Below are 57671 nucleotides of genomic sequence, written 5' to 3' on the forward strand. Positions count from 1 at the left end.
GGCTGGAACAGATATCTGTTCCAGCCGGGTTAGCTTTAGCCTCTACAACTTAGCCTCAAGAGTAGAAAGTCCCCCGCCGACAGTAGTCAGCGGGGGACTTTCGTTAGGCTTTAGAAGCTTAGTGCTCGAAAATCTCGGTCACAGAACCCTCGTCGAAGACCTCGCGAATAGCGCGAGCAATCAACGGAGCAATGGAGAGAATAGTAAGGTTATCGAACTGCTTCTCTTCCGGCACGGGCAGGGTGTTGGTCACGACGACCTCCACAGCACCGCACTGGGACAGACGCTCAGCAGCCGGATCGGACAGAACCGGGTGGGTTGCTGCGATGATAACTTCCTTCGCGCCCTTGTCCATGAGGACCTTCACGGCGCCAGCAATGGTGCCGCCGGTGTCAATCATGTCGTCAATCAGCACGCAGGTACGACCCTCGATGTCACCCACAACAGTCTTAGAAACAGCCTGGTTGGGGACGTTAATATCGCGGGTCTTATGCACAAACGCCAGAGGCGCGCCGTCCAGCAGGTCAGCCCAGTGCTCAGCCACGCGGACACGACCGGTATCCGGGGATACAACGGTCACGTTGGACAGGTCGTCCACGCGCTCGCGGATGTGCTTAGCCAGAACCGGAATTGCGAAGAGGTGATCAAGCGGACCGTCGAAGAAGCCCTGAATCTGCGAAGTGTGCAGGTCCACGCACATCAGGCGGTCAGCACCCGCGGTCTTGTACAGGTCCGAAATCAGACGTGCCGAGATGGGCTCGCGACCCTTGTGCTTCTTGTCCTGACGAGCGTAGGGATAGAAGGGAGACACCACGGTAATGGAACGAGCGGATGCACGCTTGAGCGCATCGATCATAATGATCTGCTCCATGAGCCATTCGTTGATGGGTGCCGGGTGCGACTGAATCACGAAAGCGTCCGCACCGCGCACCGACTCCTCAAAGCGGACGTAGGTCTCGCCATTGGCGAAGGTGTATGCGGAGGTGGGCAACAGGTCGTGATCAAGTGCCTGTGCAATCTCCTCGGCAAGCTTGGGGTGTGCTCGACCGGAGACCACTACAAGCTTGCGCTCACCGGGGTTGGTAATCTCGCTACTCATGGTGTTGTTCTTTCCTCGAATTAGGATTCTGCCGGTTCCTGCGCGCCAGCAGCCTTAGCGGCCTCGGCGGGTTCGGTACCGGCACGGTTCTTCAGAACCCAGCCATCGATGGTGCGCTGGGAAGTCTCAGAGTAGGCGAGGGCGCCAGCAGGAACATCCTTACGGATCAGCGCGCCCGCGCCGGAGTAGGCACCGTCACCGACGGTAACAGGTGCAACGTAAATGCCCGCAGAACCCATACGGGCGTGCGCGCCGATAACGGAGCGGTTCTTCACCAGACCGTTGTAGTTCGCGAAAATAGATCCAGCACCAATGTTCGCGCCCTCACCGATGGTGGCGTCACCAACGTAGGACAGGTGCGGAATCTTTGCGCCATCGCCAATCTGCGAGTTCTTAGCCTCACAGAAGGTGCCAAGCTTAGCGTCCTTGCCCAGGGTAGTACCGGGGCGCAGGTATGCGAAGGGGCCAACAGTTGCACCTTCGCCAATGACAGCGCCATGACCGTGCGCGCGGATTACGGTAGCGTCAGCCTCGACGGTCACGTCAGTCAGGGTGGAGTCCGGGCCAATGGTAGCGCCGGTAGCAACGGTGGTAGAACCGTGCAGCTGCACACCGGGCAGCAGAGTTACGTCGTTCTCAATGGTGACGGTGACGTCAACCCAAGTGTTCTCAGGATCAACAATGGTCACGCCGTTACGCATGTGAGCCTCAAGGATGCGGTTGTTGAGCATACGACCCAGCTGAGCCAGCTGCACGCGGTCGTTAGCACCCTCAACCTCCCAGCGGTCCTCAATAGCCAGAGCGGAGGTACGGTAGCCCATAGAACGAGCAATGGACAGAACGTCGGTAATGTACTTCTCACCCTGTGCGTTGTTGGTGGTCACCTCGAGCAGTGCCTCACGCAGAACAGCGGCGTCAAAAGCGTAAATACCGGAGTTAATCTCGGTAATTTCGAGCTCTTCGGGGGACGCGTCCTTCGCCTCAACAATAGCGGTCACTTCGCCAGCCTGGTTACGGACAATACGACCGTAGGCGCCGGGCTCATCAATGTGGGTGGTCAGGACGGTTACGGAGTTCTTGTCATCCTCGTGGAAGGCAATCAGTTCGCGCAGGGTTTCGGGGCGCAGCAGAGGAACGTCACCGTAGGTCACCAGAACGGTGCCGGAGACGGGTGCCTGCGCATCCAAGGCATTCAGACCGACCTCAACCGCACGACCAGTACCCGGAATCTCATCCTGATCAACGATGGTTACCTCAGGGTCAAACGCAAGCACATGCTCAGCGACCTTATCGCGCTGGTGGCGTACCACAACAGCGAGGCGCTCAGGGTTCAAATCGCGTGCAGCAGCGATAGCGTGCTCAACCATGGATCGACCACCAATGCCGTGCATGACCTTGGGGGTAGCGGACTTCATGCGCGTACCAGCGCCTGCAGCGAGAACGATCACTGCAGAGGGTGCCAGTTCAGTGTTCACTGGGAAGACTCCTTAGACGAGGTTGTAAGAGTGAGGAGTGAGCGCTGACCGCTAACTCTCTATCAACGGTGCCGTTGAGTGCTTACGCTCCGCCACTAGGACTCGAACCTAGACAAACGGCTCCAAAGGCCGCTGTGCTGCCATTACACCATGGCGGATTATCCTTACATTCACGACAAGCCCCCGCTAGCGGGTCCTCATCGTCATTGACCGCCATTTTGGGCACAGAACAGCGCAATGCAGGAAATGCTTTCCTCAGTTTATCAAATATCTGTGCTCAACTTAGCCGCGCGCCCCGCAATCCCCACAGCTTTTCTCAGCACCGCCAAGTAGCCCCTCATCAAAGCTTGGAGCGCTACTTGAACTGAACACTCACCCTGTACCCTAGAAGGCGTGGCACATCTACTTGGCGGCGAATCGCTGCACCTCGAATTCCCTACCCGAACCATCTTTGAAGGCATCACGGTCGGCCTGAACGAAGGCGACCGCATCGGCATTGTCGGTCGCAACGGCGACGGCAAGTCCACCCTCATGAAGATCCTTGCCGGCCGGCTCGACCCGGACTCCGGCCGCGTTACCGTGCGCGGCGGCACCCGCATCGGTTACCTTGACCAGTCCGATGTCCTCGACGACGACCACACGGTTGGCTACGCGATTGTGGGCGACACCCCCGAATACGAGTGGGCCTCGCAGTCCCGTATCCGCGATGTCATCTCGGGCCTGGTCTCCGATCTGCCCTGGGATGCACCCGTCTCTTCGCTCTCTGGCGGTCAGCGTCGACGCGTAGCGCTCGCCTCCCTGCTCGCGCAGGAATGGGACGTGCTCATGCTCGACGAGCCCACCAACCACCTGGATGTTGAAGCCATCACCTGGCTCGCTAACCACCTGAAGTCCCGCTGGTCCAAGAATGCTGGCGGACTCATGGTCGTCACCCACGACCGCTGGTTCCTCGACGAAATCTGTACCGACACCTGGGAAGTGCACGACCGCATCGTCGAGCCCTTCGAGGGCGGCTACGCGGCGTACATCCTGCAGCGTGTGGAGCGTGACCGTCAGGCAGCCGCAGCGGAGGCGAAGCGTCAGAACCTGATGCGCAAGGAGCTCGCTTGGCTGCGCCGCGGTGCGCCCGCGCGTACCTCTAAGCCGAAGTTCCGCATTGATGCCGCCAACGCCCTCATTGCGGACGTCCCGCCGGTGCGTGACACCGTGGAGCTGAAGAAGATGGCGGTCTCCCGCCTCGGCAAGGACGTGGTCGACCTCGAAAACGTTTCCGTCGTCTACGACGATCCCTCGATGCCCGGCGGCAAGCGCCCGGTGCTGAAGAAGGTCACCTGGCGTATTGCCCCCGGCGAGCGCACCGGAATCCTAGGCGTGAACGGCGCGGGTAAGTCCACTCTGCTCTCCCTGGTGACCGGTGATTTGAAGCCGACCGAAGGCCGTGTCAAGCACGGTAAGACTGTGAAGATTGCGACCCTGACCCAGCAGCTCGATGAACTCAACGAGGTTGCTAACGACCGCGTCTCGGATGTGATTGGCCGCAAGAAGCGTAGCTACATTGCCGATGGTAAGGAACTGTCCCCCTCGCAGATGCTGGAGCGTCTGGGCTTTACGAGCGCGCAGCTGTCTACTCCGGTCAAGGACCTGTCGGGTGGTCAGAAGCGTCGCCTGCAGCTCATGCTGATTCTGCTGGATGAACCGAACGTGCTGATTCTCGACGAGCCGTCCAACGACCTGGACACCGATATGCTCGCCGCGATGGAGGACCTGCTGGACACCTGGCCGGGCACCCTGCTGGTGGTCAGCCACGACCGTTACCTCATGGAACGTGTGACCGATCAGCAGTACGCCGTGATTGACGGTTCGTTCCGTCACCTGCCCGGCGGTGTGGACGAGTATTTGGCGCTCTCGGCAGCCGGTGCTGGCGGTTCTGCCGCCGGTAGCGCGCAAGCGCGTGCCGCCTCCTCGGCGCAGGCTTCTGCTGAGCCGGATACCCCGAAGGTCTCCGGTGCCGAGCTGCGTGCGGCGCAGAAGGAATCCGGCGCGATTGAGCGCCGCCTCGCCAAGCTCGCAGCAGAGCAGGAGAAGCTCTCCGAGCAGATGAGCACGCACGACGCCTCGGACTACGCCGGTTTGGCGGCGCTCGGCGAGCAGCAGCAGGCACTTCAGGATGAGATTGACGAGCTAGAAATGCGCTGGCTCGAACTCTCCGAATTGCTGGGCTAAGGTCTACTGAGATAAGGAATGCCGGTTCTAGATTGAATCTAGAACCGGCATTCTTCTTCATATATTCAGCGCTCAGCTACAGCGGCAACTAAGGGTGATTCAGAACCGCACTGACCGCGCTCACGGCGTGGTTGCCCGCAGCGCGAAGAGTAGAGGCAAGAGCCTCCGCCCGGGCCTGCGAAGAAGTCAGCAGAAGCACCGTCGGACCGGAACCAGATACCAGGGAGGCGTACACGCCCTCGCTCTCGCGCAGGTTCAGAGTCTGCTCCAGCTGCGGGGCGCACGAAAGTGCGGGTGTCTGCAGGTCGTTGCGTAGCAGCGGTGCCAAGGAGGCGAGCGCCGCCTCCGAACCGTCATAAGAGTTCAGAGCTTCCAGAAGCTCTACGGGTTCCACCAGCTCGCCGGAGGCGGGATACTCACCGGCGGCACGGCCCGCATCCAGCTGCTTGAACACGCTGGGGGTTGAGAGGCCAAACTGCGCGGCAACAACCACCAGGTGCAGAGGTTCCCGAGGCGCCGCAACATTCTGCAGCTCTGTACCGGTCCCCTGCCCCAGGGCGAGGGTCTGGCCGAGTGCAGCGCGCACGCTAAAGGGAATATCTGCGCCCAGCTGCGCGGCAAGACGTTCATAATCCGCCTGGGTCAGGAGCGCACCGGTGCGACCGGTTGCGTACAGATAACGGTCCGTAGCAATGAGGGCGGCAGCCGCGTCCGCTGAACCGCCCGCCATACCGCCAGCCACGGGCACAGCCTTCGCAATATGCAGGTGCAGCGCCGGGACAGATTCGATACCGTGCTCCGCAAGAATCAGCGCAGCGGCACGATACACGAGGTTCCGCTCATCCATCGGCACAGCGGCAGGGTCGAACTGCCCCGCCTGCATCTGCTGATCTACCAGGGAGCCGGGCACAATATCCATGCTCAAGCTCAGCCCCGGTGCCTGCCCCTCAGAGACCGTGATGGTCTCCAGCAAAGAGACCGCCGCAAAAAGCGTAGTCAACGGGTGGTAGCCGTCCTGACGGACATCCCCCACGGCAAGGTACAGATTGACCTTACCGGGAGCATCAACCGAAATAGTGACCTGGGAGGCGGTACTCATCAGCGCATACACCTTTCGCACGGGAACTCGCGTGAGAACGTCAGTGAAAAATTTAGAGCGGGAAGAAGCTACTCCGTTACAGGCTCAGCCGGGACGGTCAGCGAAGCCTCCGCAATGCGGATAAAGCCGTGAATATCCAGCTTCTCACCGCGCTCGGTCGGAGCGATACCGGCAGCCACCAGAATCTGCTCCGCACGCGCACCCGAGCCCGCCCAGGAGCTCAACGCAGCGCGCAGAGTCTTACGGCGCTGAGCGAAAGCGGCGTCCACAATCGTGAACACCAGGTCGCGATCAACGGTCGAGAGAGGCTCCTCGCGCATACGGAAACCCACCAGACCAGAGTTAATCTTCGGTGCAGGCCAGAACACGTTCTTGCCAATCACGCCCGCCTTATACACCTCGGCATACCAATTAGCCTTCACCGAGGGCACACCGTAGATCTTCGAGCCCGGGGTCGCCGAAAGACGGTCGGCGACCTCATCCTGAACCATCACCAGGGCGTGACGAATGCTCGGGAACTGCGCAAACAGGTGCAGAAGCACCGGAACCGCCACGTTATAGGGCAGGTTCGCCACCAGAGCATCCGGAGTGCGAGGCAACTCGGTGACCCTCAAAGCGTCCATAAGCACCACGTCAATATCGTCCACCTTCTCGGGGCGGAACTTCTCAATCGTGTGCGGGAGTTGCCGAGCCAGCGGCGGGTCAATCTCAACCGCAACCATATCCTTCGCAGCATCCAGGATGCCGAGGGTCAACGAGCCCAGGCCCGGGCCGACCTCCAGCACCGTCTCCTCCGGTGAAATCTCTGCCGCGTTGACAATACGACGAATCGTATTGGGGTCAATCACAAAGTTCTGCCCAAGAGTCTTCGTGGGACGAATACCGAGCATCTCGGCGAGCTCGCGAATCTCAGCAGGGCCGAGCAGGGGCAGATCGTTCACAGCGTTCCTTCACATAGATGGATGGTGGGGAGGTTACAGTTTAGATTACCGCGAGAAACGCTGCTTTACCTCATCAAGAGTGGCTTCCAGGGCGTTCTTAGCGTTTGTAATACGCTTCTTCGGAGCCAAAGCAATGCGCAGTCGATCCAGAGGACCAGTACCGTGCTGGAGGCTATTCACCTTATCCAGATGACGCTTACCGGATTCCAAGATGACGCTACTACCCTCCCAGCCGCACAGGCCCGGCTGCACAAAACGCACATCCACACCCCACTGCTGGTACAGCTTGTAATCATCAGCCACAGTACCCGGCACCTTGTCCTCAAGCTGCTTGAGCAGCAGCTCAGCGCCCGAACGGGAAATCAAATACAAGCCGGTGCAAATCAGGGGCCAGGTACCGTACGGCTTACCCATACGGTACTTACCGTGCACAAAAGGAGACAGCAGGGACAGGCGGATGTATTCCACATGCGGGTTCAGCTTGCCGGCATCATTTGCAAAAGAATCGCTGAGGTTCACCAGCTGAACCTGCGGGTACTTCGTGATGATTGCGTTCACGACCGCCTCAGCATCCGGAGAAATAAGGATGTCGTCTTCGGCAATCAGCGCCCAATCGGCGTCACTTGCAATAAAGTCACGCCACATATTCACATGGCTGAGCATGCAGCCCTTCTCCGCGGGGCTAGGGTCACGATGCCAACGGCTACGGAAAAACTCAACGTCAAATTCTTCATCAGCGACGTGATTATCGCGATTATCCACCGCAGAATAACGGATAAAGTCTTGCGCCGGCGCACCCACCGAATAGAACGAATCGAAACGGTTCGCGCCGTCCAGGCCCAGAACATACTTCAGAATCTTTGCCATATTTTTTTCCTTTCAACAGCTCATCCAGAAAACCTAAGCGATAGAAGATTGCGTCGGTTATTGGCGAGCTTTCAGAACATCAGACCCCCTGCACGACAGGAAAGTTCATCCATCTTAAAAATCGGTGCGTTAATGGCATGAAGTCTGAATATTGAGCGTGTGATAAATACGCACACTACTGTGCAACGTAGAAAAAATTCTATCATTCACCATGCACCAATCTCTTGTGTCCGCAGGTTAAAACGCGGTACGGCACGCGTGTACCGGTGCACAGCAAAAACAATCCCCTCCCTACCGCATATACACGATAGGGAGGGGATAAATGACAGGGCAGAAGATCCACGTATTCACATTTTTATGCGATAGTAGTAGCCCAATCCGTCTCTGGGTTACCGTCTCTGGATTATCGTCCTAGACGCTGCTTCACATCTTCGAGAGTGGCATCCAGAATATTCTTCGCGTTCACAATACGCTTCTTCGGCGCCAGGGCGATGCGCACCCGGTCGATAAAACCGGTGCCATGCTGCGTGCTCTTGAGACTTTCCAAGTGACGAACGCCAGAAGTTTGAATGAGGCTGGTGCCTTCCCAGCCGCACAGGCCGGGCTGCACCAAATATACGTCTACTCCCCATTCTCGGTAGAGAGAATAATCATCAGCAACAACGCCGGGAACCGTCTCGCCATAACATTCTACGAGTCGTTCAGCCCCAGAACGCGAAAGAAGATACAAGGCAGCACCATACAGAGGCTTTGAACCATAGGCACTACCCATACGGTACTTGCCGTACACAAAAGGAGAAAGCAACGAAAGACGGGGGTAATCAACCTGCGGGTTGAGCTTGCCAGCTTCAGAAGCGTAGATATCGCCCAGGTTAACCATCTGCACGTGAGGATACTTTTCGATAATCCTCTCCACTACAGGCTGCAGGTCAGGGGAAATGAGAACATCGTCCTCTGCCAGCAAAGCCCAGTCGGCATCTGAAGCGAGGAAGTCCTTCCACATGTGGTAGTGGCTCAAAGCGCAACCCTTTTCGGCAGGCCTCGGCTCTTTACCGTAACGAGTCAAGAACAGCTTGCTATCGAATTGTGCATCAGTGACGTGATTATCACGGTTATCCACCGCAGAATAACGCTGAAAACCTTGAGCGGGTGCCCCCACCGAGAAGAAAGAATCAAACCGGTTAGCGCCGTCCAGTCCCAGAACGTATTTCAGAATTTTTGCCATGAATTTCCCTTTGCTTGGCGCACCCATACGGTCCTGATCTGAAACGACAGAAGCCATGCATGAGTGCCGAGTATTGACTTGGCACCGACAAACACAAAGCACGCCGAAAATATGCGCGCACGATAACAAAATGCCTAGTCAGTGAGTGATGAATTGTATGTATAAAAATACCCTATCACTCATGTGAAGATAGTACCCAACAATTGGCGTGCAGCCCCCTGTTATGTCTCGCACGTTACACGATACCTCACGCGCTAAAGCTGAAAATAACTACAAAAAAGCCCCTCCCCGCCATACATATATGACGAAGAAAGGCTTTCTCAAAGAGGCTTACTTATTTCGCCTTGCCCAGACGCTGCTTCACCTCATCAATGGTGGCGTCCAGAGTATTCTTTGCATTCACCAAACGCATCTTCGGAGCCAACGCAATACGCACTCGATCCAGGGCGCTCGAACCTTTCTGATTCTCAGCCAGCATCTCCAGGTGGCTCTTACCAGATTCCAGGATGACGCTGCTACCCTCCCAGCCGCACAGGCCAGGCTGCACAAAACGCACATCCACACCCCACTGCTGGTACAGCTTGTAATCATCAGCCACGGTACCCGGAACCTTACTCTCGAACTGCTTGAGCAACAGCTCAGCACCCGATCGGAAATCAGGTACAAGCCGGTGCAAATCAGGGGCCAGGTACCGTACGGCTTACCCATGAGGCAGCCCAGAGTAGCTATCCGCTACAGGCTGTACGCGCCTACCACTGACCGTAAACCTGCTCCGAATTCTCACGGATACGGCGGCAGAGCGCCTCCAGTTCCTCACCGCGATGAGCCGCCATAAAACGCACCGTGTAGTTCGTCATGTAGGACGCATTCGGGCGGCCACGGAACGGATGCGGGGTCAAGAACGGTGCATCCGTCTCAGCCAGAATCAGCTCCGGGCGAGCCATCGCCAACGACTCCTGAATACCCTTCGAGTTCTTGAAAGTCACCGTGCCGGCAAAGCTCATATACCAGCCGCGCTCATTGCAGATCGCCGCAAGCTCCGGGCCACCCGAATAGCAGTGGAACACGGTACGTTCCGGCGCACCCTCTTCATCCAGGATCCGCACAACGTCCTCGTGCGCGTCACGGTCGTGAATCTGCAGCGCCAGGTTGTACTTCTTCGCAATGCGAATATGCTCACGGAAGCTGTAGTGCTGCGCCTCCATACCTTCCTCACCGGTGCGGAAATAGTCCAGGCCGGTCTCGCCAATAGCGCGCACACGGTCGGCGGTGGCAAGCTCGTCGAGAGTGGCGAGCGCCGCCTCCAGCTGACCGGCTGCAGCCAGCTCAGGAGCGGTGTTGGGGTGAATCGCAATAGCGGCGAGGACGCGCTCATCAGCCTGCGCGGCGGCGACCGCGTATAGGGAGGAGGGGATATCGCATCCGACCTGCACGATGGCGGCGATGCCGAGCTTCTCACCGGCATCGAGTGCATCGCGGGCGCTGATTTCTACTTCGCCGTCGAGCAGGTCCATGTGGGTGTGGTTATCCACGATGGGGTACGGCAGCGGTTCGGGGGCGGGCGGGAAGACCAGATTGCGGCTGCGACCGTTCTCGCCGGTGGTGGAGCGGCGGCGGGTTCCTTCTCCGCCTTCGGCGTCGCTGATGCCGGTGTAGAGTTCCGCCTTATAGGGTGCGGGTACTTCACCGGGCACCGGCTCCCAGCCGTTAGGCAGGGCGGTTGCCTGGAGTGCCGCGGGGGTGGGCAGGGTGTAGTTCGCCAGGGCGGCGAGGGAGTTCAGGTACTCCTGGGTGATTTCAGGACCGGGATGGCTCTGACACATTGATAAATCCTTGGGATAAAACTGCGGGGTAAAGCTGGGGAGTGTTTCTGGGTTATTCGGAGCGGGCAGCCAGTGCCGCCTCGTACAAATCACGCTTGGAGGTACCGGTCTCGGCGGCGACCGCAGCGCAGGCGCTCTTGAGGCGCTCGCCGCCAGCCACGCGGTCGAGGACCAGCTGCACTACGTCCTGCGCTTCGGGGGTTTCGGGGGCTTGCGCACCCTCAACGATAATGACGATTTCGCCTCGGACGCGTTCAGACTCAGCCCATTCGGCAAGCTCAGCCAGGGTACCGCGTCGAACCTCTTCGTGAAGCTTAGTTAGCTCACGGCTGACCGTTCCGCGGCGGTTGGCGCCGAAGGTCTGCACGAAGTCTGCCAGGGTTGAGGCAGTGCGGTGCGGAGATTCGTAGAAAATCATGGTGCGTTCCTCCCCCGCCAGCGAGGCGAGGCGGCGCGAACGCTCGGAGCCCTTGCGGGCGAGGAAACCCTCAAAGGTAAATCGTCCGGTGGGCAGGCCGGAGAGCGCGAGCGCGGTCAACGCGGCGGAGGGGCCGGGCACCACGGTGACGGGCAGGTCGGCTTCCGCGACGGCTGCGGCGGCAACGTAGCCGGGGTCGGAGATGGTGGGCATGCCCGCATCCGAGAGCAACAGCACGCGCTGGCCGTCCTGTACCGCCTGCACGATGGTTTCGCTACGTTCGGTTTCGTTGTGGTCGTGGTTGACGATGACGCGACCGCGGGTGCGCACGCCAAGCCCGGAGGCGAGGGTGCGTAGCTTGCGGGTGTCTTCAACGGCGATGAGGTCTGCGGTGGCGAGGGCTGAGCGCAGTCGATCGGAGGCGTCAGCGAGGTTGCCGATGGGGGTGCCGCCGAGGATGAGCACGCCGCCTTCTTCGGAGGTGACAGCGACGTCAGCGGTGTCAGCCTGGGGTGCCTCGACCGTTTCTGAGGGGTCGGTGGTTTCTTCGGTGTATTCTGCGGGTGCGGTCATGGCAGGCCTCGTGTCTGTGTCTGGTCTTCGTGTACCCACTAAGTGTAACGCCCGCGCTCAATCCGGTGCCGGGTGGGGTGGCGGGTAATAGGTGGCTGGTGTGGGTGGGCTTCCGGATGCGTCATATATGCCGTTCACGGGCTGAAATGGTGCATCGTGCGTTCTGACCCTTTAGGATTGATGGGGTGAAGATACCTAAGCTACTTTCTCCCGCATCTGCCGCTCCGGCTGGTTCGGCTGATTCGACCCGTTCTTCGTCTGAACGCGGTCGTTACGGCCTCGATTCTCTGCTGGATGCGCTCGCTGTTGCCTATATTCGTGCCCCGCGTTGGGGTTGGTTGGCGCCTGCATTGATTGTGCTGGTTGCCGGTATTCTGCGTTTTTATAATTTGGCGCATCCGAATGCCATTGTTTTTGATGAGACGTACTACGCCAAGGATGCCTACTCGTATGTGCATTATGGCTATGAGTTGAGCTGGTCGAAGGACGCTAATGCTTCCTTTGCGGCGGGTCACCCGTCGGGTCTGTTGACGGATTCGCCGGAGTATGTGGTGCATCCTCCGTTGGGTAAGTGGATGATTGCCGCGGGCATGGCAATTTTTGGTGATAATAATCCCTTTGGTTGGCGTGTTTCTGCTGCGGTGATTGGCACCCTGTCGGTGGCGTTGATTGCCTATGTTGGCTGGTTGCTGTTCCGTTCGATGACGGTGGCGACTATTGCGGCGCTGCTGGCTGCTGTGGATGGTCTGATGCTGGTGGAGTCTCGTTTGGCTTTGCTGGATATTTTCCAGATGTTCTGGATTTTGGCGACTTTTGCGTGTCTGGTGCTTGACCGTATTCAGGCGCGGCGCGTGTTGGCGCGCCATATTGCGGAGGCGGCACGCCAGAATGGCGGTGTGCTTCCGCCGATGCCGTGGGGCCCGAGCATGGGTCTGCGCCTGTGGCGTTTCGCTGCCGGTGTGTGTGCCGGTGCCGCGGTGGGTGTGAAGTGGAATTCGCTGTTCTTTATTGCGGCGATGGGTCTGCTGACGGTGTTCTGGGATATTAATGCTCGCCGTATTGTGGGTCTGAACAAGTGGGGTTTGACGGCACTGGTGCGTGACGGCATCCCCGCATTCTTCCAGATGATTGGTGTGGGTCTGCTGGTGTATTTGAGCACTTGGGCGGGCTGGTTCCAGTCGTCGAATGCGTATTTCCGCCGCTGGGCGGTTGAGAACCCGGGCAAGGGTGTCATGTGGCTTCCTGAGGATTTGCGTTCCTTGTGGGAGTACCATGTCTCGGCGTTTAAGTTCCATTCTGGTTTGAGTAGCCCGCATACGTATTCTTCGCAGGCGTGGCAGTGGCTGGTTTTGGGTCGCCCGACCTCGTACTACTATGAGTCGCCGAAGTTGGGTTCTTCGGGTTGTACCGTGAAGTCCTGTTCCGAGGCTATTTTGAATATCGGCAACCCGGCGATTTGGTGGGCTTTTATTCCGGCGATTATTGTGGCGCTTCTGGTTTTGGTGCTGAAGCGTGATTGGCGTTTTGGTGCGCTGCTGGTTGTGTTCGGTGCGGGCTATTTCCCGTGGTTTATGTACCCGAATCGCACGATGTTCTACTTCTACGCTCTGTCCTTTGAGCCGTTCCTGATTCTGCTGTTGGCGGGTGTTTTGGGTCTGGCGCTGTCGGGTGCTCGCGGTTCGGTGTTGCGTGCCCGTTTGGGCGTGACGCTGGTGGCGATTTACCTTGTGGGTGTGCTGGTGTTGAGTGCATACTTTATGCCGTTGTGGACTGCTCAGGTAATTCCGTATGAGCAGTGGTATTCGCATATGTGGTTTAAGTCCTGGATTTAGGCTCAGGTTTTTAGGCTGGGGTTTTAGACCTGGTCTTAGACGTGGGTTCAGACGCGAGCAATGCGAGCTTGGGTATAGCGAAGGGGGCTGGGTTCTACCGTGTGGTAGAGCCCAGCCCCCTTTGTTGTGCCCTTTCCGCGCTGGTTTGCACGGTGAAGTGGCTGATGATTTTTAGTTGTCGCCGACTCGTGCGGAGGCGAGCTTGACACGCAGTTCCTGGCGTTCCTGGCGGCGGCGTTCTGCCTTGAGCTTGCGGTATTTGGTGGGCCAGGTGGTCACGAGCAGGAGCGTGATTTGCGCGGCTACGAGGACTGCTACGGCGATTGCCGCGTCGATCCAGAATTGCGGCGGGTAGAGGCGGATCAGGGAGCTTCGTACGGAGAATTCCCAGTTGCCCTGCGGGAAGAACACCTGGTGGAAGGTGGTAAACAGCCATTCCCAACCGAAGACGCCCACAACGCCGAGCACCGCGATGAGTCCCAGGGTAATCCACGCGCCACAGAAGAGGCTGCGGCGGATGGTTCCGGGGGCGCGTTCACGCAGGGAGATGCTGCTAAAGAGCGTCAGCAGGAAGAGTGCGGCAACAGCTACGGTGGCGATGAGCAGTACCCATTTCACGTCGTGCATGTGGTTCACTTCTGCTTCGGTGAAGGCGAGGGTGTTGTCGGCACCGGTGGTGACGCGGGCAAGGTATTCGCGCGGCGCGAAGTTGTTGATGTAGTCCACGCCGTAGGAGCCCAGTCGCATCCTCTCGACGAGGTAGTAGCCGTAGCTGTCTTCGGGGAATCCGGGGCGGTGGTATTCGAGCCAGAGGAAGGGCGCGGAGGCTACAGCACGGATCGCGATCATGAGTACGGTCAGCGGTACGGTGAGCGCGATGAGGGTTGCGCGGAGCTTGAGGAAGCGCGGGGTATCTTCCACGGCGTCTTCGCGGGCTGCGGCGCGTTCTGCAGCTTCGGGCGAGGTTGCCAGGGAAGACAGCGGTGCGTTGGGGTCCGCGACCGCGTGGGTGTGACCGGTGCGGGTGGTTTCGGTGCGGTACTTGCGTCCCGCGGTGGAGGCGCTTGCCGCCTCCGCGGTAGCGACGGTTTCCACTTCGGTCGCATTTTCGGCTTCAGCTACTGCAGCTGCTTCGGCTGCCCTCTGCATGGTTTCGCGGTTGAGGTCGCTGAGCGTCGGGTTTTTGGGGGTGCTCTGCGAGTCGCGTACGAGGGGCACGAAGCCGGTGGAGACGTTGGTGCGGGTGCGTACGCGGGTGCCGACTCCCTGTTCGCGTAGTTTGCTGCGTGCGGGGACGACGGGTACGTTCCCGGTGGGCAGGTCGGGTTCTTCGGCGACGGTGGGTACGTCTGCTGCGATGCGTCCGAAGGCGCCGGTGTGCGGTGCCGGTTCGCTGGTTTTAGTTTCGGTGCGGCGGGCGTGGAGTAGTTCTTCGGCACTGGTGCGGCGGATGGCCGGGCGCAGTGCGCCCCACATTCCTCGGTGTGTTTCTTTGGTCATGGATCTCGCGTTCTTTTCGAGTGATCGGTGTTTGAGTGAGTTGCGGGTGTCTGTACTATCTGCCAGTTTCTCATACGCAAAGAACCTTCCGCATGAATTCGCGGAAGGTTCTTTGCATTCGGGTGTTTAATTCTTGGTTTTGAATTCTAAGATTCGGTGGTGTCCTGAACGGGTACCTTGTAGACCACTCGCCAACCCTGGGGTGCCGTCAGCCGTGCGGCGTGTTCGTCGCAGAGGTCGTAGGCGTGGGGTTCGCGGAATTCAGAGAGTGCATCGATAAGTGCCGTGGAGTCTGCGTAGGAGTAATGGAGAGTAACAGTCGCCTCTCGCTGGCAGGTTTGGCGGGAGCACAGTCGTGCGGTCTGCATGTAGATGGTACCTTCCTGGCTTAGCTCGCCTGCTTGCGCAGTCGGCGGCGTTCACGTTCTGACAGCCCGCCCCAGATTCCGAAGCGCTCGTCATTGTCCATTGCATATTGTAGACATTCTTCGCGCACAGGGCATACACCGCATACCCTTTTGGCGTCTCGGGTGGAGCCGCCCTTCTCGGGGAAGAAGGCTTCGGGGTCGGTCTGGGCGCAGAGTGCTTCAGCTTGCCAGGCGAGTTCTCCGTCTTCGCCTTCGGTTCCGTAGAGTCCTGCCGCTGCGGTCCAGATGTCAGTGCAGAGAGGGGGGTTGAGCCGCTTGGCTCGTTCTGCTTCTGAGAGAAAGACGTCGGCGACTTTTTCGAGAGATTGAGTGGGATTCATGCTACGGTGCTGAGCGCCTGATGCGCGCGCGGCCGCGACAGAGCGGTCGGATGCAATGTAGGAGCCCATGGGTTTTCCTTCCGTGTTCTCATTGTGAACTTAATGAGTCTGCGGATCCGTCGTGGACGGAATCTTCGTGTGTATGGTGTGGAGCGGTTTGCTCTGGCCTCTACGGTCCCTTCCGGAGCAAACGCAGTTATACATCTATTAGACGTGCGACACGCCGTTTCGTCAAACTAGACTTAATCAATGTTTAGATGTATGTGTTACAAGCGTCATATTTAATGTGATTTTGACCTTTATATATTTTTCCTCCCCTCACTTGCCCTGTATCACATCTTGAGCCGGTCTCAAGTTTCCCCTTTTCAGGGCTAGTTTCCATCGCCGGTAAATTCTGCATCTTGACTGCAAATATAAGGGAAGTCAGCTCAGCAGGGGTCTGCCAAACCCCCCGCTACCAGAAATTTTCAGGAAATTCGAAAAGAAAAGTTTATCTTTTTGGCGTCCATGCCTTGCATATTTTCCGCGCTTATTGCGAAACATTTATATTTACAATTTATATATATGCTGTATTTCAAAACAGGACCTTCGTTAGTGCAAAGGTTTTTCATCATTAGGTTTTTTTAAGCCCCATTAGAAGTTTTTACTTTACCCCTGTACTTTCTAGCCCGGTGACCGACGCTCTACTCCCTCATAGAACCGCATCACCTCCCCCGCAGACCCCCCGAACCTGTCCCCGTGCCTCCATTCCTTCTGAACCGTGCGGTAGAGTGAAACCCATGGTTACTCTCTCCCCCACCGGCGCATCCGTGCCTACAACTCTGAACCGTTTCTTTGAGAAGCTCAGCAGCCAGCAGACCCCCGCCCTCATCTGGTACTCGGCAAACGGCGAGCGCATTGAGCTCTCCGGCAGGGTTCTCATGAACTGGATTGATAAGAGCGCAAACCTGCTGGTTGAAGAATGCGAGCTGGAGTCCGGCGAGGGTTTTGACCTCCAAGCACCTCTGCACTGGCGCACTATTGTTCTGGGACTGGCGGCACTGCGCGTGGGCGCTCTCCTCGATCAGGATGAGCCGCTGGTTGCCGCGGTCTGCACCGAGCAGGAGGCGGGCTATACGAATAACCCCGCGTACCTTCTGGCGGTTGACCGTGCACCGCTGGCGCTTTCCTACACCGGCGATCTGCAGTCGCTGGCTCCGCACGCCGAGGAGGTGCTCGATTACTGCGCTCTGGTGCGTAGCTTTGGCGACCAGTACTCGGGTCTGCTTCCCGATGATTCAGCAGAAATCATTGAGGGTTTCAGCTATGCGGAAGCCTACGAGCAGGCTCTCACGCAGGCACAGGCATATCGTACGGCGGGCTATACGCTACCTTCGGGGCAGCGTGCGCTCGCTTTGGAGTTGAGCCCCGACTACGGTTTTGATGCCTCGGAGGCGACCCTGAGCGCCCTGCTGGAGGTGCTAGCTATTTTGGTCTCGGGCCATGCGGTGTTTGTGGCTGACCCGAGCGTCAACTGGCAGAATGGGCAGCTGGCGTCTTTGATGGTTGCCGAGCGTGCGGTGGAGATTTCCCGCGCATAGCGCCCCTCTCCTGTTGCCTGAAAAATCGCGTGGAAGGCTACCAATCACACGGAGCGCGAACAAACATATAGGTCTTTAAACGATTCATCCCCCGACACCGTTCGTGTCGGGGGATGAATCGTTATACCACGTTCTAACTAAGCTGCTTCTACGGTCAGAGGAGCTCAACCCGAGGAGCTTAGGAGTTCTGCGAGCCCGGCTTCGACTGTGCCTCAGGTGCAGTTGCTTCAGAGGTTGCCTTACGTGCTGCAGGTTCTTCGCCATCAAGAATGGCGGCGGCTTCATCAAACATGCGGCCGAGCTCCTCGTGGTCGGTGCCTTCGCCCTCTTCAACCTTCTGGCGGTGCGAACCGTACACCCAGAAGCGGTAGAGGAAGTAGCGAAGAATGGTGCCCAGAATGGTACCGATAATCGTACCGGAGATGAAGGATGCCTCGGGGGTGCGCAGGTTCAGCACGTAGGTACTGAATGCCACACAGCCTGCTTCGACGAGAATACCGAGCAGGTTGACCAGTCCGAATTCGACCGCTTCACGCTTCCAGTTTTCGGAGCGGGAGTCGCGGAAGGTCCACAGGCGGTTCATGAGCCAAGAGAAGATGGTTGCGACAATACTTGCAACGACCTTCGCCTTGGTGTGGGACTCCGACATGATGGTCATCATCAGCACCCACACCGTTACAGAGTTGACGATGAAGGCGGCACCGCCCACGGTACCGAATTTGAGCACCTCAATACCGTAGCTGTCCCAGAGGGATTTCAGGCGTTCGGTCATGGTCGGTTTAGTCTGTGCGCTCATACGGGGCCTATCTAGAGGAGTTCAGGGGAAAGAGCTGGCACTGTTACGGTGGGTGTCATTCATGCCGCCACTATGGAGTGCGTCAGCCTCTTTTACAAGCTCTTATATGTTATTACAGTCCCGGTTGGTTGTTTGTACCTTTGAGAGTTTTTCCACAGACCTCCCAGCTAACGAGACATTCCCTTTCATCTCACGTTGACTGGGCAGAAGGCAGGTTTTTACGATTTCTTCCGGCTTTTACGCCCAAATATTGGGCTCTACCGCCCAGTTAAACCCATTCTGTGACCTTAATGTGGTCTTGCTCCCACAGGCCCTCCGAACCCGGTACACTTAGGTGATGTGACTTACCCTGTGACTGGACCCGTAATTGGCGTCATCGGCGGAGGCCAACTGGCCCGCATGATGGCACCCGCAGCAACTAACCTTGGCCTGAACCTGCAGATTCTCGCGGAGGCGCCCACCGTTGGCGCCGTGGCAGCGGTACGTACCGCCCCCGTCGGGGACTACAAAGATCTGGACACCCTCCGCGAATTTGCTCGCGGCAAGGATGTCATCACTTTCGACCATGAGCATGTGCCCACCGAATTTCTGCGCACCCTCATGGCGGAGGGCGTGAATGTTCAGCCCCGTCCCGAAGCTCTCCAGTACGCTCAGGACAAGCTCCTGATGCGCGCCGCTATTGAGCGTCTGGGCCTGCCGAACCCCCGCTGGGCTAAGGTTTCTACCCTGGACGAGCTGCTCGCCTTCGGCGATGAAATTGGCTGGCCCGTGGTGCTGAAGACCCCGCGCGGCGGCTACGACGGCAAGGGCGTACTCGTTCTGGATTCCCCCGAGGAGGCTCGCGAGCGCAGTACTGCGTGGTTCGAGCAGTTGCCTTCCCGCACCGATTTCTCCGCCCTGCTTGCCGAGGAGAAAGTGCCCTTCACCCGTGAGCTCTCCGCTCTAGTGGCTCGCCGTGAGAGCGGCGAGGTGCGCCCCTGGCCGGTCGTTGAGACCATCCAGGTGAACTCTATCTGCGACGAGGTTATTGCCCCCGCGCAGAACCTGGACCCCGAGATCGCTGAGGCTGCCGCAGCCGCTGCTGTGACCATTGCCTCCGAGCTGGGCGTGACCGGTGTAATGGCGGCTGAGCTTTTCGAGGTTCCCGGCTCCCCCGCCGGCTTCTACATCAACGAGCTGGCGATGCGCCCGCACAATACTGGCCACTGGACTCAGGACGGCTCGGTGACCAGCCAGTTCGAGCAGCACCTGCGTGCGGTACTTGACCTTCCGCTGGGTGATACCTCCGTGTTGGAGGGTGTTGCCGTGATGAAGAACTACCTGGGCGGTGAGAACGAAGATATCTTTGGCGTCTATCCGCTGGCGCTTTCGGCTGAACCGCGCGCAAAGATTCACTTCTACGGCAAGGAAACCCGCCCGGGCCGCAAGATTGGTCACGTGAACATTACCGGCACGGTGGCTGAGCTTGAGGCGCTGCGTCATAGCGCCGCGAATGCCGCCTCCATTTTGCGTGACGGCCGCCCCCTATAGCCCCTGTTTTAGCCGGTGCGTGGGGTGAGAGCATCCTGCGTATCCGGATCCCCCTAATGATGGTGGTTCGCCACCGCATCCTGAAAGGATATGAGGATTATGTCTCAGTCTCCCTATGATTCTTCCCAGCCCATTGTTGGCATTGTGATGGGTTCGGATTCGGATTGGTCGGTCATGGAGGCCGCAGCCGAGGTTCTGGACGAGTTCGGCATCCCTTACGAGGCTGATGTTGTTTCTGCACACCGCATGCCCGAGGACATGATTGAGTACGGCAAGAAGGCTCACAGCCGCGGTATCCGCGTGATTATTGCTGGTGCTGGCGGCGCCGCTCACCTGCCCGGTATGCTCGCTTCCGTGACCGCTCTGCCCGTGATTGGTGTTCCGGTACGTCTGAAGAACCTCGAGGGCATGGACTCACTGCTGTCGATTGTTCAGATGCCCGCCGGTGTTCCGGTAGCTACCGTCTCCATTAACGGTGCTCGCAATGCGGGTCTGCTGGCTCTGCGTATTCTGGGTTCGGGTACTGACGCATTCGCTCAGCAGGTTCATGCTGATTTGCGTCAGTTCTCTCAGGATCTGCGCCAGACCGCAATGGACAAGGGAGCCGCTCTGCGCACCCGCGTTGCCGAGGCTAAGGCAAAGGCAGCGGCCGAGCGCGAGGCGGAGGAGAGCTCCTCCGCGCCCCGCCCCATTCCTGCACCCGAAGCTTCGTCGGAGCCCCAGGCTTACGTTCCCTAAGCTCGGATACACTAGAAGAATGAGCAATATTCTTCAGTCCGATATTTGGGCACGTTTTCAGGAATCTAATGGTCACACCGTGATCCGTAAGAGCGGTAACGGCTGGTCGTACCTTGCGACCGTTGAGGGCGGCGCTACCGGCCGCTACCTGTACAGCCCGTACGGACCGGTCGCCTCCAGCGCTGTGGCTTTTGATGAGGCTCTCACGTCGTTGAAGGAAGAAGCTGCGAAGCATCGTTGCCTGTTTGTGCGCATTGAGCCGACTGAATCCGCTATTTGGGGCGATCAGGATGCGGCTGCTTTCTTGGCTCGTCGCGGTGCGGTTCTGGCTCCTCGCCAGGTGCAGCCTTCGCACACTCAGATTATTGATCTTTCGGGCTCTGAGGATGAGATCCTCAAGGGCATGAAGTCCAATAACCGCAACCTGCACCGCAACATCCACAAGAAGGGCGTGACCATTGAGGTGTCGACGAATCCTGAGGATTTGTCGATTCTGTTCGCGTTCTTGGATGAGACTGCGGACCGTAACGGTTTTAACCGTCAGCAGGATGAGTACCTGATGCAGGTTGCTCGCGTGCTGATGCCCGCCGGTGCGGCGTCCCTGTACATTGCGAAGCTGACCGATGAGAACGGTGAGAGCACCCCGATTGCGGCGGCGTTTGTGTACGATTCGGATGACACCCGCACCTACGCGCATGCGGCGGCTTCTTTTGAGCACCGTCGCCTGTCCGCGGGTATTCCGGTGGTGACGAACTTTATCCTGGACGCTAAGCGCAAGGGTCTGAAGTACGTTGACCTCTTCGGTATTGCGCCGGAGGATCAGCCGGATCACGAGTGGGCTGGTTTCACGAAGTTCAAGAAGTCCTTTGGCGGCGAGTCGGTGGAGTACCCGGGTACCTGGGATGTTCCGGTAACTTCGTTGGGTTACCGCGCCTACACGCTGGCGTACAAGGCTCGTCCGGCAGTTCGTGATGCTGTGTCGAAGGCGAAGGCGAAGGTTCAGTCTTTCCGCTCTCGCTAACGGGTTCAGGCGCACCGCTACTGGGGCGTATCCTGAGAACTAAAAGCTAAATATACGAGGGAGCCGCCCTCACCGAGTTCTTCGGTGGGGGCGGCTCCCTGTGTATGTATGTGCAATGTTTGAGGAGTCTTAGCGCGGCTCCTCAGCCCTTGCGGGGCGAAGATTACTGCTCTTCGAAGATTACTGCTCTTCGGGGCTCTTGGTGTGCGAGAGAATCTCGCGCAGGCGGGAGAGGCGGTGCTCTGCCTCAACGGTACGCACGGTGCCCGAGGAGGAACGCATAACCAGCGACTGGGTGGTCACAACGTTCTTGCTGTAGCGAACGCCGCGCAGCAGCTTACCGTCGGTGATACCGGTTGCGGCGAAGAAGCAGTTGTCGCTGGTGACCAGGTCGTTGGTGGTCAGCACGCGGTCGAGGTCGTGGCCGGCTTCCAGCGCCTTTTCACGCTCTGCCTCGTCGGTCGGTGCCAGGCGGCCCTGGATGACGCCACCGGTTGCCTTGATAGCGCATGCTGCGACAACGCCTTCGGGGGTGCCGCCGGTGCCCAGCATGAGGTCCACGCCGGTGTTTTCGCGGCAGGCTGCGATAGCGCCAGCGACGTCACCGTCGAGGATGATGCGGGTACGGGCGCCTGCCTCGCGAATCTCCTGGATCAGCTTGGCGTGGCGGGGACGGTCCAGCACGCATACGGTCAGCTCGCTGACCTTCTTGCCCTTAGCCTTAGCGACCAGGTGCAGGTTCTGCTTGACGGGCAGGCGCAGGTCCACGAACTCTGCGGCGTCGGGGCCGGTGACCAGCTTCTCCATGTAGAACACTGCGGAGGGGTCGAACATGGTGCCGCCGTCTGCCACAGCAATCACGGAGAGGGCGTTGTCCATGCCGAGTGCGGTCAGGCGGGTACCGTCGATGGGGTCAACCGCCACGTCGAGGGAGGGACCGGAGCCGTCGCCGACGTTTTCGCCGTTGTACAGCATGGGAGCCTTGTCCTTCTCGCCTTCACCGATGACGACGGTGCCGTTGAAGCTGACGGTGGAGAGGCGGTAACGCATTGCGTCTACGGCTGCACCATCTGCGAGGTTCTTTTCGCCTGCGCCGACCCAGGGGCCTGCAGCAATTGCTGCTGCTTCAGTCGCGCGGACCAGTTCCATTGCGAGGTTGCGATCGCCGTGGTTGTTGTTCGTAGTCATAGACTCACCTTCGAGATTTCTGAATACACCGTCGGCTGGCTGGTTCTTTCCAGCACGAAGTCGCCGACGCAGTAGTGCTCCTTTCAGGATAGCGCGCGCAGGCTTCGTTTTTCTTGTTCTGAACGAGTTTGCGTGCGTGTTGACTTTAAGGTGAGCAGATGCGGCAAATTGGTGAGGGCTGCGTCTCTCTTCGACACTTCGTACGCTCTGAGGCGCTGATTTTGGGTGTTGTGAAGGCGCGCCAAACTAGCTATTTTTCGCATATTTAAGGCATATTTGAGGTAGGTTCTTTCTCCGGGAGGCTCCCGGGGCAAGGAGCTGAGCTTCAGTGCGAGCGCCTGAAGCCCCACATACTCGTTCGCAGATTCGCTGGCTCCGACGGCACGCGTTATCTGTATTTGTCCGCTAAGGAGCATCACATGGCTGGCATCCAACCGACTCCCGCAGAAGCATGGAAGCGTCTGAAGGACGGTAACCGCCGTTTTGTTGAGGGTAGCAACGAGCACCCCAACCAGGACACGATTCGCCGTACCGACCTGGCATCGGGTCAGTTCCCGTTCGCCTCGATTTTCGGTTGCGGTGACTCTCGCCTCGCGGCAGAGATTATTTTTGATCTGGGCCTGGGCGATGCGTTCGTGGTGCGTACCGCCGGTCATGTGCTGGAGAACGCGGCGCTCGGTTCGTTGGAGTACGCGGTTGATGAGTTTGAGACCCCTATCGTGATGGTTCTCGGTCACGACTCCTGCGGTGCTGTGACTGCGGCCAGCAAGTCCCTGGAGTCCGGTGAGATGCCGCACGGCTTCATCCGTAACCTGGTGCAGCACATCCTGCCCTCGGTGATGTCCCCGAAGCTGCCGGAGAACCCGGTCGTCAACGACATGGTGCGTGAGCACACCCGCCAGACCGCCATCCGCATTATTGAGCAGTCCCACATCATTTCGGATGCGGTGGTTGAGGGTAAGGTCGCCGTGATTGGTGTCTTCTACCATCTGAAGGAGGGTAAGGCGGAGCTGGTGTTCAGTTCGCAGGATCTGACCCTGCCGGAGGAGAAGAACGACTCGCAGAACCCGCCGACTCAGGCGCTTCCGGTGGTCGTGAAGACTCCCCCGCGCGTTGTGGTTGCCGAGAACCTGGACTAGGTTTCCTCTTCTCCGCTCATTACGAGCCTTAGCGCGAGAACCCACATGCTCGCACTTAACAACAGATTTTTCTATGGGATACCCCCGCCACGGTAGCGTGTTCGCACATCTGCCGGGGCGGGGTTTTTACGTGCCTTCTCACGCCGCAAAATTTATGAGCGTTTTTCCTCTTTTGACACCTTTTCGAGGCGACGTAAGCCACTTTGAACGCCTATCCTAGAGATATGGCTGAAAACATTGAATACCGCATTGAACATGACACCATGGGCGAAGTTCGCGTTCCGGCTGATGCACTCTACCGTGCACAGACCCAGCGCGCAGTCGAGAACTTCCCGATTTCGGGTCAGACCCTCGAATCCGCTCATATTCGTGCGCTTGCCCTCGTGAAGAAGGCAGCCGCGACCGCCAATGAGGAACTCAAGGTGCTCGACGCTGAGCGCGCCCAGGCTATCCGCGACGCAGCGGATCTGGTAGCAACCGGTAAGTACGACGCCCACTTCCCCATTGACGTCTTCCAGACCGGTTCCGGTACCTCCTCGAACATGAACGCGAACGAGGTTCTGGCAACCCTGGCATCCCGTTCCCTGGAGTCCAAGGGCATTGAGGTTCACCCCAATGACCACGTGAACGCTTCCCAGTCCTCCAACGACGTCTTCCCCACCTCCGTGCACGTTGCTGTGACCGAGGCTCTGGTGAAGGACCTGATTCCCGCTCTCGAGGTGCTCGCTGAGTCCCTGGAGCGCAAGTCTGCAGAGTTCAAGGACGTTGTGAAGTCCGGTCGTACCCACCTGATGGACGCAACCCCCATCACCCTGGGCCAGGAGTTCTCCGGCTACGCCGCAACCGTGCGTTACGGCATTGAGCGTGTGAACGCTTCCCTGCCCCGCGTGGCTGAGGTTCCCCTGGGCGGTACCGCTGTGGGTACCGGCATTAACACCCCGGACGGCTTCTCCGCTCGCGTGATTGAGCTGCTCGCTGAGGAGACCGGCCTGCCCCTGACCGAGGCTCGTAACCACTTCGAGGCTCAGGCTAACCGTGACGGCCTGATTGAGGTTTCCGGTCAGCTGCGCACCCTGGCGTACGGTCTGATGAAGATCAGCAACGACATCCGCTGGATGGGTTCGGGTCCGAACACCGGCCTGGGCGAGCTGCACATCCCCGATCTGCAGCCCGGCTCCTCGATCATGCCCGGTAAGGTCAACCCCGTGATTTGTGAGGCTACCATCATGGTTGCCGCTCAGGTCATCGGTAACGACGCAACCATTGCTCTGTCTTCCACTAACGGCGCGTTTGAGCTGAACGTGGGTATCCCGGTGATGGCTGCTAACCTGCTGCAGTCGATCCGCCTGCTCGCTAATGTTTCTCGTGTTTCGGCTGAGAAGATGATTGACGGTCTGACCGCTAATGTTGACCGTTGCCGATTCCTGGCTGAGGCTTCGCCGTCGACCGTGACCCCGCTGAACAAGCTGATTGGTTACGAGGCTGCTGCAAAGATCGCTAAGTACTCGGTGGCTCACAAGGTGACTGTCCGCGAGGCAGTTGTGGCTCTGGGTTATGTGGAGCGCGGCGAAGTGACTGAGGAGCAGCTGGATGCGGCTCTGGACGTCACCAAGATGCTGGGCAACTTCTAATCTCACCCGCCTGAACCTCGCCTGAGGTTCGCGGCTTAACCATAGAGGGAGGGGCGACTCGCCATGACGGCGGGTCGCCCCTCCCTCTGTATGTGTTCTCTGCCCCGTCATTGAGTTGGTAGCGGGTTCTCACTATTGTTCAACAATATTGAACACTTTGAACTGTTTATAGTGGACCAGCGTGTAGATGAGGCAGAGTACAGCCGGGATACTGACGACAAGCGCAGCGTTGAAGGAGCCGAGATGGTCAAGCATCAGTGCTACCGCGCCCATGGAGTACAGCGTTCCTAATCCAAATACGGCACCGTCAAGGGAGCTGGCACGCCCCAGTAGCTCATTCGGTGTAATGCAGTCACGCAGATTATTGGAGAAGATGAAAGCTGATGCCCATCCTACGTCCAGGATGAAGAGCAAGGCGCCGAGCACTACGGGGTTATTGCTGATGGTGACGAGCGGTATTCCGAGCAGGGATACGACGTTGGCGACCAGTAGCATTCCTCGCGTGTTCTCGAAAGAGAGGAAACGATCGATGATGAGCGCCGCGACGATACCACCGATACCGCTGCAGGCCATAATCATGCCTACCACTGAGGCTTCAAAAGTGAGCTCCTCATACAGGCGGTAAATAATGATGAGTGAATACGATGCCGTAGCTGCCGCCAAGAAGAACGTGTAGACAAGGATAAGTCTCTGCGGGGCGCCGGAGAACATGTATTGGATACCGTCAAACATGCGGTGAATAAACCCATGTTGTGCGGTTTCGCGTTGCTCAGTTTTAGTTTCCATCTCTACGGATGGCAACGTTGCGTATGAAATAGTTGCCGCTCCGAAAAGGAGCACCGGGACGATAAGACCGACCGTTGCACCCGCGACAAGAACAATAAATCCTGCTGTAGGGGGTGCAATGATTGCGGATATTCCCTCGCAAATTTCACGACGTGCATTGTACGAAAGAAGGTTTTCTCGTCCGAGAAGCTGCGGAATATATCCTGCTTCTGAGGCAGCAGCCAGTTCGGAGAAGACACCGCTCACAAATCCTAGTGCGGCGATGGTGAACCATGACAGCATATGCTGCTCAATCATCAACGCCAAGGTAAGGATGCTGAGGATGTTTACTGCCCCGGCAATCACAATCATAGGTTTTCGAGGCAGACTATCAGATAGGGTTGCTAGTGGATATGCCAAGGCGATATTGGGGATTTGCATGGCTACCGCCATTACGCCAGCCAACCCAATTTCGCCTGTACTAGCGAGAATCGCGATGGGTAGGGCGAAGGAATATATTCCTGTACCTACCAGAGAGCCAATAAGGGCTACGTAGATTCTCCAGGGTATTTTATGTGTTGTCATGCTTTGCTCCTTCCAGGACGCATCAAAATAGCGCCCAAGAATTGCGATGAACACAATGAGCCTAGTTCACAGAAAAATGGCATGCCTTAAAGATTTATAGGCAGAGTAAAAGGAAAGCGACTACGCTCACCAGAACATCACGTGAACGAATCTTTCTCGGGTTACTGACTAATACGGGGCCGTCACTCCCAATGTAACCCGTGTCATATATAAAGCATCTCATGTACACCACTCATAACTCGATACACAGACGCAACTTAAGGTAAAGAAGACAAAAACAAAATAAAACCACGGCAACCTTTAGGCTTCCAGTCCCCCACTCCCACAGAAAAACAGGAAGAACCACCCAATAACATGTAACAAACTGTCATAAAAATGCTGGGAGGGGCGACTCGCCATGACGGCGGGTCGCCCCTCCTTCTGTATGTACAGGTTTAGTTCGGCAGCTTTTACTCAGTCCCAGTAACCGGTCTAGAGCTCTTCCGGCGGCACCGACTCCAAACCAAAACGGCAGTGGCCGTTATAGTTCAGCGCCGCATCAATACGGTCCAGCATCCGATCCGAAAGCAACGCACGCTCCGCCGGGTCAGACACATCCACCCAACGCACCTGCGAAGACTCCTCGTCGTTCACCTTCGCCTCACCAGAAACCCAGCGGCACAAGAACGTATGATCCAAGAACTGGCAGCGGTCACCATTACCGAACTGCATCGGCGGGTCAGCCTTCACCTGCGCCAACTCCAGCACCTCAATCTGCACGTTCGCCTCCTCCTGCGCCTCACGCAGGCAGGTCAGTGCGGGACTCTCCCCCGGGTCCACAATGCCCGTAATCGGAGTCCACGCCCCGTTATCGCTACGGCGCACCAGCAGCACCTTAGAATCCTGCTCACGGTACACCACAGCCGTCGCACCGGACAGCCACAGGTAATCCGAACCGATCCGCTCACGCAGCTTACGGATATAGGGAGGAGTAGGCATAACATCAACCTTTCAAAAGCCCCGGCAAGTCTACCAGGGGAATAGGTGCTAGAGAGCAGAGCGAACAGTCGCGAGCCGCACACAGAACAAGCCCGCCACTTAGCCGGACGGTCACCCTACTTCGGAATCTACCACAGAGAATACGCCGGAGCAGCCAACGCCACCAGCGCACCCAGAAGCATAAACGGACCGAAGGCAATGCGGGTGCTACCGCGCGCCTTCGTGAACAGCACCAGAGCCAAAGACACCAGACCACCGGCAAGGAACGTCACCAGCGACGCCCAGCCCAGATTCGCCCAGGACAGGTACCCGAGCACACCGCCCAGAATGCCGGCAAGTTTCACATCCCCGCGGCCCAGCGCGCCAAAAGACAGGATACGCAGAAGCAGGTAGCAGAACCACAGCACCAGACCGGCACCAATCACACGCCAAATATCGGCGGGGCGACCGGCAAAAAGCAAAGACACCGGCAGTGCCGTATAGGTGGCAATAGCCAAAGGAATCAGGATGCGGTGCGGCAGACGGTGCTCCCGCACGTCAATACGCCACAGCCGCAGGGCGCACCACAGAAAATACAGCAGGTAGCTGCCGAGCACCAGAGCGGCAATAACGGAGGCGCCTCCAGCGTTGTAGAGGCGGGAAAGCTCAGCGAGCATAGAACGTCCATTCTGTATTGCTGGAGGCTGTACTACCGGAGACTGCTAGCCAGGAACCAGCCAGCCGGCCGAGAAACATGCACCGATGGCGCTAGGGCATCCAAGTTCTAGGAACCGAAGCGGCGGGAACGGTTCGCGTAATCCCGCAGGGCACGCAGAAAATCAACGCGTGTGAAATCCGGCCACAGGGCGCGGCAGAAATAAAACTCAGAATACGCGCTCTGCCAGGTCATGAAACCGGACAGGCGCTGCTCGCCCGAAGTGCGAATCAGCAGGTCCGGGTCGGGCATATCGGCGGTGTACAGGTGCGAAGAAATATCCTCCACACTCAGCTGTTCGGCAAGCGATTCCAAGGATGCGCCCTCAGCGGCGGCCTCACGCAGAACCGAGCTGACCGCGTCCACAATCTCCTGGCGGCCGCCGTAGCCGACCGCAATGTTCACGCGAACACCGGGCAGGTGCGCAGTCTGCTCAATCGCCCAATCCAGGCGCTCGTGCAGCTGAGGAGGAATTAGGTCAATATTGCCGATAGCGCGCACCGGACCGCAGGCGGACTCCACCAGACGCACCAAGAACGCATCAATCACAGCGACCAGGCCGGTCAGCTCCTTCTCGGGGCGCTTCAGGTTCTCAGTGGAGAGCATGTACAGGCTCACCTGCGGAATCGACAGCTCAGTACACCAGGCCAGAAAATCAATAATTCGCTCCGCACCGGCGGCGTGGCCCTCACGGGTGCTCAAGCCGCGCTGAGCCGCCCAGCGGCGGTTACCGTCCACCAGCACTCCAATATGTGCCGGCAGGGATTCGGGGCTCAGCGAGCGCGCCAGAGCCTGCTCATAGACGGTAGGCTCAGTGACAGTGCCGGGGTTGCTGGCGTGGCCGTGCACAGTAATCACGGGCAGGGCGTTGGCGCTCATAGCTCATACCTCATTCGGCTGTCGTGGCAGATAATTCAGCGGGCTCATAACGAAAGAGTCCAAGCTCTTATTCTACGCCGCCGCGCCGTACCTTCGCGGCAATCGGCATCACGGTTGGGCTGAGAATCGGCTCAAAATTTGTGGCATCTGGTGGCGGCGTTCGGGGTTGTGCACAGGGGCTGCACGCATCGCGCGCCTAAGAATGGATGATGCCCTTCACCTACGACTCATATCGTGGGTGAAGGGCATCATTGTAACGCGCGGGGCGATGCACCCCAGCCTAGATAACGTAGTAGTCGCTCAGGCCCTCGTCCAGGCTAGATTCGGGCAGCTGAACCTCAGCGTGCGAGGCGGCCAGCGTGTAGTCCTCCCAGGGCCAAATATCCTTCAGCTTCTCACTGGGAACGGCGAAGAACACGCCGTTCGGGTCCACCTGCGAGGCGTGCGCGCGCAAAGCCTGATCGCGCTGCTCAAAGTGCTCGTGAACCAGGATGCGGGTCGTAGTCTCGTGGCGAGGCGCCTCCCCCGAGGAAGCGCGGTGCGCGATGTTCTCAATCCAGCCGCTCAGCAGGCTCTCACCGTGCGTATCGAGCAGATGCTCGTGCAGGGCGAGGGTGCGTTCGGGGTTGAATGCGCGGTCGTAGTAGAGCTTCAGTGGGGTCCAGGGCTCACCCTCACCCACGTAGGCTTCCGGGTCGCCTGCCTTCTCGAATGCTTCCACGGCAACCTTGTGGGTCATGATGTGGTCGGGGTGCGGGTAACCGCCGATCTCGTCATAGGTGATGATGATGTGGGGGCGGTACTCACGCACCAGACGCACGAGCGGCGCGGCGGCACGGTCCAGGGGCATGGTGCCAAAGCTACCGAAGGGAAGCGGCGACATGGGGTCGCCCTCGGGCAGACCCGAGTCGAAGAAGCCAATCCAGCGGTGCTCAATACCCATAATCTCGCGGGCAGCCGCCATCTCAGCACGGCGCAGACCCGGCAGGTCGCGGTGCGCACGCGGGCTCTTATCGATCTCCTCGTTCAGGATGTCACCGCGCTCGCCGCCGGTCATCGTCGCCACCATGAAGCGGGCGCCACGGGCAATATACGCCGAGGCGGTACCGGCGCCCTTGGAAGACTCGTCGTCCGGGTGGGCGTGCACCGCGAGGATGCGCAGACCGGTGTAGTCCTCCTCCAGGGGTTTGAGGGAGTCCACGGGAGGGTGAGACGGCAGGTTTGCCTTCAGCTGTTCAATGGCTTCGCTCACGGTGGTCTCCTTTAGATGATGCGCCAGGGGGTCGATGATGTGTCTGTGACTCGCGAATACGAGCGCTACACGGCAGAAATTTTACGGTTGTAGCTTCTCGTATGATACCCAAGGATAGCGCCGGTACACTAGCGCAGATGACGCCGTGTGACATCGTGAAACATGCCGTCATATCAGCAGATTCTTGGGCATGAAACAGGCTGATGCTGGCGGAGCGTTCAGCTACAGGCGTGCGTACCGACGAAGATGCGCTCAGAGGGGAAGATACGACCGGCATAACAGCCGAAAATCCTCCGGTGCTCTAGAATAGGTCTGTTGATTCATTCCGTTACCGGTACCGCCGCGCATTGAACGCGGCACGCGGTAGCGGGTTTATTCGTTTCGCACCGGCAGAGCCGGCGCATAAGCAAAGGACACGCATGGCTGAAAACACCGGTGCATGGCTCACTCAGGACGCCTTCGACCGCCTCACCCAGGAGCTGGAGTACCTCTCCGGCCCGTACCGCCAGGAAATCGTTGACCGCATCGCGCAGGCACGCGATGAGGGTGACCTCCGCGAGAACGGCGGCTACCACGCAGCACGCGACGAGCAGGCGAAGAACGAGGCGCGCATCAAGCAGCTCAAGCACCTGCTGGAAACCGCGCACATCGGCGACACTCCCGCTGACGACGGCGTGGTAGAACACGGCATGGTTATCGAAGCTGAGGTTGCCGGCCGCACTCTGAAGTTCCTGCTCGGCTCCCGCGAAATTGAGGACACTCTGCCGGCAGGTAGCGACCTGAAGGTCTTCTCCGAGAAGTCCCCCCTCGGCGCAGCAATTATGGGCGCTAAGCAGGGCGACGAGGTCACCTACACCGCTCCGAACGGTAAGGAATTGAGCGCCAAGATTATCTCCGCAACCCCCTACCAGGGCTAAGAGATTAGAGCTAAGAGACAGCGCTAGATATAAAACAAACAGTGCGGGGTGCTGACCATCAACGGTCAGCACCCCGCACTGTTTTTGTCTATTCTCGCGTTCTGCCTATACGTCGCAGGCGCACCTATTACAGCTCGTCGGCTAATAAATATATCGGCTTAGTAGACGATGATGGGCTTGAAACCCTCATCCTCCAGGGCAGAAATAACCTGGCGGCAGTGCTCCACACCCTTGGTCTCCATGTCGATCGTAATCGACACGTCACCCATGGAGAGCGAGCCACCCACGCGGGTGTGGTCCACACCGGTGACGTTCGCGTCGTTCTCGGAAATAATGCGGGAGATGGTCGCCAGCTCACCCGGACGGTCAGACAGCATCATCTTCACGGTCATGTAGCGGCCAGCCGCCGACAGACCGCGCTGAATCACCTTCAGCATCAGCATCGGGTCAATATTGCCGCCGGAGAGCACGCACACGACCGTACCCAGGTCGCCGTACTCTTCCTTCAGCTTGCCGTTCATCAGCGCCGCCACAGGCACCGAACCGGCAGGCTCCACCACAAGCTTGTTACGTTCCATCAGGAAGATCAGGGCGCGAGCAATATCGTCTTCGCTCACGGTCGCCACATCGTCCACCAGCTCCTTGATGATGGAGAAAGGCATCTGGCCGGGGCGGCCCACCGCAATACCATCAGCGATGGTGGAAACCTTCTTCAACGGCACCAGAGCATCCGCAGCCAGCGACAGCGGGTACGCCGCCGCGTGCTCCGCCTGAACACCAATAATCTTAATCTTCTTGCCGAGCTTCTGCTCCTTCGCACGGATAGCAGCGGACAGGCCAGCCAGCAGACCGCCGCCGCCAACACCCACAATCACGGTGTCAACGTCCGGAACCTGCTCCAGGATTTCCAGACCGATGGTGCCCTGGCCGGCAATAATGTCTTCATTGTCGAAGGGGTGCACGAACACCGCGCCGGTCTCTTCGGCGTAGCGCTTCGCCTCCGCCAGAGCCTCATCCACGGTCAGGCCGTGCAGCTCAACCTCAGCGCCGTGATCGCGGGTTGCGGTAATCTTAGGCAGTGCCGCACCCAGCGGCATGTAAATGCGAGCCTTAATGCCCAGACGGTCAGCAGCCAGAGCCACACCCTGAGCGTGGTTACCTGCACTCGCCGCCACGACGCCGCGCTTCTTCTCCTCCTCGGAGAGCTTTGCCATGCGCACATACGCGCCGCGCACCTTGAACGAACCGGCGCGTTGCAGGTTCTCACACTTGAAGAACACCTCGGAACCCAGGCGCTGGCTCAGGGCACGCGAATGGGCGACCGGGGTGCGTTCAATAACGCCTTCGAGCAGCTCTGCGGCACGTTCAATATCGGTAATGGTCACGGGCAGGGAGTCGAGATCTACGCTCACGGGTTTTCCATTCTGACGGTGCGTTGTCCCGCGGGCGCGGGATGGTGATGTATTGCTCATCCCATTTTAGAGGATGGGTACAGCGAAGGGGGCTACCCGGTCGCAAGTAGCCCCCTGGCGAGACACCGCCGTAGACGGCATCGCGGCCGGCGGTATCGCCGGGACGAGTTAGCGGTGCGTTATCGAGGGTGGCGGGGTGCCCTACGCCAAAACCTCCCGCTCGATGCAGGCCCCTAGTCTTCGGAGGAGTCCGAAGCCTCGGAAGCCTGGTTCTCAGGCTCCTCAGCCTTCTGACGGCTCGGCACCCGGGAGGCCAGATTCTTGACGCTCTCCTGCCGTTCCTGGGCCTTCTCCTCAGCCTTCTTACGGCGTTCCAGCTCATGCGGGAAGAGGAACTCCTCCTCACGAGGCGCCTCCTTCTCCCAGTCACGATTCGCCAGATAACGCACCACCGAGTTGACCACAGCCAGAGTCGGCACGGCGAACAGAGCACCCACCGCACCAAAAATCATGGAGCCACCAGCTACCGAGAAAATAACCGCCAGCGGGTGCAGGGAGACAGCCTTACCCATAATGAGCGGCTGCAGAATGTGGGATTCGAGCTGCTGAACCAGCAGAACGATACCGAGCATAATCAGCGCCTGCACCGGACCCAGAGCAACCAGCGCCAGCAGCACAGCCACAGCACCAGAAATGAGGGCACCAATCACAGGAACGAAAGAACCGAGGAAGACCAACACACCCAGCGGGATAGCCAGCGGAACACCCAGAATTGCAGCACCAATACCGATGCCGATAGCGTCAATAGCCGCCACCAGAATCTGAACGCGCACGTACGCACCCAGGGACTTCCAACCCGCGCGACCCGCACCGTTGACTGCGGCACGCGCATCCTTCGGGAAGAGGCGAGTGACGAACAGCCAGATACGCTCGCCCTCCATCAGGAAGAAAACCAGGGTAAACAGAGTCAGCAGGGTACCGGTCGCAACCTCAGCCGCAGTCGAACCCACCTGAGACACACCGTGCAGCACGGAGCTGGGGTTATTGGTTACAGCGCTCTCCATCTGATCCAACAGCTGGTTCATCTGGTCGGCGCCGAACTCGTAGCCGAGGTTCTTCAACCAACCAATCAGCTGCTGGTAGCCCTGCACCGCCTTATCCGCCATGGACACAAAACCGCGCAGAATCTGCTGACCGGTCAGCGAAATAATACCGGCGAGCACGAGGATCATACCGATTTCGGCAATAGCCGCCGCGCCACCGGCACGAACACCCTTCTTACGCAGAAGCATCACGGCGGGGCTCAACAGAGCCGCCAGAAGCAGAGCCACCAGAAGAGAAATAACCAGCAGGGAGACGTGCCCCAGACCCTTCCAAAGGATCCAGCCTGCACCGGCAATCATAATGATGCGCCACGCCCAAGCACCGGCAACTTCCATGGCAAAAGGAACCCGGTAGCCGCGCTCCTCCTCGGCTACATGCTCTTCTGCAACAGGTGTAATTTTCACGGTGTCTCCAAATCGTTATCGGTGTCGCACTCGTGCGGGGCAGCTTCAGCTACCCCATCGGAGGCGGTGTGTGGTGTTGTTATTGTGTGCTCTCCCCCGCGCCTCAATACACAGGGGAAGTAAAGCGGCAAAGGCGGCGGCACCATCACGGTACCGCCGCCTCAAAGTGAGCTTTAGTCGTTGCTAAAGATGCTTGCCAGGTACATGAGAACACGCAGGATCTCAACGTACAGCCAGACCAGAGAAGCGGTCAGGCCGAATGCAAGACGCCAGGACTCACGCTCGGGCAGGCCCGCCTCCACAGCTTCGGAGGTGGTGGTGAAGTCCAGCAGCAGCGAGTAGGTTGCCAGCGCAACAGCGAACAGGCCAACAACCAGACCCAGCGGGATACCACCGATAGAGAAGCTGTTCAGCGAGGAACCGAAGATACCCGCACCCAGGATCGAGATGAGACCGTACGCCAGGTAACCAATAGCGCCGATCATGAAAATCTTGTTGAGCTTGGGGGTTGCACGCAGCTTACCGTTCGCGAACAGCGCCAGGGTAGTACCTGCGACCACGAGGGTTGCCAGAACAGCCTGAATTGCCACGCCGGGGTAGCGCATGTCCACAACAGCGGACAGGCCACCGAGCAGCAGACCTTCCATGAAGGCGTAGGTCATGACCAGGACCGGGGAAACCTTCTTCTTGAAGGAATTCACCAGACCCAGGACCAGACCGCCAAGCATGCCCAGGAACAGCAGCACCGGCATGTACCATGCAACAGCGGCACCGACAGCGACCAGGCCCAGGTTGATGCCGGTCTTAACCATGACATCGTTCATGGTCAGACGCTCACCGGCAGGGATGGGCTCCGAGTAGGTGGGGGCTGCTACGCCGTAGTCAGCCTCACCGTACGGCTGTCCGTACTGTGCCTGCTGGCCGTACTGGGGCTGACCGTATGCGTTCTGACCGTAGCCCTGCTGGCCGTACTGGCCGTAGGACTGCTGACCGTACTGACCGTAAGTCTGCTGGCCGTAGCCCTGCTGCTGACCGTACGCCTGCTGGTTGTTCTGCTGAGACTGCGCACCAAAGCGACCGAAACGAGAGTCACCCTGAGTGGCATTCTTCGTCATTGAATTCAGAAGCGGATTTCCCGCCATCATTCTCTCCTTCATACGGGGACAAAACTAATTCTTGTTAATTCTATCGGATAGATTCTGCGCTCACGGGCGCTGTTCGTTACCAGCAAGCGCATCTGGCGACCTTGCCAGAATATTTCAGGGCGGTGTTTACCTGAGGTTCACCCAAGTCCACACCGCCCCGCATGCAGACCCTCCGGCGCACCTCTTTGTGAAGCGTCTAGTGCGAAGCTTCCAAACGATCCAGGAGTTGCTCCAGATAATCCAGAACTGCTTGCTCCTCGTTCGAGCCGATCACCTCGTCAGCAGCATTCCGCACAACCTCCGGGGCGTTAGACATGGCGACACCCCAGCCCGCATAGCGGAGCATCTCCATGTCATTCTCGCCGTCACCGAAGGCAAGAATGCCCGCAGGGTCAGCATCCAGACGCTCGCACAGGTCCTTCAGACCGGTCGCCTTGTTGACACCGGTGCGCACCAGGTCAATGGCACCGAAGCCGCTGACCATCGGGGTAACGGTCTGCGGAAGAACCTCACGCAAGTAGACGCTCAGTTGCTGCGTCTGCTTAGGCGGAGTCAGCAGCGGGAACTTAATGGGTGCACCCTCAAAATCTTCAATAGAGTCAACCATGACCGAGCCGGGGAAGAAGAACGCCGCAAAGTCCTCCAGGGTGAGGGTTTCGGGAAGCTCCTGACCGGTGTCTTCAAAATAGCCGCGAATCATGTGCACAATCTGATCGCAACGATCCTTGGGCAGGTAAATACCCTCGGTGGTGCACACCAGCAGACCGATCTGGTCCAGCCCCTGCACTACCTCAATAATGCGCGGGATATCCTCTTCCTCAAAGGGATGCACGGCAAGCTGACCGCTGTCATCGGCGAGGTACGCGCCGTTCTCAGCAATGTAGGTGAGGCCCTGGTCCTCGAAACCGCGCATATAGTCCTGTAGCTTGGCATGGGTATTTCCGCTCGCCACGACGAAGTGGATTCCATGCGCCTGCAGGCGGGGCAGGATGCGCGCGAACCGTTCGGTGTCGAAGGTTTTGGAGTCGGTGAGGAAGGTGCCGTCCATATCGACGGCAATGATGGAGGGTTTAGTCTGCATGCTGTGCCTTTCTGACTCTGCTCCCCCGTTCAGGCAGGGGTGCGTCTGTGGCTGTGTCTCTTTATAGGGTCTCACGTTTTTTGAGCTCCGGAAGACGGTTCGCGGGTGTTTTAGGGCGTGGAGCCCCGTCACAAAACGTCATCTAAACCCCCTGTTTTGCACTCTTTTTCTCCACAAACTAGACTTACTTGAAGTGTAAAACTTTACTTGTCAAGCTTGAAGGCATGAACAACACCACGAAATACAGCGGCGCAGGCAAGTTCTCCATCGACGCGCTCGTGACCGCGCGCCGCAAGTAAGCTTTGAACCGCCTCCTGCCTCCACACATGACCGAGGCAGGCAATCACCTGCAGGTTCACCAGACTTCACCGCCAGCCGTCCTGATTCCGGCAGAGGACGAGCTCTTCTATCCGCGGTGAAGAGAGTGCGCGGAATGCCATAGCCCGCACCGCCACTCCACGATGCCCCCGATAGTATGGGTCGGGGGCATCGCCTTTTAACTTCCAAACAGCAAACCCCAAACCTGTAAACCTTCAGACACGCAAGCGGCGGCCCCTCCCCCACGGGAAGAGCCGCCGCCTATCTATACCGCGCATCTACGCGTGTCTATGCAGTGCCCCCACTGGGACTCGAACCCAGAACACAAGGATTTTAAGTCCTCTGTCTCTGCCAATTGGACTATGAGGGCGTATCCCGAACAGTCCGGGACACAAATATTTATTATTCCACGAAAACGCACCCGAATCTAAGCAGAGACACATTTCAAACAGTTCCCCGCACCCCACCGCAGCAAGCATCACGCAAAAGCGCTGGTGGGGAGCTAAGCTAGACAGCTCGCAAGCATCCAGGCGCAAAATAGGCGGTGCGGAAGACCAAAGTCTTCCGCACCGCCCATTGCTTTTATCTCAAATGCGCTATCCCAGGGGCGTACCCCTAAGTCAGGCTATTTTAGAGCTTTGCCTTCTGGCGTGCCGGTGCAGTACCGGTTGCTTCCTGGAATGCCAGGCGCGGGGAACGCTGGTGGCGAATCGAGGAGGTGTCGCGACCGAAGATCTGGTTCAGAGCCCAGGTGGTCATAACGCGAACGGTACGCTCGGTGGTGGGGATTGCAGAGCCGTGGTAGCCGCGGTGCATGATCCATGCCAGCGGGCCGCCAATGGTCTTGCCCTTGAAGTTTGCAACGCCCTTCCACAGGCCCAGACCTGCCACAACACCAATGGTCTCGTGGTAGTAGTCGGTCAGGGGCTCGCCGCGGCGAGCAGCCAGCAGGTTCTTAGCCAGAACAACAGCCTGGCGGGAAGCGTGCTGAGCGTTGGGAACGCAGAAGCCGCCCACGCCGCCACCGGAGAGATCCGGAACAGCTGCGTTGTCGCCTGCAGCCCAAGCACCCTCAACCACGCCGTCGTCGCCGGTGACGCGCAGGTCTGCGCTCACGCGAACGCGGCCACGCTCGTCAATCGGGAAGTCGGTGTTCTTCAGCATCGGGGATGCTGCCACGCCTGCGGTCCAAATCAGGGTGTCGGTCTTGATCTCGCCTGCGGGGGACTTGTCAGCCATGTTGATCAGCTGCAGGTTACCGTCGGTTGCGTCGGAGAGGGAGGTGTTCAGCAGGATCTCGATGCCGCGCGCACGCAGCTCTGCAACGACCTTCTCTGCACGGTCTGCGGGAACCTCGGGCATGATGCGCGGTGCAGCCTCAATCATGACGAAGTGCAGGTCGGAAACGGAAAGACGCTCGTTGCGCTCCACAGCAACGCGTGCCATGTCCTCGAGCTCGGAGATGGTCTCAACGCCAGCGAAGCCACCACCAACAATGACGAAGGTCAGGGCACGGCGACGTGCCTCAGCATCACTGAGCATGGATGCAACCTCGATGCGGTCCAGAACCCAGTTACGAACAGAAACTGCCTCTTCAATGGTCTTCAGACCGATAGCAACCTCTGCCAGACCCGGAATCGGGAATGCACGGGTCACTGCGCCTGCGCCGAGGACGATCTCGTCGTACTTCAGCTCGAAGGGCTCACCGTTGTCGGTGGGCTCCACAACAGCGGTGCGGTTTGCGTGGTCGATGGAGACAACACGGCCCGGAATCAGCTCGGTGTCGCGCAGGTGCTGGCGCAGCGGCACAGTTGCGTTACGGCCTTCCATGGAACCTGCTGCAACCTCGGGGAGGAAGGGCTGGTAAGTCATGTAGGGGTTCGGCTCAACGATGGTGACAACGCCACCGGTCTCCTTGATAGCCTTCTGGATCTTCTTAGCAACGGTGAAGCCGACGTAGCCGCCACCGACGATCAGGACGCGAGGACGGTCCTGTGCCACCTTAGTGAATGCCATTTTGTTACTTCCTAGTCTTTAGGTACCGAGGTTCGGTAGCCCCGGTAGGGTGGTATGTGCAACTTTCGGGTCGTTCCGAAAGCTCCCCTGACGAACAAAGCGGCCCGCTCTGGAAGTCCTTGCGCAACGCGAAGTGGCTAGCAGCACGAGCCTGTCTATCACATACCTGTTATCTTCTATTTTACGCCTTTGTTTAGGTAATTTCGCACTTATGCCGTCTCAGGGCGCACACTAAGTTAAAAGTTTTGCGCATCTGAACGGGGTTCACCCCTTAATGGTGGTTACGGTCAAAAACACCCTTTCTGATTTTTACGCGGCGTGTTCGATATTTTCGTTTATTACTGCTTATCCTGCCAGAACCCCCAACCCAAACAATAAAGCCCGGGGCCAACTCAAAAGTCAGCCCCGGGCGAACAGAAAAGCCACTGTACAACAGAAAAACGTCATCAAACAGTACTAACGAGAGGTCCGGCGAGTACCCCGATGAGACCCCGGATGATGCGCCGCCGCACGAGCCATCCGCGCAGCCTGCCCCGCACTCACATGCATCCTATGCAAACGATGCACCGAACCAGCCGTAATAATCGTCAGCCACAACGTCAGCGCCGCCAAAATCACCGGCGGCAACCAGCCACGATCCTCCGGAGGGCGACGCGCATCCGGCGCAGCCGCTTTCACAATGCTCTCGCCCTCCTCATGGACCGGCGCAGCATCGCTAGGAGTCGGATCGCTCACCTGCCGCTTACGGTGCACCGCAATCCACTCAGAAATAGAACCCAACGGATTTGCAGTCACCGTAGGCGCCGCCAAAGCCATCGCATCCTGCGGATTGAAAATACCGTAACCATACAAAGGGTCACGGCCCGTCACGCCAGCATCATCAGCCGAAGCAATCAAACGCTGAGCCAACTGAGCCGCAGACTCCTTCGGATACTTCTGCTTCAACAACGCCGCAACACCCGTCACCAAGGGCGCAGCAGCCGAAGAACCCGACCAAATCATGTACCCGTTACCCGGAGCAGCCGCAATCATATCCGTACTCGGAGCAACCACAGCAATCGAAATGCCCTGAGTCGACGAGCCCTCAGCAACAGCCTTCTTCCGGTCAATACCACCAACCGTCAACACGCCAGGAATCGTCGCCGGAGCACCAACCTGCGTCAAGCCGCTACCGCGGTTACCCGCAGCCGCAACAATCAGCACGCCCTTCTGCTCAGCGTAGGCAAACGCCTCATCCCAGCTCTGCGGCCAGCTCGTCTTATTCGAGCCAATCGACATGTTAATAATCTGAGCCCCATTATCGACCGCGTAACGCACCGCCGCCGGGATCTGCTCATCAATGCTCTTACCGCCGGTCGTACCCATATTCAGCGAAATCGGCAGAATCTTCGCATCGGGAGCTACACCAATCACACCGGTCGGCTTACCCGGCTGACCTGCAATTGCAGAATAGCCCCGCGTATCGTGACCGTGACCGGCAATCAGAGAAGCGACCTCCGTGCCGTGCATCGGCTCAGCGCCCAGGCCCTTCCAGCCGTCCTCGCTACCAACGCCCGAGGCGTCATAACCGCGCAGAACATTACCTTCAAGATCCGGGTGGGTGCCGTCCACGCCCGTATCAATCACAGCAACCGTCACGCCCTTACCCGTAGCCTGCGACCACAAGGACGTAATACCGTACTCATTCAGCCAATACTCACGCTGACGAACATCATCACCATTCGTGGTTGACGCGCCCTGACTCGGAGTCGCCGAAGTCTTCGGAACCGCAGTACCCGACGGCGAAGGAGTCGCCGTCACCTCCCTCTTAGGGCTCGGAGACGCAGAAGCGGAAGGAGTCGGGTCCGTCGCCCAGGCAGCAGGCGCCAGCGGGGTCCACAACGGCAGAAGAGTCAACGCGGCACTGGCGCCCAAAGCTGCACCCTTACGGATGCGGCAAGTAGCGCCTCGGTCAGAACCAACCGAGGCGCGCACACCACATACACGAGACGCACAGGCGAAAGACGGCGCAAAAGACCAGCCGGTCAGGGGCATACCTCGCCGACGCTCAGAACGAACCATTAAAACTCCTCAAGCTGAGCCGCGCCGTGAACCACCATCGGTTCACGGCGCGAGCGCTCAAGCCTACAGCTGGGACAGAGCGATACCGTCCAGAATGTCGTGCTCGCTGACGGTCACCGAATCCACGGCACCATCAGTCATCTCATTCAGACGGGTCAGGATGCGGGCGTAAATCGTCGCGCCAGCACCAATCACATCCACCCGGCCGGGGTGCATGTAGCCGAGCTCCTCACGCTCGGCACGGCTCAGCGAAGCCAACCAGCGGGCAGTCTTCTGAACGGTCTCCACCGAGAAGCTCTGAGCGTTAATAGCCTCAGAATCGTAGCGGTCCAGACCCAGCGCAGCGGCAGCCACAGTGGTCGCGGTACCAGCCACAGCCACCACGCGGCGTGCATCCTGCAGGGGCACCGTCTTACGCGCCACGTCGAGAGCCTCGTCAGTATCAGCCTCAACGCGAGCAATCTGCGACTCGGTCGCCGGGGCGCTCATCATGTGACGCTCAGTCAGACGCACACAACCAATATTGACGCTGCGGGAAGCCTTCACGCCCGACTCGTCACCGAGCACGAACTCAGTCGAACCACCGCCCAGGTCGAACACCAGGGTGTCGCCATCGCCGTAGCCAACAGCACGCACCGCGCCAGCGAAGGACAACGCAGCTTCCTCATCACCGCTGATGACCTCGGGCTCAATACCCAGAATCTCGCGGATACCGTCCACGAATACCTGGCGGTTACCCGCATCGCGGGTCGCACTGGTCGCCACAAAACGTACCGAATCAGCGCCGTGCTCCTTCAGCAACTGCGCGTACTCACGAGCCGCAGCGAAAGTACGGTCCAGCGCCTCCTGCGCCAGCCAGCCGGTCGCGTCCACACCCTGACCCAGACGCACAATGCGCATCTCACGCACAACGTCCTTCAGGACGGTCTTCTCGACCCCGTCCACCACCTCAGTAGTGGAATCAGCAATCAGCAGGCGAATAGAGTTCGTACCGCAGTCAATCGCACCAACGCGCACGGTGGGTTCCTTTCAGGTCTTCAATACCAATCAGTGCCAAAGGCAACGCGAGCGCCGCAGGCGAAAAATTTTCGCTTTTCGGCGCTCTTTCTTCTATCTATTATGCGCCCGCACCGTCCTTCAAGACGATGCGGGCGCACCAGAATCAATATTTAGGCTTCTTCACGCCACGCAGGGTCGCAGGAGCAGACCTCGGGGGTCCACCACTCGGCGATAGCGTCCAGGCCGCGGTCACCCATCGGGTTCACGCCGCGACCCACCGACAGGGTGTGGCCGATAACGGCGTGCAGGCACTTCACGCGGGTCGGCATGCCGCCGGCAGAGATGCCGTCAATCTCCGGGACCTCTTCAGTGCCGCTGATTAGGCGGATGCGCTCACGCTCAGCCAGGTAGTTCTCGTGCGCGGCAGCGTACTGTGCCGCCAGGTCCGCGTCCTCAGCCAGCGAGTCGGTCATCTCGTACATCAGGCCGCCCGCCTCCAGGCGGGAAGCCGCAGCGGTAATCACCGGATGCGCCAGGTAGAAAACGGTCGGGAAGGGGGTGCCGTTGCTCAGGCGCGGCGCGGTAGCAGCCACGAGCGGGTTACCGCACACGCAGCGTGCCGGAATCTCAATCACGTCGCGGACCTTACGGCCCAGCTGCGCGGAGAGAACACGGATGTCCTGCTCGGTGGGGGTCAGGGTTTCAACAGTTACGCCGAAGCCGCCGGGGGTGCGTGCCTTCAGCTCTTCAATGGTGTTTTCGGTGCTCATAATCCTAAGTTTCTGGTACGAGGGGTCACCTCGTCCGCTTATGCCGGGTGCTTGCCAGGGCGGGGGTTCCTGCCGGTGGCTGGGGCTAGTTCTTCTCGAGAGAATTCCAAACCTTCGTGGTCCAGGCTTCCTCGGGGGCGTTCTTCGCGTTCGCAGAAGTACCGTCCGCCTTCGTGGAGTCCTCGGTAATGCCGGTGACCACGTAGGGGGTGTCGCCGGGGTTCACATAGTAGAGGCGGCTACGTGCCTGCTGACGAACGTAGTTGTCGTCGTTCCACCAGGTCTGCTCCGCCTTCAGCTGGGCGTTCTCCTGTTGCAGCTGGGAAATGTGCGTGTTGATCTGCTTGATTTCCCGGTCCTGGTCAATGTAGGTGACCACCGGGTATGCGGTACCGAGCGCAATCACGCCCACCACAACAGCGGTCAGGAAGCTACGACCGGAGAACATATGAGCCGCCACGGGGGCATCGTATCCGCCCTCTTCGCGGCCCTGCTGGGCTGCGGCGCGGCGGCGGGCACGCTCCTCACGGCGAGCCTGCGCCTGACGTTCACGCTCGGGGTGACGCTGGTTCAAACCCACGCCGAAGAAAAGGGCACTAGCCTTTTTCATCAGGGAAGTGCGGGCTTCCTTTGCGGCGCCTCGCGATTCTTCGGAGGCGGTAGCACCCTGAGCGGGTGCAGTGGAACTCTTAGAGTGCGACCGGGTCTGCTGGTTTGCTCGCTGGCTCATTGCCCTATCCTTCGTTCCGTTCTGTACCGCTAAACGCTTCCTTCATATTCTACCGGGTTCAGAGAGCTTCCCCAGCTCTATGTTGCAAGCGATACATTCTACCCTGCCACGGCATACCTGAGCTGATAGACCGCACACAGAGAAGGAGGCGGTGCCACTCCCCTACGGGGTAGCACCGCCTCCCTGGCGTCTAACCGCTCACGCGGTCGGATGCTTCAGTAACTTATGCCTTGAAGCGGGGGAATGCGGACTTGCCAGCGTAAACAGCTGCCTCGCCCAGCTCTTCCTCAATGCGCAACAGCTGGTTGTACTTAGCAACGCGCTCGGAACGTGCGGGAGCACCGGTCTTGATCTGGCCAGCGTTGGTTGCAACAGCCAGGTCAGCGATGGTGACGTCCTCGGTCTCACCGGAACGGTGAGAAACCATGCAACGGTACTCGTGGCGCTGTGCCAGCTCCATTGCGTCGAGGGTCTCGGTCAGCGAACCGATCTGGTTCACCTTCACGAGCAGAGCGTTAGCTGCGCCCTCTTCGATACCGCGAGCCAGACGCTCGGGGTTAGTCACGAACAGATCGTCGCCAACGATCTGGACCTTGTCACCGATCTGCTCGGTCAGGGTCTTGTAGCCCTCCCAGTCGTTCTCGTCCAGGGGATCCTCGATGGAAACCAGGGGGTACTTTGCAACGAGGTCAGCGTAGTATGCGCTCATCTCAGCTGCGGACTTCTTCTGGCCCTCGAACTCGTATGCACCGTCGTTGTAGAACTCGGAGGATGCAACGTCCAGTGCCAGTGCAACCTGCTCGCCCGGCTTGTAGCCAGCCTTCTCGATTGCCTCAACGATCAGGTCCAGTGCAGCTGCGTTGGACTCCAGGTTGGGTGCGAAACCACCCTCGTCGCCCAGGCCGGTTGCCAGGCCGCGGTCGTGCAGCACGGACTTCAGGGAGTGGTAAACCTCAACACCTGCGCGCAGAGCGTCAGAGTAGTTGTCGAAGCCGATGGGAGCAATCATGAACTCCTGGATGTCAACGTTGGAGTCTGCGTGAGAACCACCGTTGAGGATGTTCATCATGGGGACGGGCAGAACGTGAGCGTTCGGGCCGCCGAGGTACTTGTACAGGGGCAGGTCAGCGGACTCAGCAGCAGCCTTAGCAACAGCCAGGGAGACACCCAGGATTGCGTTTGCGCCCAGCTTGCCCTTGTTGTTAGTTGCATCCAGAGCAATCATGGCTGCGTCAACAGCGCGCTGGTCGGAAGCCTCAATGCCGATGACCTCTTCAGCGATTTCTTCGATAACAGACTTCACTGCGCCCAGAACGCCCTTGCCCAGGTATACGGACTTGTCGCCGTCGCGGCGCTCAACAGCTTCCCACTCACCGGTGGATGCGCCCGAGGGCACAGCTGCGCGTGCGAAAGCACCGTCTTCGAGCAGAACCTCAACCTCAACGGTCGGGTTGCCACGGGAATCCAGGATCTGGCGTGCGTGAACTGCGGTAATAACAGCCATGAATTGTTCTCCTTATGAGATGTCAAGGATGTGAACGGCTCACCCGGTAGTGGACAAGTCGCGTCCCCTAAATTCTAGCAAAACTCCCACACAAACACACTAGTTGCCACCGCTTTTTTATTGCCTTAATGAAGGTTTCAATAACCCTTAGTCAGGCGCTACAAAGCGGAACAAGACCCACACTCCCCCACATTGGGAGGGTGTGGGTACTCGACCAAAGCACAACATGAGCCCAAATGCCGGGGCATGTGCCACGAGCATACTCACGGCCGCCCAACACAACCCCAAACAAACAGAAGGCGCTTTGAAATCTCTTATTCCCTCAGAGAACAGATTTCAAAGCGCCTCACAGAAGAACTCAACCAGCGTTTCTAATAGCTCGGCTCATCATGCGTATGCTGAGCAATATAGCGGCGAGTGTACGAACGCAGGGCACGCTCCGGATCCAAACCATTACGCTGTGCGCGGCTCACCAACGCAAAGAGCAACTCACCGAATTCCTCTTCAGTGTGCATATAGCGCAGGTCGTCCTCCATGCTCGTAGGCTCCGGCGGCAGAATAATACCCGCCTTACGTGCCTTCACAGCAGTCTTCTCAGCCATAGCGAGCGCCGGCAGATGCGGCGGAATACCGTCCAGCGCGCCACGGTCGCTCTTCTCCTTCTTCTTCAACGCATCCCACGCCGCCTGCTGCTCAGCTGCGGTGCGGGGCGCCTCCGAAGAGCCCTCAGACTCAGCCGTGAACACGTCCGGGTGGCGCGAACGAAGCTTCTGCACCAGGCCCTCAACCACCTGCACGATGTCGAAGCCCTGCGGGTTTGCCGCAGCAATATCGGAATGGAACACCACCTGCAGCAGCACGTCGCCCAGTTCCTCACGCAACAGCGGCATATTCGGCTCTCCACCGGTTTCTACCGCCTCGACAACCTCGTAGGCTTCCTCCACCAGGTAGCGGATTAGGGAGGCATGAGTCTGCTCAGCATCCCACGGGCAACCGCCCGGTGCACGCAGCAGCGCCATGGTTTCCACCAGGGCGCCAAAAGCTTCAGCCGCGCGGGCAGCAGTGTCCTGAACGTTCTGCGCCGCAGAAGCCTCAGGAGTATTAGGGGTATCAGTCATAACAATCTTCCTCATCGAAAAAATGACAAACATAGCACGCCGCGCCGACCCCCACACGGGGAGCCGGCGCGGCACACCTTACAAGGTTTTAGAGGTTCCAGTGCGAAAGCGCGCTCGTCATATGAGCCGGGATCTTCGAACCCAGACGCGGGAACATGCGCAGCTCCTCAACGTAACGCTCAGCATCCAGCGGACGCGGGTAGGTGACAAACGCCTGCTCATTCGCATAATCGAATGCCGCCTGAACCGGCACGCCCGGGGTGAAGGTCAGGCTCATAGCCAGCGGCGAGCCCTCGCCCTCGCTGTACGAGTCGGTCTTCAGCGCCGGGATGTCCAGCAGGGTTTCGGGAATCAGCTCGAAGGTACGGACCTGCTCCCAGAAACCGTTGCGGCGCACGTGGGTCAGGGCGTCGTAGTAGGAGCCGAGGGCACGTACACGAATCAGCACGGTGGTGGCATCCTTTGCGGTGCCGTTCTCGCCGAAGAGGTGCTCGACAACCGGCGCCAGACGCTGAGCGACCTGAGCCTCGGTCAGAACCAGGTTGCCGGCTGCCAGCTGAGTCTCCGAGGGAACCAGCGGGCTCTGCACCGCGGCGGAGGGGGTGTCCGGCTCAGCCACGATGGTGGGTAGCTGGTTGAGCTCGCTCAGCGCGGATGCCGAGATGCTGGAGGAGATACCTGCCGGGGTGCTCTCCGGCAGGGCAACCGGGGTGGTCGCCTCGGAGGCGGGTGCCGCCTCTGCTACCTCTGCTGCCGGTGCTGCCGGGGCAGTCTGATCGGTAGCCTCGGAGGCGGGTGCAACCGCTACGGGAGCCTCAGCAATCTTAGCCGCGGGGGCCACCTCAACGGTCTTGAGCTCAGCGGCCTTCTCAGCGGGCTCTTCCTGAGCGCCGGTAGCCTTCGCCTCAGATGCCTTTGCCTCGGCAGCCTTCGTAGCGGCGCCGGCGGTGCCCACTGCGGCAGCTGCGGCAAGAGCACCAGCCAGGCCGGGAGCCACAGATGCGCTCTCAGCGGCAGGCTCAACGTCTACGAGGGCAGGTTCCTCGGCGGGCGCTTCAGCGGAAGCGGCGGAGGTTTCCTTCTCAGGCAGCAGTTCAGAGTCGTCCAAGAACGCGGGCAGGGCGGGCTCTTCGGAGCTCTCTGCGATCGGCTCATCTGCAGCTTCTTCAACGGGCTGGGTGCGGTCCAGGGTGAAGGACTCAGCAACCACGGGAGCGGCAGCCTTCTGCTCCTCGGCAGCCAAAACTTCCTCAGCCGAAACTTCCTCAGCGGGTGCTTCCTCAGCAACTGCGGGGGCTGTTGCTTCCTCAGCGTCCAGCTTCTTCTGAGCGTTGGCGACAATGGTGGCCAGGGCGGCTTCCATGTCTTCGCCGGGCTCTACAGAGTCCTCGGCAGATGCCTCGACTACCTCAGCGGCAGATTCTTCGGCATGCTCGGTTTCGGGCTCTACGGTAGCCGCACCGAAGACCGGGTCGTTCTCGTAATCGTGCTCGAACTCAGCTTCAACCGGCGCAAACTCAGCCTGGGCAGGCTGGGCGGCAGGCTGGGCAGAAGCTTCAACAGCCTCCTCTACGTCTTCCTTCTCCTGCGCAGAAGCGGCAGAACCAGCCACAGCAGTACCGGCAGCGGCAAGACCTGCAGCAGTCAGCAGACCCGCGGAGGCACCCTCTTCAGCAGTCTCAACTACAGGCTCTTCAGCAGCTTCGGCAGCTGCCTCAGCCTCGTTCGCAGCCTGCTTCTCAGCGAGTTCAGCCTCAACCGGGTCAACACTCTGAACAGCAGCTTCCTGAGGCTCATCCTGCGAGGTAGCCTCAGCGGCCTCAGCGGTCGCAACGGGCTTAGCCTCAACAGCGGCACCTTCCAGCAGGAAGCTCTCGCTAATAGTCTGACCATCCACAGCACCCAGGTACGATGCGTGAACCTCCAGGCCATCACCCAGGCGCGGCTTCAAAGAGACAGCCGCACGGTTCCAGGTTGCGCCGACCTGCTGAGCCTCGGTGTACAGTGCCGCAACGGGTGCAAACCAGTCAACACCGGGCACGACAATGCCGGTTTCAACCTCACGGCCGCGGTGCAGCAGACGGTAGTGCATATCCTCATCAACCTGGCGCAGTTCCAGGCTCATGGTGCCCGAACCGCGGGTGCGCATAAGCTCCGCAAGGCCGTGGAGAGCACGCTGCTCGGGGAGCGCGGGCAGGGTTGCCGCGCCCTCAACGGGCTCGCTCAGGATGATGGATTCGGCAACCAGTTCAGCTTCGTCTTCGCTGAGCTTCTGCTCAGTTTCCTTCAACTCAGCAACGGGCTCCTCAGTGGAGTCATCACGAGCAGCAGACTCGTGCTTCTCTGCTTCCTTCTTATCGATGCCCTCTGCGGTCAGCGCGACGCTCTGAGAGGTACCCTTTTCGGTCTTCTCCTCAGCCTTTTCAGCCTTTTCGGTCTTTGCGGTAGAGGCAACGGCAGCTGCAGCAACTACGGGGGCAGCAACAGCGGAGGCGTCAAAGATCAGCTCTGCGGTGTTCTCTTCTTCAGCGTCGAAGTCCTTAGCCGCGGGCGCTTCAGAGACGGACACGTCATGCTTCTCCTCAACGGATACGGCGGAGAGCAGCTCGGTCTCATCAGAGACCGCGTTTTCTTCCTCAGTAAGTTCAGATGCCAGCAGCTCAGGCGCCTCAACGACAGCCTCAATCGGCTCTTCCTCAGTAGCGGTAGCAGGCTCTACAACTTCTTCTTCACCTGCGGTGAGGTCAACGGTCTCCTCGGATTCGAAGTCTTCAGCAGTCTCAGCAACAGTTGCGGATACCTCAGACACATCGGTGTCCTCAACAGATTCAGTAGCTTCAGCGGGCTCAGGTGCCTCAGTAGTTGCCTTGTCAGCAGCAGTTTCCTCAGCGATCGCCTCATCGGAAGCAACCTCTACAAAGGTCTCCTCTTCGCTGTCCAAGGTGATGCCCAGGCGTGCCGCGTAGGCTGCCGCCAGATCGTCCAGACCGGCGTTCTGCGCCTCGGTCACGGCGGCATGGGTGCGGGCTGCCTTCATATCTTCAACGGTATGAATTTCCTCAGCTTCAGATGCAGAATGAGCGTTCTCAGACTTGTTCTCGGAAGCTTCTACAACAGCCTCGGCAACCTCAAGCTCTTCGCGGCCCTCTGCCTCGTCTGCAGTATCTGCATCGGCCTCAGCATCCTCAGCGGCAGTATTCTCAGCGGCAGCTTCTTCGGTGTTCTGGGCACGCACAGCACGCAGGTGCTCCTCAAACTGGGAACGTGCATCCTCTGCAGCGTCCTTAGGCTCCTGCACCTCGACAGATGCATCCTCATCTGCAGACTCTTCGTCATCGCGCAGGAACGCGGGCGTTGCGGGCTGAGCAGCCTCAGCAACCGGGGCGTCATCTTCTTCAACGTCCTGGGCCTGAGCTACCTGCTCGGCCTCAACAGGCTCCTCAGATTCCTGGGGGAAAGCACCAAGCGCAGCCAGCAGGCTACGACGCTCCTGCTCCTCCGCCTGATCCTCAGTCAGCTCATCAGTAGCGGAAGATTCTTCAACCTTCTCATCGCCGTGCAGAAGGGCACGCTTGAGATCCTCAACAGCGCGGTGCTCCTCATTCTGCTCTTCATCGTGGTTCTGCTGGCGTGCGCTTTCAGACTTCACGAAGCGGCGCAGGGAGTCCTCCCACTGCTGCTGTTCCATAATCTTCTGGCTCAGTCGCGCGTTCTTGGGAGCGTCTTCGCTTACCTGTTCCTTCTGGACCTTAGCAGTTTCGGCGCTCTGTTCTTCGCGCGACTGCTCATCCAACTTCTTCTTGCCGATTCCAAAGAAGCTCATTGGGTGTCCTCCTCCGGCGTGCGCCGTGTGATGATGCGCCACCTCCTTCATCCCCCGCAGGTGTGTGGGCACGGGGTCGGAAACATGACGCAAATGTCCTCATAATCCTTTTAATTCTATCGCGTGCATAGAGTTTCACCCCGCTACTCGGTGAGAGGTAACGGGGTGAAACTTCTACACTTTTCAAGGCTTAATGCGGCTATAGAGTCGCGCCTTCAAGACTGCAGAATAAGCTTTCGAAAAGCTCTTTAGCGTGCCTCATCGCGAATGGGGTTTGCAGCCTTCGCCGCCTTCGCCAGCTCAAAACGGACGGCGCGTAGCGCGGTTGCCGCCATAACACGCACACCAATACCGATCGCCTGCTCGCTCGGGGCGTAATCACCCTGATGCAAATCGTAGGTGGGATCGCCGGGGGCGCGGGTACCCAGACGGAACATGGAGCCGGGAACTTCCTGTAGCATCCAGGCGAAGTCTTCTCCGCCCATGGACTGTTCAACCAGCACAATCGAGTCTTCGCCCAGCTCGGCGCGAGCCGCGTTCTCCAGCATGGTGGTTTCCAGGTCGGTGTTCACGACCGGCGGCACACCGCGGATGTGCTCCACGCGCGCGGTCACGCCGAAGGGTACGGCGACCTGCTCAATCACTTCGTCCAGCATGTTGCCTGCCTGACGCCATACCTCAACGTCCAGGCAACGCATGGTGCCCGCCAGGTAGCCCTCGGCGGGGATAGCGTTGGGAGCAACACCGGCACTGACCTGACCCCAGGCAACCAGCACGCCCGAACGTACGTCGGTGCGGCGGGTCAGCACGGCGGGAACCTGCACAGCAATCTGGCTCATCGCGTAGATGAGGTCTTCGGTCAGGTGCGGGCGAGAAGTGTGGCCGCCGTGACCGCTCAGGTGAATCTTGATGGTGTCGGATGCGCTAGTAATCGCACCGATACGGGTACCAATCTGGCCCAGGTCCACCTTCGGGTCGCAGTGCAGGGCAAAGGCACGCGGAATGTCCTTGAGCAGACCCTGAGCAATCATCTGCACGGCGCCACCGGGAAGCTGCTCCTCAGCGGGCTGGAAGAGAATACGGACGCTACGGCCCAGCGGGGTCTTCTCGTTCAGCTCGTGCAGCGCCAGTGCCACACCGAGCATAACGGTCTGGTGAATATCGTGGCCGCAGGCGTGCATCACGCCGGGTACGGTGGAGGCGTAGGGCAGACCGGTCTGCTCAACAATGGGCAGAGCATCAATATCGGCGCGCAGAGCCACGGCGAAGGGGCCGCTTCCGATATCGACGTAGCAGCCGGTGCCTTCGCAGGCGACGGGGTTCATGCCGGCTTCTCGCAGTCGGTTCATGAGGCGCTCAGTGGTTGCGATTTCGCGGAAGGAAAGTTCCGGGTTGGCGTGCACTTCGCGGCGGAACTGCACGAGGGTACCCATCGTGCGCTCCACCCAGTCGTCGAAGACGGGGGTGGACAAATCGTAGCGAGAATTAGCGAAAACCATACACAGTAGAATAACGCCGCCCGCCGGGGTTTACCTACCCGCTGTCCCTTTCTGACAGCACTCGAGAATATCTATGACTTTATGACAGATTGTGAAGAATACTCCCACCCGCCGAAGCCCCGAAAATGCTCTGCCCCACGATTTTGTTGCCGGCCTTTTTTGTTAAACGACTCAAGCCGCCACCCGGTGTGGGTGACGGCTTGAATCGTCAATGCTGTATCAGCTGATACCGCGTACTCAGATTAGAGCGAGCGGCTCAGGATTGCCTGCTTCACCTCGGCAATAGCCTTGGTAATCTGGATGCCACGGGGGCAAGCCTCGGTGCAGTTGAAGGTGGTACGGCAACGCCATACGCCTTCCTTGTCGTTGAGGATCTCCAGACGCAGGTCGCCTGCGTCATCGCGCGAGTCGAAGATGAAGCGGTGTGCGTTCACGATAGCGGAGGGGCCGAAGTACTGACCGTCGGTCCAGAAGACCGGGCAGGACGAGGTACATGCTGCGCAGAGGATGCACTTGGTGGTGTCATCGAAACGTGCACGGTCCTCAATGGTCTGCAGGCGCTCACGCTCAGGCTCGTTCGAGTCGTTGATGAAGAACGGCATAATCTCGCGGTATGCCTGGAAGAAGGGCTCCATGTCAACGATGAGGTCCTTTTCGCAGGGCAGACCCTTGATGGGCTCAACGGTAATCGGCTTGGTCAGGTCAAGGTCCTTCAGCAGGGTCTTGCAAGCCAGGCGGTTACGGCCGTTGATGCGCATTGCGTCCGAGCCGCAGATGCCGTGTGCACAGGAGCGGCGGAAGGAGACGGAGCCGTCTACTTCCCACTTGATCTTGTGTAGAGCATCCAGCACGCGGTCGGTGCGGTACATGGTCAGCGGGAATTCATCCCAGTACGCCTCGGAGGAAACTTCCGGGTTGTAGCGACGAATCTTGATGACCACATCGTAGGTGGGGATGGAGTCGGAGTCGCCGCCGGTCATACCCTCAAACAGCTTGACGGATTCCGGTTCGGGGAGTTCGTTTTCAGCCATTTTAGTACTTACGCTCCTTCGGCTCGTAGCGGGTGTAGACAACGGGCTTGGTTTCGAATCGCAGACCCTTGACACCCTCAAACTCGGATTCGGGGTCGAGGTAGACCATCGAGTGCTTCATGAAGTTAACGTCGTCACGCTTGGGGAAGTCCTCGCGGTAGTGACCACCACGGGATTCCTTACGGTGCAGTGCACCAACGGACATGACCTTTGCCAGCTCAATCAGGAAGCCGAGCTCAACAGCCTCGAGCAGGTCGAGGTTGAAGCGCTTGCCCTTGTCCTGGATGGCGATGTTCTTGTAGCGCTCTTCCAGTTCAGCAATAGTTGCCAGTGCTGCGCGGATGGTCTCGTCGGTACGGAACACCTGCATGTCAGCTTCCATAGCCTTCTGCAGGTCTGCGCGGATAGCGCCGACCTTCTCGGTGCCCTTACCTTCGAGGATGCCGTTGAGCATGTTGAGAACGCGATCTGCTGCGTCGTCCGGAACCGGTACAAACTCAGCGGATGCTGCGTACTCTGCTGCCTTGCGGCCTGCACGCTTACCGAACACGTTGATGTCCAGCAGGGAGTTGGTGCCCAGACGGTTTGCACCGTGGACGGACACGCAAGCAACCTCACCAGCTGCGTAGAGGCCGGGGATGGTCTCCTTGCTGTTGTGGTAGACCTCGGTCTCGTTGTTGGTGGGGATACCGCCCATTGCGTAGTGCGCGGTGGGGAACACCGGGATGGGCTGGTGGTGCGGTTCCACTGCCAGGTAGGTACGAGCGAACTCGGTAATGTCCGGCAGCTTCTCGTCGATGTGGGAGGGCTCCAGGTGGGTCAGGTCCAGCAGCACGTAGTCCTTGTGGGGACCGCAACCGCGGCCTTCGCGCACCTCGTTTGCCATTGCACGTGCCACGATATCGCGGGGTGCGAGGTCCTTAATGGTGGGTGCGTAGCGCTCCATGAAGCGCTCACCGTCAGCATTACGGAGAATACCGCCTTCACCACGAGCACCCTCGGTGACGAGAATGCCCAGGCCAGCCAGGCCGGTCGGGTGGAACTGAACGAATTCCATGTCCTCCAGGGGCAGGCCTGCACGCAGTGCGATAGCCATGCCGTCACCGGTGAGGGTGTGTGCGTTGGAGGTGGTCTTGAAAATCTTGCCACAGCCGCCGGATGCGAAGATCACGGACTTAGCCTGGAAGACGTGGACCTCGCCGGTTGCCAGGTCGTAGGAGACGACGCCGGCGGGGCGGGGCTTACCCTCTTCGTCCTTGACCAGAATCAGGTCGAGAACGTAGAACTCGTTGTAGAACTCCACATTGTGACGAACGCAGTTCTGGTAGAGGGTCTGCAGAATCATGTGGCCGGTACGGTCAGCTGCGTAGCATGCGCGGCGCACAGCAGCCTTACCGTGGTCACGGGTGTGACCGCCGAAGCGGCGCTGGTCAATGCGGCCTTCGGGGGTTCGGTTGAAGGGAAGACCCATCTTTTCCAGGTCGAGCACAGCGTCAATAGCTTCCTTAGCCATGATTTCTGCTGCGTCCTGGTCGACCAGGTAGTCGCCACCCTTGACGGTGTCAAAGGTGTGCCACTCCCAGTTGTCCTCTTCAACGTTAGCCAGAGCGGCGCACATGCCACCCTGTGCCGCACCGGTATGGGAGCGGGTGGGGTATAGCTTGGTCAGTACCGCGGTGCGAACTCGCTGGCCGGCCTCAATGGCGGCACGCATACCTGCGCCACCGGCACCGACGATCACTACATCGTACTTATGTACCTGCATGATGTTCTTTCTGTGTTTTAGATGTTTTCGTTTGTCTCGGATACGTCGCCGTTAGCGTGCCGAGCAGAAGCTGGGGAGCAGTTCAGCCGCTGCGCCGGAGGGGCAGGGGTCGAACGCGAAGATGGTGAGGGTACCAACCAGCAGGACGAATGCGCATGCTGCGAAGAGGATCACCTTCAGCCAAACGCGCAGGCGGTCCTTCTCTGCGTAGTCATCGATGATGACGCGGATGCCGTTAGCACCGTGCAGCATAGCCAGCCAGAGCAGCAGCAGATCCCAGACCTGCCAGAAGGGGTTCGCCCACTTGCCGCCCACGAAGCCGAAGTCGATGGCGTGGATGCCGTCGCCGACCATGAGGTTGGAGAACAGGTGGCCGAAAATCAGCACGACGAGTACGACGCCGGACAGGCGCATACCCAGCCAAGCGAACATCTCAAAGTTGTTGCGCTTGGAGGAGGAGCGGTTGTACTTCACACCGTCGATGCGGTTGTCACGCAGACGGGGTACATAGGTGCGGGGCTTAAGCGGAGTAGCCATAGTTTAGTGACCTCCCATGTGCGAGAAAACGATCGGCAGGTGACGCGCTGCGAAGCCCGCAACGGTAATTGCCCAGAGGAAAAGCACAACCCAGAGAATCTTGATGTGCGTGTAGGTTGCCTTCTGGCTGATTTCGACGTTGCCGTCCTTGTTCTTCGCCTGAATGTGCTCCACGTGCGAGTTGGTTGCCTTACCCCAGAAGTCAATGAGGATAATGCGAATACCGTTGAACGCGTGGTAGACGATGGCGGCGACAAGCGCGGTCTCACCCAGGCCCATGATGGGGTTCTTGTACAGGCTCAGTACACCGTTGTAGGCCTCCGGGGAGATACGCACGACGGCAGTATCTAGGATGTGTACAAGAAGGAAGAAGAAAATCGCGATACCGGTAATGCGATGAGCAACCCAGGACCACATGCCCCAGCGGCCGCGGTAGAGGGTTCCTTTAGAACCATTCAACACTGAATAACCTCCTGCTGCGACGGCGAGCTTCCGGGTTCTGATGGGTCATTGTGATCCTCAGCTTCCGGGCATGACTGTGTGCTCACCGACTGCTTTTGTTCGTCTGTTACTTCCAAGATATCAGGTAAATTCACAGCTTACTGACACCCTGTTTAGGGTTTTTTTACAGGTTCCAAAAGCGAATTAGAGCATGTTTTTATTACCATATCGCCTACTTCCCTGTGTTTGTGCGGGACTTACCTTAACCTAACCTCAAACATCGCCTAAATGAGAGCCGCCTGACACTTTTTTGTTAAAACCTAAAAGAATTCGATATATGACAAATTCACCCGCTATTCTTGAAGCGATGAATACTGCACTCACTCGATTCCGCCCGCTTATTCCTGCCGGCGGTGTTGGCTCGCGTTTGTGGCCCCTATCCCGCGCGCACGCCCCGAAATTCCTACTCGACCTCACCTCGTCGGGCAATTCCCTGTTGCGTGACACCTACGACCGTCTCATCGATCTCAGCAACGGTTCCGTCATGGTAGTTACCGGCACTTCGCACGCCAATGCGGTTACCCAGCAGATTCCTGAACTGCGTGCCGCTGACCTGGTACTGGAGCCCTCCCCCAAGGATTCGGCTGCAGCTATCGGCCTGGCTTGCGCTATCATCCACCGCCGCGAACCGGACGCCATCATTGGTTCCTTCGCAGCTGACCACGTCATCAGCCCGGTGGACGAATTCCACCGCGTGGTGACCGAAGCTGTCATCACCGCGGCAACCGGCAAGATTGTCACCATCGGCATTACCCCCACCGAGCCCTCCAGCGCGTTTGGCTACATTCACGCCAGCGAGTCCCTGGGCATCGAAGGTGCTCCCAACGCTCAGGCTGTGGACACCTTCGTGGAAAAGCCGGACACCGCTACCGCACAGAAGTACCTGGATTCCGGTGAGTACACCTGGAACGCAGGCATGTTCGTGGCGCCGGCAGCCCTGATGCTCAAGCACCTCGAGGCGAACGAGCCCGAGCTATACGCAGGCATTATGGAGATCGCTAATGCTTGGGACACCCCCGAGCGTGAGGCTGTTATGGACCGCGTGTGGGAGACCCTGCCGAAGACCGCTATCGACTACGCTGTGGCTGAGCCCGCAGCGGCAGCAGGTGACGTCGCAATGGTTCCCGGCTCCTTCAGCTGGGACGACGTTGGAGACTTCGACGCCGTGGCGCGCCTGAACACCGAGAAGAGCGGCGAAGAGCTGACCATTCTCGGCGAGAAGGATAACGTGATTAACCACGGTTGCTCCGGCATCGTTGTTGCAAACACCGAGCGTAAGATCTCCATCATTGGTCTCGACGACATCGTTGTGGTGGATACCCCCGATGCCCTGTTGGTCGCACCGCGCTCCAAGGCACAGGCCGTCAAGGATGCTGTGGGCGAGGTCAAGGCACGAGGCCTGAACAACCTCCTCTAAATTCTGGCCCTGAGCAGGTACATGAGCCTTACTCGAGCAAAAGATACCTCTAGAAACCGGCTCTCTTCTTTTCGGAAGGGAGTCGGTTTTCTTATGCCCTAATGGGTCATTTTGCGGGTAGATTCAAGGCTTTCACCTAGTGGGGCGCGGAAGGATGCTCCCTGCGGCTGGGCGGGGGTCGGAATGCCTTACGCACCCGGCGTGGGCTGCGCTTCCAGACTCTGATACGAGCCAAGGATCAACCGCTATAGAGAACCATTCTCATGTTACTCTTGGTGCATGCACATGACCCGTAAGTTTTTCCTCACCCGCGCCGGCGCACTCGGCGCAGTAGCCGCACTCGCCCTGACCGCATGCGGCTCCCAGACCACCCAGACCGGCCAGAATACACAGACCAGCCCCAGCGCCTCCACCTCCGCGAGCGCAACCCCCGCCCCCATCACCGAAGGCAAGGGCGCGGCAAGTCGCGTCGCCATCACCTACGACGGTGGCGTGCTCGTCTATGATGCCAAGGACATGAAGCTGCTCGCAGACATCCCCAAGGAAGGCTTCCTGCGCCTCTCCGACGCTGGCGATAACCGCCACCTCGTCGTTGCAGACGGCAACAGCTACACCTTCCTGGACACCGGCGTATGGTCCGTAGCGCACGGCGACCACTCGCACTACTACACCACTTCCCCGTCGCTGTCTTCGCTGTCTCTGGCGGCTGACCACACCGGTCACGTCATCAAGGACAACGGCAAGGTCGCGGCATTCGCTGACGGCACCGGCTCCTTCGCCGTGTACGATCCGGCGAAGCTGACCCATGACAAGCGCACCGCCTCCTCCCTGGAGACCACCACCGTCACCCTGCCGAAGCCGCACCACGGCTTCGCAATCCCGCTGCCCAACGACCAGTACCTGGTAGCGGTCGGCGACTC

At 59.1% G+C, this 57671-nt stretch carries 47 protein-coding genes and 2 tRNA genes (1 of these 49 running past the window's edge); 11 read left to right on the top strand and 38 right to left on the bottom strand.

Annotated elements, in window-relative coordinates; genetic code table 11:
• Positions 1-118: 118 nt before the first annotated feature.
• The 3 genes from HMPREF2942_RS02990 to HMPREF2942_RS03000 form a co-directional block, all read right to left on the bottom strand.
• Positions 119-1099, bottom strand: a complete 981-nt coding sequence (locus HMPREF2942_RS02990) for a ribose-phosphate diphosphokinase (protein ID WP_049327934.1) — start codon at positions 1097-1099, stop codon at positions 119-121.
• A gap of 20 nt (positions 1100-1119) precedes the next feature.
• Entirely contained in the window at positions 1120-2574 is a 1455-nt protein-coding gene (gene glmU, locus HMPREF2942_RS02995) for a bifunctional UDP-N-acetylglucosamine diphosphorylase/glucosamine-1-phosphate N-acetyltransferase GlmU (protein WP_049341570.1), read from the bottom strand.
• 87 nt (positions 2575-2661) lie between these two features.
• Positions 2662-2732: transfer RNA gene (locus HMPREF2942_RS03000), tRNA-Gln, on the bottom strand.
• Positions 2733-2967: 235 nt separating this feature from the next.
• Here HMPREF2942_RS03000 and HMPREF2942_RS03005 point away from each other — a divergent pair.
• The gene (locus HMPREF2942_RS03005) at positions 2968-4797 is read left to right on the top strand and encodes an ABC-F family ATP-binding cassette domain-containing protein (protein ID WP_070688344.1); all 1830 of its coding nucleotides are present in this window, start codon (positions 2968-2970) and stop codon (positions 4795-4797) included.
• Between the two features lie 88 nt (positions 4798-4885).
• Here HMPREF2942_RS03005 and HMPREF2942_RS03010 read toward each other — a convergent pair whose 3' ends face one another.
• The 7 genes from HMPREF2942_RS03010 to rsmI all read right to left on the bottom strand — a co-directional run bounded on the left by HMPREF2942_RS03010 (position 4886) and on the right by rsmI (position 11743).
• Positions 4886-5896, bottom strand: a complete 1011-nt coding sequence (locus HMPREF2942_RS03010; RefSeq protein WP_070688345.1) for a GHMP family kinase ATP-binding protein — start codon at positions 5894-5896, stop codon at positions 4886-4888.
• Positions 5897-5964: 68 nt separating this feature from the next.
• Positions 5965-6837: a 16S rRNA (adenine(1518)-N(6)/adenine(1519)-N(6))-dimethyltransferase RsmA gene (gene rsmA / locus HMPREF2942_RS03015; protein WP_070688346.1), complete on the bottom strand. Its 873-nt coding sequence runs from the start codon at positions 6835-6837 to the stop codon at positions 5965-5967.
• Positions 6838-6882: 45 nt separating this feature from the next.
• On the bottom strand, positions 6883-7704 hold the full coding sequence (locus tag HMPREF2942_RS03020) for a glycosyltransferase family 25 protein (protein ID WP_049338737.1): 822 nt from the start codon (positions 7702-7704) through the stop codon (positions 6883-6885).
• Positions 7705-8107: 403 nt separating this feature from the next.
• Entirely contained in the window at positions 8108-8929 is an 822-nt protein-coding gene (locus tag HMPREF2942_RS03025) for a glycosyltransferase family 25 protein (RefSeq protein ID WP_070688347.1), read from the bottom strand.
• Positions 8930-9263: 334 nt separating this feature from the next.
• Positions 9264-9527, bottom strand: coding sequence for a hypothetical protein (locus tag HMPREF2942_RS03030; protein ID WP_246824337.1), 264 nt, complete (start codon positions 9525-9527; stop codon positions 9264-9266).
• A 151-nt stretch (positions 9528-9678) separates the two neighbouring features.
• Positions 9679-10752: a TatD family hydrolase gene (locus HMPREF2942_RS03035; protein ID WP_070688348.1), complete on the bottom strand. Its 1074-nt coding sequence runs from the start codon at positions 10750-10752 to the stop codon at positions 9679-9681.
• Between the two features lie 52 nt (positions 10753-10804).
• Positions 10805-11743 carry a 16S rRNA (cytidine(1402)-2'-O)-methyltransferase gene (gene rsmI, locus HMPREF2942_RS03040; protein ID WP_070688349.1) on the bottom strand — a complete coding sequence of 313 codons (939 nt, stop codon included), beginning with the start codon at positions 11741-11743 and terminating at the stop codon, positions 10805-10807.
• Between the two features lie 185 nt (positions 11744-11928).
• Here rsmI and HMPREF2942_RS03045 point away from each other — a divergent pair, with 185 nt between their 5' ends.
• A complete protein-coding gene (locus tag HMPREF2942_RS03045) occupies positions 11929-13575 on the top strand; it encodes a dolichyl-phosphate-mannose--protein mannosyltransferase (RefSeq protein WP_070688350.1) in 1647 nt (548 codons plus the stop codon).
• A gap of 171 nt (positions 13576-13746) precedes the next feature.
• Here the strand turns inward: HMPREF2942_RS03045 and HMPREF2942_RS03050 are convergent, their stop codons facing one another.
• The 3 genes from HMPREF2942_RS03050 to HMPREF2942_RS03060 form a co-directional block, all read right to left on the bottom strand.
• Positions 13747-15075, bottom strand: a complete 1329-nt coding sequence (locus tag HMPREF2942_RS03050) for a DUF1461 domain-containing protein (RefSeq protein ID WP_049341552.1) — start codon at positions 15073-15075, stop codon at positions 13747-13749.
• Between the two features lie 146 nt (positions 15076-15221).
• The gene (locus HMPREF2942_RS03055; RefSeq protein WP_049341550.1) at positions 15222-15443 is read right to left on the bottom strand and encodes a DUF3499 family protein; all 222 of its coding nucleotides are present in this window, start codon (positions 15441-15443) and stop codon (positions 15222-15224) included.
• A gap of 20 nt (positions 15444-15463) precedes the next feature.
• Entirely contained in the window at positions 15464-15892 is a 429-nt protein-coding gene (locus HMPREF2942_RS03060) for a WhiB family transcriptional regulator (protein WP_070688351.1), read from the bottom strand.
• Positions 15893-16602: 710 nt separating this feature from the next.
• Between HMPREF2942_RS03060 and HMPREF2942_RS03065 the strand changes: the two genes are divergently transcribed.
• Positions 16603-17403: a TIGR03089 family protein gene (locus HMPREF2942_RS03065; protein ID WP_049350053.1), complete on the top strand. Its 801-nt coding sequence runs from the start codon at positions 16603-16605 to the stop codon at positions 17401-17403.
• A gap of 178 nt (positions 17404-17581) precedes the next feature.
• On the opposite strand, the gene HMPREF2942_RS03070 is transcribed toward HMPREF2942_RS03065, so the two are convergent.
• A complete protein-coding gene (locus tag HMPREF2942_RS03070) occupies positions 17582-18199 on the bottom strand; it encodes a GtrA family protein (protein ID WP_049350052.1) in 618 nt (205 codons plus the stop codon).
• 339 nt (positions 18200-18538) lie between these two features.
• On the opposite strand from HMPREF2942_RS03070, the gene HMPREF2942_RS03075 reads away from it, so the two are divergent.
• The 3 genes from HMPREF2942_RS03075 to HMPREF2942_RS03085 all read left to right on the top strand — a co-directional run bounded on the left by HMPREF2942_RS03075 (position 18539) and on the right by HMPREF2942_RS03085 (position 21488).
• Positions 18539-19729 (top strand): 5-(carboxyamino)imidazole ribonucleotide synthase, encoded by a 1191-nt coding sequence (locus tag HMPREF2942_RS03075; RefSeq protein WP_070688352.1) that lies wholly within the window; start codon positions 18539-18541, stop codon positions 19727-19729.
• A 99-nt stretch (positions 19730-19828) separates the two neighbouring features.
• Positions 19829-20467 (top strand): 5-(carboxyamino)imidazole ribonucleotide mutase, encoded by a 639-nt coding sequence (gene purE / locus HMPREF2942_RS03080; RefSeq protein WP_070688353.1) that lies wholly within the window; start codon positions 19829-19831, stop codon positions 20465-20467.
• Between the two features lie 19 nt (positions 20468-20486).
• Positions 20487-21488 (top strand): lipid II:glycine glycyltransferase FemX, encoded by a 1002-nt coding sequence (locus HMPREF2942_RS03085; RefSeq protein ID WP_005506872.1) that lies wholly within the window; start codon positions 20487-20489, stop codon positions 21486-21488.
• Between the two features lie 180 nt (positions 21489-21668).
• On the opposite strand, the gene glpX is transcribed toward HMPREF2942_RS03085, so the two are convergent.
• Entirely contained in the window at positions 21669-22676 is a 1008-nt protein-coding gene (gene glpX, locus HMPREF2942_RS03090) for a class II fructose-bisphosphatase (protein ID WP_049355887.1), read from the bottom strand.
• A 419-nt stretch (positions 22677-23095) separates the two neighbouring features.
• On the opposite strand from glpX, the gene HMPREF2942_RS03095 reads away from it, so the two are divergent.
• A complete protein-coding gene (locus tag HMPREF2942_RS03095) occupies positions 23096-23815 on the top strand; it encodes a carbonic anhydrase (RefSeq protein ID WP_070688354.1) in 720 nt (239 codons plus the stop codon).
• A 224-nt stretch (positions 23816-24039) separates the two neighbouring features.
• Positions 24040-25446 (top strand): class II fumarate hydratase, encoded by a 1407-nt coding sequence (locus HMPREF2942_RS03100; RefSeq protein WP_044146069.1) that lies wholly within the window; start codon positions 24040-24042, stop codon positions 25444-25446.
• Positions 25447-25578: 132 nt separating this feature from the next.
• Here the strand turns inward: HMPREF2942_RS03100 and HMPREF2942_RS03105 are convergent, their stop codons facing one another.
• The 5 genes from HMPREF2942_RS03105 to mca all read right to left on the bottom strand — a co-directional run bounded on the left by HMPREF2942_RS03105 (position 25579) and on the right by mca (position 30599).
• Entirely contained in the window at positions 25579-26850 is a 1272-nt protein-coding gene (locus HMPREF2942_RS03105; protein WP_246822724.1) for an MFS transporter, read from the bottom strand.
• 417 nt (positions 26851-27267) lie between these two features.
• Entirely contained in the window at positions 27268-27774 is a 507-nt protein-coding gene (locus HMPREF2942_RS03110) for an NUDIX hydrolase (RefSeq protein WP_070688355.1), read from the bottom strand.
• Between the two features lie 128 nt (positions 27775-27902).
• Complete coding sequence (locus tag HMPREF2942_RS03115) at positions 27903-28430, bottom strand: prepilin peptidase (protein ID WP_005508942.1); 528 nt, start codon at positions 28428-28430, stop codon at positions 27903-27905.
• Positions 28431-28537: 107 nt separating this feature from the next.
• The gene (uppS, locus tag HMPREF2942_RS03120) at positions 28538-29347 is read right to left on the bottom strand and encodes a polyprenyl diphosphate synthase (protein WP_049354994.1); all 810 of its coding nucleotides are present in this window, start codon (positions 29345-29347) and stop codon (positions 28538-28540) included.
• Between the two features lie 280 nt (positions 29348-29627).
• On the bottom strand, positions 29628-30599 hold the full coding sequence (mca, locus tag HMPREF2942_RS03125) for a mycothiol conjugate amidase Mca (protein ID WP_070688356.1): 972 nt from the start codon (positions 30597-30599) through the stop codon (positions 29628-29630).
• A 419-nt stretch (positions 30600-31018) separates the two neighbouring features.
• Here mca and greA point away from each other — a divergent pair, with 419 nt between their 5' ends.
• Positions 31019-31516 carry a transcription elongation factor GreA gene (gene greA / locus HMPREF2942_RS03130; RefSeq protein ID WP_044150727.1) on the top strand — a complete coding sequence of 166 codons (498 nt, stop codon included), beginning with the start codon at positions 31019-31021 and terminating at the stop codon, positions 31514-31516.
• A gap of 158 nt (positions 31517-31674) precedes the next feature.
• Here greA and ilvA read toward each other — a convergent pair whose 3' ends face one another.
• The 18 genes from ilvA to sdhC all read right to left on the bottom strand — a co-directional run bounded on the left by ilvA (position 31675) and on the right by sdhC (position 55295).
• Positions 31675-32928, bottom strand: a complete 1254-nt coding sequence (ilvA, locus tag HMPREF2942_RS03135; protein WP_049358314.1) for a threonine ammonia-lyase — start codon at positions 32926-32928, stop codon at positions 31675-31677.
• A gap of 233 nt (positions 32929-33161) precedes the next feature.
• Entirely contained in the window at positions 33162-34436 is a 1275-nt protein-coding gene (locus HMPREF2942_RS03140) for an AI-2E family transporter (RefSeq protein ID WP_070688357.1), read from the bottom strand.
• 173 nt (positions 34437-34609) lie between these two features.
• Positions 34610-35578, bottom strand: a complete 969-nt coding sequence (locus HMPREF2942_RS03145; RefSeq protein ID WP_070688358.1) for a Bax inhibitor-1/YccA family protein — start codon at positions 35576-35578, stop codon at positions 34610-34612.
• A 199-nt stretch (positions 35579-35777) separates the two neighbouring features.
• Positions 35778-36662, bottom strand: coding sequence for a Cof-type HAD-IIB family hydrolase (locus HMPREF2942_RS03150; protein WP_070688359.1), 885 nt, complete (start codon positions 36660-36662; stop codon positions 35778-35780).
• Between the two features lie 614 nt (positions 36663-37276).
• Positions 37277-37350, bottom strand: a tRNA-Leu gene (locus HMPREF2942_RS03155).
• A gap of 260 nt (positions 37351-37610) precedes the next feature.
• Entirely contained in the window at positions 37611-38996 is a 1386-nt protein-coding gene (locus HMPREF2942_RS03160; protein WP_005506850.1) for an NAD(P)/FAD-dependent oxidoreductase, read from the bottom strand.
• A gap of 456 nt (positions 38997-39452) precedes the next feature.
• Positions 39453-41057: a S8 family peptidase gene (locus HMPREF2942_RS03165; protein ID WP_070688360.1), complete on the bottom strand. Its 1605-nt coding sequence runs from the start codon at positions 41055-41057 to the stop codon at positions 39453-39455.
• Positions 41058-41120: 63 nt separating this feature from the next.
• A complete protein-coding gene (locus HMPREF2942_RS03170) occupies positions 41121-42074 on the bottom strand; it encodes a Ppx/GppA phosphatase family protein (protein ID WP_070688361.1) in 954 nt (317 codons plus the stop codon).
• A 152-nt stretch (positions 42075-42226) separates the two neighbouring features.
• Complete coding sequence (locus tag HMPREF2942_RS03175) at positions 42227-42826, bottom strand: DUF501 domain-containing protein (RefSeq protein ID WP_049341514.1); 600 nt, start codon at positions 42824-42826, stop codon at positions 42227-42229.
• 85 nt (positions 42827-42911) lie between these two features.
• Complete coding sequence (locus tag HMPREF2942_RS03180) at positions 42912-43556, bottom strand: septum formation initiator family protein (protein WP_070688362.1); 645 nt, start codon at positions 43554-43556, stop codon at positions 42912-42914.
• Positions 43557-43779: 223 nt separating this feature from the next.
• Positions 43780-45060: a phosphopyruvate hydratase gene (eno, locus tag HMPREF2942_RS03185; protein ID WP_005506838.1), complete on the bottom strand. Its 1281-nt coding sequence runs from the start codon at positions 45058-45060 to the stop codon at positions 43780-43782.
• Between the two features lie 371 nt (positions 45061-45431).
• Positions 45432-46178 (bottom strand): nucleoside triphosphate pyrophosphohydrolase, encoded by a 747-nt coding sequence (locus tag HMPREF2942_RS03190; protein WP_044150737.1) that lies wholly within the window; start codon positions 46176-46178, stop codon positions 45432-45434.
• 88 nt (positions 46179-46266) lie between these two features.
• Positions 46267-50001 carry an ornithinee aminotransferase gene (locus tag HMPREF2942_RS03195; RefSeq protein WP_070688363.1) on the bottom strand — a complete coding sequence of 1245 codons (3735 nt, stop codon included), beginning with the start codon at positions 49999-50001 and terminating at the stop codon, positions 46267-46269.
• A 248-nt stretch (positions 50002-50249) separates the two neighbouring features.
• Complete coding sequence (locus tag HMPREF2942_RS03200) at positions 50250-51500, bottom strand: amidohydrolase (RefSeq protein ID WP_049352135.1); 1251 nt, start codon at positions 51498-51500, stop codon at positions 50250-50252.
• Positions 51501-51742: 242 nt separating this feature from the next.
• Positions 51743-52531 carry a succinate dehydrogenase iron-sulfur subunit gene (locus HMPREF2942_RS03205; protein ID WP_005508960.1) on the bottom strand — a complete coding sequence of 263 codons (789 nt, stop codon included), beginning with the start codon at positions 52529-52531 and terminating at the stop codon, positions 51743-51745.
• 1 nt (position 52532) lies between these two features.
• Positions 52533-54296, bottom strand: a complete 1764-nt coding sequence (gene sdhA, locus HMPREF2942_RS03210) for a succinate dehydrogenase flavoprotein subunit (protein ID WP_049338687.1) — start codon at positions 54294-54296, stop codon at positions 52533-52535.
• A 51-nt stretch (positions 54297-54347) separates the two neighbouring features.
• Positions 54348-54833, bottom strand: coding sequence for a succinate dehydrogenase hydrophobic membrane anchor subunit (locus tag HMPREF2942_RS03215; protein WP_005506820.1), 486 nt, complete (start codon positions 54831-54833; stop codon positions 54348-54350).
• Between the two features lie 3 nt (positions 54834-54836).
• Entirely contained in the window at positions 54837-55295 is a 459-nt protein-coding gene (gene sdhC / locus HMPREF2942_RS03220) for a succinate dehydrogenase, cytochrome b556 subunit (protein WP_005506819.1), read from the bottom strand.
• 346 nt (positions 55296-55641) lie between these two features.
• Here sdhC and HMPREF2942_RS03225 point away from each other — a divergent pair, with 346 nt between their 5' ends.
• On the top strand, positions 55642-56751 hold the full coding sequence (locus HMPREF2942_RS03225) for a mannose-1-phosphate guanylyltransferase (RefSeq protein WP_049341767.1): 1110 nt from the start codon (positions 55642-55644) through the stop codon (positions 56749-56751).
• Positions 56752-57036: 285 nt separating this feature from the next.
• Positions 57037-57671 carry the beginning of a hypothetical protein gene (locus tag HMPREF2942_RS03230; protein WP_371326331.1) on the top strand. It continues 778 nt past the right edge of the window, so the window shows 635 of its 1413 coding nt (coding positions 1-635); it begins with the start codon at positions 57037-57039; its stop codon lies off the right edge, out of view.

Source organism: Rothia sp. HMSC071C12, from assembly GCF_001813895.1.
In the GTDB taxonomy this organism is placed as follows: domain Bacteria; phylum Actinomycetota; class Actinomycetes; order Actinomycetales; family Micrococcaceae; genus Rothia; species Rothia mucilaginosa.

Excerpts from the sequence above, each read along its gene's own strand:
- HMPREF2942_RS03160 (WP_005506850.1), bottom strand. The coding sequence starts at position 38,996 with ATGGCATTCACTAAGGTGGCACAGGACCGTCCTCGCGTCCTGATCGTC.
- HMPREF2942_RS02990 (WP_049327934.1), bottom strand. The coding sequence starts at position 1,099 with ATGAGTAGCGAGATTACCAACCCCGGTGAGCGCAAGCTTGTAGTGGTC.
- HMPREF2942_RS03085 (WP_005506872.1), top strand. The coding sequence starts at position 20,487 with ATGAGCAATATTCTTCAGTCCGATATTTGGGCACGTTTTCAGGAATCT.
- HMPREF2942_RS03055 (WP_049341550.1), bottom strand. The coding sequence starts at position 15,443 with ATGCAGACCGCACGACTGTGCTCCCGCCAAACCTGCCAGCGAGAGGCG.
- HMPREF2942_RS03065 (WP_049350053.1), top strand. The coding sequence starts at position 16,603 with ATGGTTACTCTCTCCCCCACCGGCGCATCCGTGCCTACAACTCTGAAC.
- HMPREF2942_RS03215 (WP_005506820.1), bottom strand. The coding sequence starts at position 54,833 with ATGGCTACTCCGCTTAAGCCCCGCACCTATGTACCCCGTCTGCGTGAC.
- HMPREF2942_RS03205 (WP_005508960.1), bottom strand. The coding sequence starts at position 52,531 with ATGGCTGAAAACGAACTCCCCGAACCGGAATCCGTCAAGCTGTTTGAG.
- HMPREF2942_RS03165 (WP_070688360.1), bottom strand. The coding sequence starts at position 41,057 with ATGGTTCGTTCTGAGCGTCGGCGAGGTATGCCCCTGACCGGCTGGTCT.
- HMPREF2942_RS03110 (WP_070688355.1), bottom strand. The coding sequence starts at position 27,774 with ATGCCTACTCCTCCCTATATCCGTAAGCTGCGTGAGCGGATCGGTTCG.
- HMPREF2942_RS03050 (WP_049341552.1), bottom strand. The coding sequence starts at position 15,075 with ATGACCAAAGAAACACACCGAGGAATGTGGGGCGCACTGCGCCCGGCC.
- HMPREF2942_RS03180 (WP_070688362.1), bottom strand. The coding sequence starts at position 43,556 with ATGAGCCAGCGAGCAAACCAGCAGACCCGGTCGCACTCTAAGAGTTCC.
- HMPREF2942_RS03070 (WP_049350052.1), bottom strand. The coding sequence starts at position 18,199 with ATGAGCGCACAGACTAAACCGACCATGACCGAACGCCTGAAATCCCTC.
- sdhA (WP_049338687.1), bottom strand. The coding sequence starts at position 54,296 with ATGCAGGTACATAAGTACGATGTAGTGATCGTCGGTGCCGGTGGCGCA.
- rsmI (WP_070688349.1), bottom strand. The coding sequence starts at position 11,743 with ATGACCGCACCCGCAGAATACACCGAAGAAACCACCGACCCCTCAGAA.
- HMPREF2942_RS03095 (WP_070688354.1), top strand. The coding sequence starts at position 23,096 with ATGGCTGGCATCCAACCGACTCCCGCAGAAGCATGGAAGCGTCTGAAG.
- HMPREF2942_RS03190 (WP_044150737.1), bottom strand. The coding sequence starts at position 46,178 with ATGACTGATACCCCTAATACTCCTGAGGCTTCTGCGGCGCAGAACGTT.
- greA (WP_044150727.1), top strand. The coding sequence starts at position 31,019 with ATGGCTGAAAACACCGGTGCATGGCTCACTCAGGACGCCTTCGACCGC.
- HMPREF2942_RS03150 (WP_070688359.1), bottom strand. The coding sequence starts at position 36,662 with ATGCAGACTAAACCCTCCATCATTGCCGTCGATATGGACGGCACCTTC.
- HMPREF2942_RS03225 (WP_049341767.1), top strand. The coding sequence starts at position 55,642 with ATGAATACTGCACTCACTCGATTCCGCCCGCTTATTCCTGCCGGCGGT.
- HMPREF2942_RS03195 (WP_070688363.1), bottom strand. The coding sequence starts at position 50,001 with ATGAGCTTCTTTGGAATCGGCAAGAAGAAGTTGGATGAGCAGTCGCGC.
- glpX (WP_049355887.1), bottom strand. The coding sequence starts at position 22,676 with ATGACTACGAACAACAACCACGGCGATCGCAACCTCGCAATGGAACTG.
- HMPREF2942_RS03175 (WP_049341514.1), bottom strand. The coding sequence starts at position 42,826 with ATGAGCACCGAAAACACCATTGAAGAGCTGAAGGCACGCACCCCCGGC.
- HMPREF2942_RS03025 (WP_070688347.1), bottom strand. The coding sequence starts at position 8,929 with ATGGCAAAAATTCTGAAATACGTTCTGGGACTGGACGGCGCTAACCGG.
- HMPREF2942_RS03115 (WP_005508942.1), bottom strand. The coding sequence starts at position 28,430 with ATGCTCGCTGAGCTTTCCCGCCTCTACAACGCTGGAGGCGCCTCCGTT.
- HMPREF2942_RS03010 (WP_070688345.1), bottom strand. The coding sequence starts at position 5,896 with ATGAGTACCGCCTCCCAGGTCACTATTTCGGTTGATGCTCCCGGTAAG.
- HMPREF2942_RS03020 (WP_049338737.1), bottom strand. The coding sequence starts at position 7,704 with ATGGCAAAGATTCTGAAGTATGTTCTGGGCCTGGACGGCGCGAACCGT.
- HMPREF2942_RS03200 (WP_049352135.1), bottom strand. The coding sequence starts at position 51,500 with ATGGTTTTCGCTAATTCTCGCTACGATTTGTCCACCCCCGTCTTCGAC.
- HMPREF2942_RS03035 (WP_070688348.1), bottom strand. The coding sequence starts at position 10,752 with ATGTGTCAGAGCCATCCCGGTCCTGAAATCACCCAGGAGTACCTGAAC.
- uppS (WP_049354994.1), bottom strand. The coding sequence starts at position 29,347 with ATGAGCGCCAACGCCCTGCCCGTGATTACTGTGCACGGCCACGCCAGC.
- purE (WP_070688353.1), top strand. The coding sequence starts at position 19,829 with ATGTCTCAGTCTCCCTATGATTCTTCCCAGCCCATTGTTGGCATTGTG.
- HMPREF2942_RS03145 (WP_070688358.1), bottom strand. The coding sequence starts at position 35,578 with ATGGCGGGAAATCCGCTTCTGAATTCAATGACGAAGAATGCCACTCAG.
- HMPREF2942_RS03100 (WP_044146069.1), top strand. The coding sequence starts at position 24,040 with ATGGCTGAAAACATTGAATACCGCATTGAACATGACACCATGGGCGAA.
- eno (WP_005506838.1), bottom strand. The coding sequence starts at position 45,060 with ATGGCTGTTATTACCGCAGTTCACGCACGCCAGATCCTGGATTCCCGT.
- HMPREF2942_RS03060 (WP_070688351.1), bottom strand. The coding sequence starts at position 15,892 with ATGGGCTCCTACATTGCATCCGACCGCTCTGTCGCGGCCGCGCGCGCA.